General features: G+C 74.8%; 50 protein-coding genes and 1 pseudogene. 19 read left to right on the top strand and 32 right to left on the bottom strand.

The genetic code is table 11. The features are described 5' to 3' along the window. From ABD811_RS40400 to ABD811_RS40375, 6 genes are all read right to left on the bottom strand, one after another. Positions 1-1000: hypothetical protein (locus ABD811_RS40400; protein ID WP_344958426.1), on the bottom strand; the 1000-nt coding region annotated here is incomplete at its 3' end. Beyond that, positions 997-3855: a WD40 repeat domain-containing protein gene (locus tag ABD811_RS40395; RefSeq protein WP_344958424.1), complete on the bottom strand. Its 2859-nt coding sequence runs from the start codon at positions 3853-3855 to the stop codon at positions 997-999. The genes ABD811_RS40395 and ABD811_RS40400, both read right to left, overlap by 4 nt. Further along, positions 3852-4757: a hypothetical protein gene (locus ABD811_RS40390; RefSeq protein ID WP_344958422.1), complete on the bottom strand. Its 906-nt coding sequence runs from the start codon at positions 4755-4757 to the stop codon at positions 3852-3854. The genes ABD811_RS40395 and ABD811_RS40390 overlap by 4 nt, the downstream gene beginning before the upstream one ends. Continuing rightward, positions 4750-5313 (bottom strand): RNA polymerase sigma factor, encoded by a 564-nt coding sequence (locus tag ABD811_RS40385; protein WP_344958420.1) that lies wholly within the window; start codon positions 5311-5313, stop codon positions 4750-4752. Before ABD811_RS40385 ends, ABD811_RS40390 begins: the two co-directional genes overlap by 8 nt. A 5-nt stretch (positions 5314-5318) precedes the next feature. Then, entirely contained in the window at positions 5319-5630 is a 312-nt protein-coding gene (locus tag ABD811_RS40380) for a hypothetical protein (protein WP_344958418.1), read from the bottom strand. A 149-nt stretch (positions 5631-5779) separates the two neighbouring features. Then, positions 5780-6490 (bottom strand): polysaccharide deacetylase family protein, encoded by a 711-nt coding sequence (locus tag ABD811_RS40375; protein ID WP_344958416.1) that lies wholly within the window; start codon positions 6488-6490, stop codon positions 5780-5782. A 27-nt stretch (positions 6491-6517) separates the two neighbouring features. On the opposite strand from ABD811_RS40375, the gene ABD811_RS40370 reads away from it, so the two are divergent. Next, the gene (locus ABD811_RS40370; RefSeq protein ID WP_344958414.1) at positions 6518-7759 is read left to right on the top strand and encodes an MGDG synthase family glycosyltransferase; all 1242 of its coding nucleotides are present in this window, start codon (positions 6518-6520) and stop codon (positions 7757-7759) included. On the opposite strand, the gene ABD811_RS40365 is transcribed toward ABD811_RS40370, so the two are convergent. The 3 genes from ABD811_RS40365 to ABD811_RS40355 form a co-directional block, all read right to left on the bottom strand. Then, positions 7687-8556, bottom strand: coding sequence for a DMT family transporter (locus ABD811_RS40365; RefSeq protein WP_344958412.1), 870 nt, complete (start codon positions 8554-8556; stop codon positions 7687-7689). The two genes, ABD811_RS40370 and ABD811_RS40365, sit on opposite strands and share 73 nt — an antisense overlap. Beyond that, on the bottom strand, positions 8553-9422 hold the full coding sequence (locus ABD811_RS40360; RefSeq protein ID WP_344958410.1) for a DMT family transporter: 870 nt from the start codon (positions 9420-9422) through the stop codon (positions 8553-8555). Before ABD811_RS40360 ends, ABD811_RS40365 begins: the two co-directional genes overlap by 4 nt. Before the next feature lie 192 nt (positions 9423-9614). After that, the gene (locus ABD811_RS40355; protein ID WP_344958408.1) at positions 9615-10154 is read right to left on the bottom strand and encodes a hypothetical protein; all 540 of its coding nucleotides are present in this window, start codon (positions 10152-10154) and stop codon (positions 9615-9617) included. Positions 10155-10350: 196 nt separating this feature from the next. Here ABD811_RS40355 and ABD811_RS40350 point away from each other — a divergent pair, with 196 nt between their 5' ends. From ABD811_RS40350 to hypE, 13 genes are all read left to right on the top strand, one after another. Next, entirely contained in the window at positions 10351-11784 is a 1434-nt protein-coding gene (locus tag ABD811_RS40350; RefSeq protein ID WP_344958406.1) for a hypothetical protein, read from the top strand. Next, on the top strand, positions 11781-12329 hold the full coding sequence (locus ABD811_RS40345) for a hydrogenase maturation protease (protein WP_344958404.1): 549 nt from the start codon (positions 11781-11783) through the stop codon (positions 12327-12329). The genes ABD811_RS40350 and ABD811_RS40345 overlap by 4 nt, the downstream gene beginning before the upstream one ends. Continuing rightward, on the top strand, positions 12322-12678 hold the full coding sequence (locus ABD811_RS40340; RefSeq protein ID WP_344958402.1) for a hydrogenase/urease maturation nickel metallochaperone HypA: 357 nt from the start codon (positions 12322-12324) through the stop codon (positions 12676-12678). Before ABD811_RS40345 ends, ABD811_RS40340 begins: the two co-directional genes overlap by 8 nt. Further along, positions 12678-13220 carry a hemerythrin domain-containing protein gene (locus ABD811_RS40335; protein WP_344958400.1) on the top strand — a complete coding sequence of 181 codons (543 nt, stop codon included), beginning with the start codon at positions 12678-12680 and terminating at the stop codon, positions 13218-13220. The genes ABD811_RS40340 and ABD811_RS40335 overlap by 1 nt, the downstream gene beginning before the upstream one ends. Further along, positions 13217-14278 carry an NADH-quinone oxidoreductase subunit B family protein gene (locus ABD811_RS40330; protein WP_344958398.1) on the top strand — a complete coding sequence of 354 codons (1062 nt, stop codon included), beginning with the start codon at positions 13217-13219 and terminating at the stop codon, positions 14276-14278. The genes ABD811_RS40335 and ABD811_RS40330 overlap by 4 nt, the downstream gene beginning before the upstream one ends. A gap of 62 nt (positions 14279-14340) precedes the next feature. Beyond that, the gene (locus tag ABD811_RS40325) at positions 14341-16134 is read left to right on the top strand and encodes a nickel-dependent hydrogenase large subunit (RefSeq protein WP_344958396.1); all 1794 of its coding nucleotides are present in this window, start codon (positions 14341-14343) and stop codon (positions 16132-16134) included. Then, the gene (locus ABD811_RS40320) at positions 16127-16786 is read left to right on the top strand and encodes a NifU family protein (RefSeq protein WP_344958394.1); all 660 of its coding nucleotides are present in this window, start codon (positions 16127-16129) and stop codon (positions 16784-16786) included. The genes ABD811_RS40325 and ABD811_RS40320 overlap by 8 nt, the downstream gene beginning before the upstream one ends. After that, on the top strand, positions 16783-17412 hold the full coding sequence (locus tag ABD811_RS40315; protein WP_344958392.1) for a DUF5947 family protein: 630 nt from the start codon (positions 16783-16785) through the stop codon (positions 17410-17412). The genes ABD811_RS40320 and ABD811_RS40315 overlap by 4 nt, the downstream gene beginning before the upstream one ends. Before the next feature lie 15 nt (positions 17413-17427). Next, the gene (locus ABD811_RS40310) at positions 17428-17637 is read left to right on the top strand and encodes a hypothetical protein (protein ID WP_344958390.1); all 210 of its coding nucleotides are present in this window, start codon (positions 17428-17430) and stop codon (positions 17635-17637) included. Between the two features lie 60 nt (positions 17638-17697). Continuing rightward, positions 17698-17850 (top strand): DUF6893 family small protein, encoded by a 153-nt coding sequence (locus ABD811_RS40305; protein ID WP_344958388.1) that lies wholly within the window; start codon positions 17698-17700, stop codon positions 17848-17850. A gap of 15 nt (positions 17851-17865) precedes the next feature. Beyond that, the gene (locus tag ABD811_RS40300) at positions 17866-18138 is read left to right on the top strand and encodes a HypC/HybG/HupF family hydrogenase formation chaperone (RefSeq protein WP_344958386.1); all 273 of its coding nucleotides are present in this window, start codon (positions 17866-17868) and stop codon (positions 18136-18138) included. 88 nt (positions 18139-18226) lie between these two features. Continuing rightward, entirely contained in the window at positions 18227-19354 is a 1128-nt protein-coding gene (hypD, locus tag ABD811_RS40295; protein WP_344958384.1) for a hydrogenase formation protein HypD, read from the top strand. Beyond that, the gene (gene hypE, locus ABD811_RS40290; RefSeq protein WP_344958382.1) at positions 19351-20448 is read left to right on the top strand and encodes a hydrogenase expression/formation protein HypE; all 1098 of its coding nucleotides are present in this window, start codon (positions 19351-19353) and stop codon (positions 20446-20448) included. The genes hypD and hypE overlap by 4 nt, the downstream gene beginning before the upstream one ends. 24 nt (positions 20449-20472) lie before the next feature. Here hypE and hypF read toward each other — a convergent pair whose 3' ends face one another. From hypF to ABD811_RS40265, 5 genes are read right to left on the bottom strand one after another with little or no spacing between them, the layout of a single operon-like run. Continuing rightward, entirely contained in the window at positions 20473-22770 is a 2298-nt protein-coding gene (gene hypF / locus ABD811_RS40285) for a carbamoyltransferase HypF (RefSeq protein ID WP_344958380.1), read from the bottom strand. Next, entirely contained in the window at positions 22767-23432 is a 666-nt protein-coding gene (locus ABD811_RS40280) for a D-sedoheptulose-7-phosphate isomerase (protein ID WP_344958378.1), read from the bottom strand. Before ABD811_RS40280 ends, hypF begins: the two co-directional genes overlap by 4 nt. Continuing rightward, complete coding sequence (locus tag ABD811_RS40275) at positions 23429-23656, bottom strand: HypC/HybG/HupF family hydrogenase formation chaperone (protein ID WP_344958376.1); 228 nt, start codon at positions 23654-23656, stop codon at positions 23429-23431. The genes ABD811_RS40280 and ABD811_RS40275 overlap by 4 nt, the downstream gene beginning before the upstream one ends. Further along, positions 23646-24260: a D-sedoheptulose-7-phosphate isomerase gene (locus tag ABD811_RS40270; RefSeq protein ID WP_344958374.1), complete on the bottom strand. Its 615-nt coding sequence runs from the start codon at positions 24258-24260 to the stop codon at positions 23646-23648. Before ABD811_RS40270 ends, ABD811_RS40275 begins: the two co-directional genes overlap by 11 nt. A 19-nt stretch (positions 24261-24279) precedes the next feature. Then, complete coding sequence (locus ABD811_RS40265; protein ID WP_344958372.1) at positions 24280-24660, bottom strand: helix-turn-helix transcriptional regulator; 381 nt, start codon at positions 24658-24660, stop codon at positions 24280-24282. Between the two features lie 559 nt (positions 24661-25219). On the opposite strand from ABD811_RS40265, the gene ABD811_RS40260 reads away from it, so the two are divergent. Both ABD811_RS40260 and ABD811_RS40255 read left to right on the top strand, forming a co-directional pair. Further along, positions 25220-25636, top strand: coding sequence for an Hsp20/alpha crystallin family protein (locus ABD811_RS40260; protein ID WP_344958370.1), 417 nt, complete (start codon positions 25220-25222; stop codon positions 25634-25636). Between the two features lie 79 nt (positions 25637-25715). Then, entirely contained in the window at positions 25716-25895 is a 180-nt protein-coding gene (locus ABD811_RS40255) for a hypothetical protein (protein ID WP_344958368.1), read from the top strand. Positions 25896-26011: 116 nt separating this feature from the next. Here ABD811_RS40255 and ABD811_RS40250 read toward each other — a convergent pair whose 3' ends face one another. The 13 genes and pseudogenes from ABD811_RS40250 to ABD811_RS40195 all read right to left on the bottom strand — a co-directional run bounded on the left by ABD811_RS40250 (position 26012) and on the right by ABD811_RS40195 (position 37810). After that, a complete protein-coding gene (locus tag ABD811_RS40250; RefSeq protein ID WP_344958366.1) occupies positions 26012-26443 on the bottom strand; it encodes a nuclear transport factor 2 family protein in 432 nt (143 codons plus the stop codon). Beyond that, positions 26440-27873: a tRNA ligase subunit PheS family protein gene (locus ABD811_RS40245; RefSeq protein WP_344958363.1), complete on the bottom strand. Its 1434-nt coding sequence runs from the start codon at positions 27871-27873 to the stop codon at positions 26440-26442. Before ABD811_RS40245 ends, ABD811_RS40250 begins: the two co-directional genes overlap by 4 nt. Before the next feature lie 71 nt (positions 27874-27944). Further along, a complete protein-coding gene (locus tag ABD811_RS40240) occupies positions 27945-28406 on the bottom strand; it encodes a heme oxygenase-like domain-containing protein (protein ID WP_344958361.1) in 462 nt (153 codons plus the stop codon). A gap of 262 nt (positions 28407-28668) precedes the next feature. After that, positions 28669-29061 (bottom strand): annotated as a pseudogene (locus tag ABD811_RS44110) (cupin domain-containing protein); the annotation flags it as partial. Continuing rightward, positions 29058-30272: an aminotransferase class I/II-fold pyridoxal phosphate-dependent enzyme gene (locus ABD811_RS40235; protein WP_344958359.1), complete on the bottom strand. Its 1215-nt coding sequence runs from the start codon at positions 30270-30272 to the stop codon at positions 29058-29060. The pseudogene ABD811_RS44110 and the gene ABD811_RS40235, both read right to left, overlap by 4 nt. After that, positions 30265-30825, bottom strand: coding sequence for an EF-hand domain-containing protein (locus ABD811_RS40230; protein ID WP_344958357.1), 561 nt, complete (start codon positions 30823-30825; stop codon positions 30265-30267). Before ABD811_RS40230 ends, ABD811_RS40235 begins: the two co-directional genes overlap by 8 nt. A gap of 156 nt (positions 30826-30981) precedes the next feature. Further along, positions 30982-32160, bottom strand: a complete 1179-nt coding sequence (locus tag ABD811_RS40225) for an acyl-CoA dehydrogenase family protein (protein WP_344958356.1) — start codon at positions 32158-32160, stop codon at positions 30982-30984. Positions 32161-32291: 131 nt separating this feature from the next. Further along, positions 32292-32807, bottom strand: coding sequence for a nitroreductase family protein (locus ABD811_RS40220; RefSeq protein ID WP_344958354.1), 516 nt, complete (start codon positions 32805-32807; stop codon positions 32292-32294). 188 nt (positions 32808-32995) lie between these two features. Then, entirely contained in the window at positions 32996-34261 is a 1266-nt protein-coding gene (locus tag ABD811_RS40215) for an adenylosuccinate synthetase (RefSeq protein WP_344958352.1), read from the bottom strand. A 29-nt stretch (positions 34262-34290) separates the two neighbouring features. Then, the gene (locus ABD811_RS40210) at positions 34291-35259 is read right to left on the bottom strand and encodes a hypothetical protein (protein WP_344958350.1); all 969 of its coding nucleotides are present in this window, start codon (positions 35257-35259) and stop codon (positions 34291-34293) included. Between the two features lie 24 nt (positions 35260-35283). Continuing rightward, positions 35284-36324: a molecular chaperone DnaJ gene (locus ABD811_RS40205; protein ID WP_344958348.1), complete on the bottom strand. Its 1041-nt coding sequence runs from the start codon at positions 36322-36324 to the stop codon at positions 35284-35286. Next, positions 36321-37139, bottom strand: coding sequence for an NUDIX hydrolase (locus ABD811_RS40200; protein WP_344958428.1), 819 nt, complete (start codon positions 37137-37139; stop codon positions 36321-36323). The genes ABD811_RS40205 and ABD811_RS40200 overlap by 4 nt, the downstream gene beginning before the upstream one ends. A 113-nt stretch (positions 37140-37252) precedes the next feature. Further along, positions 37253-37810, bottom strand: coding sequence for a TetR/AcrR family transcriptional regulator (locus ABD811_RS40195; RefSeq protein ID WP_344958346.1), 558 nt, complete (start codon positions 37808-37810; stop codon positions 37253-37255). A 51-nt stretch (positions 37811-37861) separates the two neighbouring features. Here ABD811_RS40195 and ABD811_RS40190 point away from each other — a divergent pair, with 51 nt between their 5' ends. Continuing rightward, positions 37862-38290 (top strand): SRPBCC family protein, encoded by a 429-nt coding sequence (locus ABD811_RS40190; RefSeq protein ID WP_344958344.1) that lies wholly within the window; start codon positions 37862-37864, stop codon positions 38288-38290. A gap of 7 nt (positions 38291-38297) precedes the next feature. Here the strand turns inward: ABD811_RS40190 and ABD811_RS40185 are convergent, their stop codons facing one another. From ABD811_RS40185 to ABD811_RS40165, 5 genes are read right to left on the bottom strand one after another with little or no spacing between them, the layout of a single operon-like run. Continuing rightward, a complete protein-coding gene (locus ABD811_RS40185) occupies positions 38298-40169 on the bottom strand; it encodes a DUF4091 domain-containing protein (protein WP_344958342.1) in 1872 nt (623 codons plus the stop codon). 50 nt (positions 40170-40219) lie between these two features. After that, positions 40220-41083 (bottom strand): class II fructose-bisphosphate aldolase, encoded by an 864-nt coding sequence (locus ABD811_RS40180; protein ID WP_344958340.1) that lies wholly within the window; start codon positions 41081-41083, stop codon positions 40220-40222. Further along, positions 41080-42045, bottom strand: coding sequence for a 1-phosphofructokinase family hexose kinase (locus tag ABD811_RS40175; RefSeq protein WP_344958338.1), 966 nt, complete (start codon positions 42043-42045; stop codon positions 41080-41082). The genes ABD811_RS40180 and ABD811_RS40175 overlap by 4 nt, the downstream gene beginning before the upstream one ends. After that, on the bottom strand, positions 42042-42980 hold the full coding sequence (locus tag ABD811_RS40170; protein WP_344958336.1) for an ROK family protein: 939 nt from the start codon (positions 42978-42980) through the stop codon (positions 42042-42044). The genes ABD811_RS40175 and ABD811_RS40170 overlap by 4 nt, the downstream gene beginning before the upstream one ends. Next, on the bottom strand, positions 42977-43885 hold the full coding sequence (locus ABD811_RS40165) for an SIS domain-containing protein (protein WP_344958334.1): 909 nt from the start codon (positions 43883-43885) through the stop codon (positions 42977-42979). The genes ABD811_RS40170 and ABD811_RS40165 overlap by 4 nt, the downstream gene beginning before the upstream one ends. A gap of 136 nt (positions 43886-44021) precedes the next feature. Between ABD811_RS40165 and ABD811_RS40160 the strand changes: the two genes are divergently transcribed. Next, positions 44022-44855, top strand: a complete 834-nt coding sequence (locus tag ABD811_RS40160; RefSeq protein WP_344958332.1) for a DeoR/GlpR family DNA-binding transcription regulator — start codon at positions 44022-44024, stop codon at positions 44853-44855. Positions 44856-45029: 174 nt separating this feature from the next. Then, the gene (locus ABD811_RS40155) at positions 45030-46316 is read left to right on the top strand and encodes an extracellular solute-binding protein (protein WP_344958330.1); all 1287 of its coding nucleotides are present in this window, start codon (positions 45030-45032) and stop codon (positions 46314-46316) included. Positions 46317-46449 lie beyond the last annotated feature (133 nt).

Raw genomic sequence — 46449 nt, 5'->3', positions numbered from 1 at the left:
CGGCGGCCACCCGGCGGCGGGGCGGCCCGGCCGCCGCGCGGACCCGGCCGGCCTCCTGGTCCGCCACGACCAGGCCGACCCCGCGCCCGACCACCCCGGCCGCGACGTCTTCCAGGCCGGGGACGGGCAGCAGCCGTCCGCTCGCGTCCAGGCGCGCGTGCACCAGCGAGCCGGCGTGCGGCCAGCCGGTGCGCCGCCACCGCTTCGGGATCGGGGAGCGCCGCCACAGCCACGCCAATCCGGCCGCGGCCGCCGCCCCGGCTTCGAGGCCCGGGGCGTCCAGCGCCGGGGTTCCGGCCTCGGTCAGCAGCCGCCAGCGCACCCCCGTCCCGGCCGGGGCGTCCTCACGCCCGCGCGCCCAGGCGAACGCGGTGCCGAGCCCGGCGTCCAGGACGCGTCGTGCGGAGGCGAACGCCATGGTCGCGGGGTCGGGCAGGACGCGGCTGAGGTCGTCTGCCACCTCGTCGAGGATCAGGGCGCCGACGCCGAGTTCGTCCGGGTCGCCCTCGTGCAGCAGCACTGGGACGCGGATGGAGCGGAGCGGGACGGCGGGGGCGCCGCGCAGCCAGTCCACCAGGTCGTCGGCCGGCGTTCCCGCGGCGTCGCTCTCCGGGTCGGACAGCGCCCACCATCGGCGCGCCTCGGCGAGCCGGCGGTCGGCGCCGGTTGCGCCGTGGTGCAGGTGGGCGCGGGCGGCGCGGGCCGCCGTGAGGATCGCGCGGGCGCGGGCGGCGACCTCCTCGCCCTCCTCGGCGAACAGCGCGAAGGCGAGTTCGCGCGGGGCGTGCGCAGGGGCGTCCTCGTCCTCGGAGTCGTCCAGGAACGGGTGGTCGCGTTCGGCCGCGTCCCGGCACGCCGCCACCCACAGGCCGCCCAGCAGCGCGGTGATCAGGCGGTCGCGTTCGTCTTCGGCGGCGGGGTCCTCGTGGAGGTCGGTCAGGCGCGTGAGACGGGCCGTCAGGTCGTCGAGCGGCCGTTCCGCCGCGGGCTCCCCGGTCATCCGCACTCCCCCTCGGGCGCGTCCGGCGCGGGCGCGGGTCTCCCGGCGAGGCCGCAGACGCGGCGCGTGACGTCGGCTTCGGACAGCGCGACGGCCTCGGCGTGCCCTCGGTAGGTGCCGAACACGGCGTACCGGCCGTCGCCGGTGAAGGCGGCGGACACGTAGGAGCCCGCGGAGGCGTCCTCTTCCTTGTCCGCGTCGGCCTCGACGCCGGGCATCGCCGCGACGGCCGCGCCGCTCGCGCCGTCGATCAGCAGCGCCTGGCCGTCCATCCCGGCGCTCGCCACCAGCGCCCGGTCCGGCGACAGCGCCGCGTCCAGCACGTTGGCGTCGTGACGGGCCGTGAACCGCGTGCGGACGGCCAGGTCCGCGCCGTAGCGGGCGTAGGAGCCGACGCCGAACCCCATGATCATCCCGTCGTCCGGGGCGGGCAGCACCACCCCGGCGTCGTTGGGCATCGCGGTCTGCCGGACGGGCCTGGTGGCGCCCGGCCGGAACGCCTGGACCAGACCGTCACGGCGGGTCACCACCAGGTCGCCGGAGCGGGGCAGGAAGGCCAGCGCGGCCAGCGGGGACGGGCGCGGCGGATCGAGCCGCAGCCACGGTTTCCGGGCGCCCGGCCGCCACAGGTGGACGACGCCCGACGGCCCGCCCGCGGCCAGCACGCGCCCGTCGGGCGAGAACGCCAGCCGGTAGACCCGGTACGGGTCGCCGGCCGGGGCGGGCAGCGTCCCCGCCGGAGACATCCCCGGGTAGCGCCAGAGCGTCACGGTGCCGTCCCAGTGCCCCACCGCCAGCAGGTCGCCGGCCGGGGAGAACCGGGCGGTCAGCACCCCGTCGTGCCCGCCCAGGCGCGCCGCGACCGCCCCGCGCCCGGAGCCGGGCCGTTCCCTCACCACCCGGCCGTCCTGGTGGAACAGCAGGACGGCCGTCCTGTCGGCCGGGTCGGGCAGGGCGGTCCAGACGGGGCCCGCCGGGTCGGGGGCGCGCGGCGGCCGCCAGAGGGTGATCGCGCCCGAGCCGGTGGCGACGGCGATCTGGCCGGTGCCGGGGCGCACCGCGAGGACGCTGGTCAGCGAGGTGAGCTGGCGCCGGCCCTGCAGCGCGTATCCCACCGGGCGGCCGGTGCGCAGGTCCGTCACCGACACGTCGGCGTTCTCGTCGGTCGTGGCGGAGCCGCCCGACAGGGGGAACGAGTGGCCCGCCGTCACGACCGTCCGGCCGTCGGAGCCGACCGCGACCGCGTACACGCCGCCCTTCAGGTCGACCGGACGGTACCGCTCGGCCAGGGTCGCGGTGTCGTAGGCGCGCACGCCGCCCTGGATGTCGGCGCTGACCAGCAGCCTGCGGTCCGGGCTCACCGCCAGTGCCGTGACGCCGCCCCGGAACAACGCGAACCTCTTCTTGATCAGCACGCGCGCCCGTCCGGTGCCGTCGCTGGGGAACGCCCGCAGGACGGGGTCGCCGGGCCGGGCTCCGGCGCTCGCGACGACGACGCTGCGGGAACCGGGGAAGGCCACGGCGGTCGGCGCGGTGGTGGTGATCCGGGTCGCCGGGCGGTCCGGCGCGACCGGCCGCACCCACACGCCCTGCCCGCGCACCCCGTAGGCGACGCGCGTGCCGTCCGGGGCGGCGGCGACCGCCGTGATCGCGCCGCCGGGCGCCGTCCCGATCCGCCGCGCCGCCCCGCCGGGACGCCAGGCCAGCAGCGCGCCGGTGCCGGTGCCGAGCAGGACGTCGTGGCCGCCCGGCAGGAAGCCCAGCGCCGTGACGGGCCCGCCGAGCGGCCCGCTGGTGGCGGTGACCTTCCCGGTGTCGGCGTCGCGTGCGGTGACCACCCCGTCGGACGCGCTGACGAGCAGGGCGCCGTCGGGGCTGTAGGCGAGGTGGCCGACCGGCCGCCCGGTCGGGATGACGCGGGTCAGGCGCGGGTCGGCGGCGGCGATCCGTACCAGCGCCCGCCAGGTGTCGGTGGAGCCGGGGTCCAGGCGGCGGGCCCGCAGCGCCGCGGTCGCCGCCCGTTCGGTCTCGCCCGTCGCCTCGGCGAAGGACTGGTTGACGAGCCGCCGCACCGTCCCGTCCTGCCGCGCCTCCTCCCGCTGCCGGTACAGCTGGCCCAGGCAGCCCGACGTCGCCAGCAGCGCGACCGTGGCCAGCAGCGCCAGTGGGGGCCAGGGGCGTCGCGGGACGCGGCTTTCGCGCACCGCCTCGGGGACCGTCGCGACCGGGACCACCGGCGGGCGCCCGCCGACCCCGGCGGCGCGGGCCTCCTCGGCCGCCGCCGCGGCGACCACCAGGCGGCCCCCGGCCGCCCGGACGGCGGCGGCCTTGGACTCCAGCCGCCCGACCGGGCCGAGCAGCCCGGACGGGTCGACCAGGGCGCTGACGACCGCGCGCCGGTCGAGCCGGCCGCGGGTGGCCCGGGTCAGCCCGAACAGGTACGCCAGGCCCACGGCGAACGCCGCCCCCGCCGATCCGCCGCCGACCTCGGGCGGCGCGCCGGGACCGTCCGCGGGGACGCGCAGACGCCAGGTGACCGTCCCGCCGCCCGGGTATCGCGGCTGGGCGGACGCCCACTTCCAGGCGTCGGCGGCCGCGCGCCGGAAGTCCTCGTCGCCCGGATCCGCCTGGCCGGCGGCGGGCAGCAGCGGCGCCGGCGGGCCCGGCCGCCTGTGCCGCCGGGTGGCGGGGCCCCGGTACCGCAGGACCAGGTCCCAGACCTGGGCCTGCTCACCGGCCGCGTCCGGCGCCACCGTGACCGGGATCGTCACGCGGCGGCGCGGGAGCCGGCGCGGGCGCGGCACCCAGGCCCGGCCGTCCCGCCAGGCCGCCGCGGCGAGCCGCCGGGCCCTCATCCCCGGTCCAGGAGCCTGCGCAGGGCCTCGCGGGTGGCCGGATCCGCCGCCCGTTCCAGGGACCGGGCCAGCAGGCCGGCGTCGAGCCGGGCGGGGTCGCGGACCGGTTCGGGCACCACGGCCAGCGCGAGCGGCCCGGACGGCGGCCCCAGCCTGAGCTCGCCGCTCGCCCTGCCGGTGGCCGCGCGCCACACCAGCGGCACGGCCAGCGGCTGCCCGGCGAGGCTGACCACCAGCACCGCGTCCGCGTCGGCCTCGGCGTCCGACCGCGCGACGAGCGCGGTGGACATCCGCCCGGTGGCGCGGTTGCGCTTCTCGGTCACCGTGACGGTCTGGCCGCCGGGCAGCCGCGCCGCCGTGCCGCCCGCGTCGCCGTGGTCGGCGGCCACGAAACGCGCCGCCGCCGGAACCCGCAGCGCCTCGGCCTCGGCGCGGCCGGAGCGGACCGTGACAGCGCCCGGCACCGCCAGCCGCGCCCCCTCCGCCCGCCGCACCGTGAACGACGCCTCGCCCGACGCGTCGAGCCTGCCCAGATGCGTGACGCCCCGCTCGACCAGCGCCAGCGGCAGCCCCCGCACCGCGCCGGGCTCCGCCCTCACCCGGATCTCGGCGCCGCGCGCCGTCACCGTCACCGTGAGCGGGCCGCTGCGGCCGATGGCGCCGCCGGGCGCGTCCCAGTCCCCTTCCAGCGCCTCGACGGCGGCCGCCAGGTGGGCGCCCAGCCGTTCCCGCTCCCGCGGCCCGGCCTCCCGGCCGTCCAGCCACCGGTTGAACCGCTCCAGCCCGGCCCGCACGTCGAACCGCGCCTCCAGCTCGCGCGCCGCCTCGGCCTCCCGGAACAGCGCCGCGAAGGTCTCGTCCTCGCGCCCGTCGCCGTCGTGAGCGCCCGTCACGTCACTCACCGCGCTCTCCTTCCCGCTGGAGGACCGGCCTCTCGCCCGCGTACATCGCCCGCGCCGCCGCTTCGCGCAACGCCACGCGCGCCTCCTTCAGCAACTGGCTGACCCGCCCCTCGCTCACGCCCAGCGCGCCGGCGATCTCCCGGTTCGACCGGTCGTGCAGCCAGCGCAGCTCGGCGGCCTGCCGCCGGCGCGGCGACAGCCCGTCGATCGCCCGGCGGAACTCGGCCAGCACCAGGCCGCCCACCACCTCCCGCTCGACGGTGTCGTCCCGCGGCTCGACGCCCGCGTAGTCGGAGGTCAGCACCACCCTGGCATGGTCGGCGCGGTCCAGCTCGTCGAGCATCCGCCGGTACGCCGTCGTGTACAGCCAGCGGCGTCTGCGTTCGGGGCCGGCCTCCCGGAGATCGCCCCAGTTCTCGACGGCCTTCTCGAACGTCGCCTGCACCAGGTCCTCGGCGCGCGGGCCGTCGCGCGTCCGGCGGCGCAGCCAGGCGTACAGGCCCGGCGCCTCGGCCTCGTACAGCGCGTTGAGCTCCGCGCGGTCGCGCTCGCTCATCGCGGCTACGGGCGACGCGGCGGCAGGGCGGCACGGCGCGCGCCGCCGGGCGGCTCCGGGCGCTGCCCGTCACCGATCCGGACCCACATCGCGGGGCCCCCGGGCCCCTCCTCCTGCACGACCACGGTCCCTCCCGGCGCCTCGCGATAGGTCACCCGAAGAGTCTCGCGCCGTGCCCGCTCCGCGAGGAGGCGATAGCCGAAAACGGCCACGAGCAGGGCCAGGGCGGCGACCCCGGCCTTCCAGGACGCCAGGTGGGCCCCGAGGGCGAAGGCGCCCTCCGGCCAGCCCGGCCGCGACACCAGGGGAATCCTCATGCCTGCTACGACGGTCGAGCGGCACGGAACTTTAGGGCGCCCGCCGGACGGCGGTTTGGCCGGCGGTCCATCGGGCAGACGGGTGGAACGTGTGGTGACGCACCGCCACCGGACCGGCGCGTGCCGTGTCCGGTGGGCGGGCGGCCCTCTCAGCGGACGCCGTGCTCCCGCAACGGCCCCACCCGCAGGCCGAGGTCGGCGCAGCGGGCCACCACGTCGGGCAGGGCGCCGAGCGCCGCCCGCCAGGAACCCGGAGCGGAGGTGCAGTCGGAGTCGTGGAGCAGGACGGTGGCCCCGCCCCGGATGCCGGGGGCGAGCGTGGCCAGGACCGACGCCGGCGTCGCCGTGCGCGTCCAGTCCTTGCCCCACGCCGTCCACAGCACCGGCCGCAGCCCGCGACGGCGGGCCGCCGCCAGCGCCTCGGCGCTCAGCACCCCGTAGGGGGGCCGGTACCAGACCGGTTCGGTGCCGGTGACGGCGGCGACGAGGTCGGCGGCGCGGGCGACCTCGGCGGTCACCCGGCCGGGGCGGGTCACCAGCGAGTTGCGGTGCCCCCAGCCGTGCACGGCGACCTCGTGGCCCTCGGCGGCGATCCGGCGGCCCAGCTCGGGGTGGCGGCGCAGCATGTCGCCCAGCAGGAAGAAGGTGGCCCGGCACCCGAGCCGCCGCAGCTCGTCCAGGAACAGCGGGGTCGACCGGGGGTCGGGCCCGTCGTCGAAGGTCAGGGCGACGTGCCCGGCGTGGCCGACGCCCGCCAGCCCCGGCAGGCGGCGGCGCACGACGGGCAGCCAGGACGCGGCGGGCCCGGCGTGCAGCAGGGCCAGGCCGGTGAATCCGAGTGTGAGCGCGGCGCGGGCCATTCCCTCCAGTCTGCGGGAAGCCGGACGGTGACGCCAGCACGACACAGCGTGCTGATCGTCAGCGCGAGCATGGGCGCCGGGCACGACGGCGTCGCCGCCGAGCTGGCCCGGCGGCTCACGGCGGCCGGCGGCGCCGCCGAGGTGGTGGACCTGCTGGACCTGCTGCCGCTCGGGCTGGGCGGCGGGCTGCGCCGGTGGTACGGCTGGATGATGCGGTCGGCGCCGTGGGTGTACGCGCTGATCTACCGGGTGTTCTTCGTTCCCCCGCCGCTCCGGGAACCGGACGGCGGCGGCCCCGCGCCCCGCGCCCGGCGGGAGCGGCGGGCCCTCGCATGGGACTCGCCGTTGACGGTGCTGGCCGCCGCGCGCCTGCGGCGGCTGGTGGGATGCCGCCGTCCGGGCGAGGTCGTCACCACGTTCCACGTGGCCGCGCAGGCGGCCGGGCGGCTGCGGGGCCGCGGCCGGCTCGCCGTGCCGAGCACCGTGCTGCTGACCGACTTCGCCGTGCACCGGATGTGGCTGCATCCGGGCAACGACCGCTACCTGTGCCCGTCCCCGTCGACCGCGCGGCGCGTGACCGCGCTGACCGGCCGTCCGGCGGCGTGCTGCGCCCCGCTCACCGGCCCGGCGTTCCACCGCCCGCCCGGCCGTCCGGCGGCGGTGCCGCGGGCCCGGGAGCGGCTCGGCGTACGGCCGGACGACCGGCTGGTGCTGGTCTCGGCCGGATCGTGGGGGGTCGGCGAGGTCGCCGAGACCGCCCGCGTCCTGGCGGGTTCGGGACGGTACCTGCCCGTCGTCCTGTGCGGCCGCAACGAGCGGCTGCGACGCCGCCTGGCCGCCGTCCGGCCCGGCCTGGCCCTCGGCTGGCGCGACGACCTGCCCGCGCTGATGGCGGACGCGTACGCGCTGGTCGACAACGCCGCCGGGCTGACCTGCCGGGAGGCGTTCGCGGCCGGGCTGCCGGTGATCTCCTACCGGCCGATTCCCGGCCACGGCCGCGACGGCGCGCTGGCCATGGCGCGCGACGGGCTCAGCGTCCACGCCGACGGCCCGCGGGACCTGCTCGCCGCGCTCGACCGGCTGGCCGGCCCCGGGGAGCGCGCCCGCCTGGTCGCCGCCGGCGCCGCCCTCTTCGCGGAGCCGTCCGCCGAGGCGCTCCTGCTCGGCGGCGCTTCCGCGCCGGCGCCGGGCGGACCTCAGTCGCAGACGTCCCCGCCCCCGGCGTGGTCGCGCAGCGGCCGCGTCTGGGCGAGGTGGATGCTGCCGTAGAGGATCAGGCCGATGCCCAGCAGTTCCAGGACCACCCAGCCGCCCAGGCGGATCGACTCGCCGAACAGGCCGACGCCGTAGGCGATGCTGGCGACCGGGTCGGTCACGTTGAGTCCCGGCTGCACGGCCACCAGCGAGCCGCTGCGCAGGGCGTCCTGCAGCAGCACCAGGCTCGCCAGCCCCGCCGCCACCATGGCGTACAGGGCCCACGACGTCAGCACCGAGGACGCGCCGCCGGGGATGGCGCGGGTGGCGTCCTTCATGAGCGCGGCCGTGAAGGAGAACCCCAGCCCGCTCGCCACCGCCAGCAGGACCGCGCGGCGCGCGCCGCGGACCCCCCGCGACGACGCCACCAGGAACGCCATCACCCCGACCGTGACCAGGATGGCGATCGCCCACTCGACGCGGTGGGGCGTCCGCGTGCCGTGGGCCGGGCTGGCCGCGGCGAGCAGGACGGCCAGCCCGACGGTCATGGCGCCGACGGCGATCCAGGACTCGCGGTCGAGCCTGCGTCCGAGCACCAGCCAGATGAAGGCCATGGTGAAGGGCAGCTCGGTCACCAGGATCGGCTGGACCAGGGCGAGCTGGCCGACGGTGAGCGCCCCGGCCTGGAAGAGGAACCCCGCGATCAGCGCGAGGATGCCGAGGAGCCAGCCGGTGTCGCGCACCAGGCTCAGCATCACCGACATCTGGAAGGAGTCGCCCGGCGCGACCGAGCGCGCCGCGCGCCGTTGCAGCACCGACGACAGGGCGTTGCTCGCCGCGGCGAACAGGGCGAGGACGATCGCGATGATCATGACGGACCGTCCCCCGTGGTCACCGGCTTGCCGGGATAGCGGGCCCGGCCCAGCACGACGATGCCGAGCACGACCATGCTCAGCCCGGCGACCTCGGCCGCGAGCGCGCCCGCGGTCATCTGCAGGCGTTCGGCGAAGACGAAGACGCCGAGGACGATCCCGACGATCGGTTCGGCGGCGGTGATGGCGGGCAGCGAGATCGCCAGCGGGGCGGCGTCGAACGCGCTCTGCGCCAGCAGCAGCGACACCACGGCGATGGCGACCAGGGCGTACGGCTGCCAGTTCCACAGGCCGGCGGCCAGGCCGCCGCCGCCCAGGGCCTGCAGCGTGCCGTGGGTCAGCGCGTCCTGGACGCCGAACATCATGCCCGCCGCGGCGGAGAACAGCATGGCCTTGGTCCGCAGCGAGCACGGCGCGGCGAGCAGGGCCAGCCCGGCGGCCAGCGCCAGCACCACCCCGGCGGCCAGCCAGCGCGGCGACGTGGGGCCCGCCGCCTGCCCGCCCTGCGGCCGCCCGAACACCAGGAAGCTGGTCACCCCGCCGGTGACCAGCACCGCCCCCCACCAGGCCGCGTGGCTCAGCCATTCCTGGTAGACCGCGTGCGCGATCAGGAAGGCGAAGATCAGGTTCGTGGCCAGCAGCGGCTCGACGCTGCCGAGGTCGGCCCCGGTCAGCGCCAGCGCGCCCAGCACCTGGCCGCAGACCATGGCGGCGATGCCGAGCAGCCACACCCGCTTGCGGATCAGGTGGGTGAGCAGCCGCAGGTGCATCATCTCGTCCAGCGGCTCGCGGTAGGCGACGTGCTGCTGGGCGACGAATCCCGCGCCGATGAAGCAGGCCGCCGCCAGTGCGAGCGCGGTGCTCATCGGCCCCCCGCCGGAATCATGGGGGGCGTCGTACCCCTCCCGCGCCGCTTCTCACCGGCCACACCCCCACTGACCTGGCGATTTACCACATGCGGGGCAGCGGAGGGGCAGGGCGTGGAAGTGGTCTTCGCGCGACGCGGTCAGCAGGTGCGGGACGTCGGAGGAGTACCGATGACGCGGTGGGCACTCCGCCTAATTGCGCCGGGCTTCCGTGCCGGAGGTCATTTCCTGCCCGGAGGAATCCTCGGCGCTTTCCTTCTCGTTCGACGGCTCCGGCGGAAGCGACGGTTCGGGGGCGAGCCAGCCCGCCACCACGATTCCGTAGAGAATGTGGTCGACGGCCACCACGGCGCGCCAGAGGGCGGGGCGACTGCGGGTGTGGCGGACGCCGAGAAGCGGCGCGATTCCCAGTTCGAACGCCAGCCAGATCGACAGGCCGTAGACGGGGCCGGCGGCGCGGTGCAGCCTCACGCGGCGGGGCAGCAGGCCGAACATCACACCGCCGCCGGTCCCGTACGCCCAGTGGGCGAGTTCGGTGACGGCCTCCCGCTGGCGGCGCGGCAGCCGCCGGATCCGACCGGGGGCGTGCTTCTCGAAGATGGCCTCGGGCGGGCTCTTCTCGTAGCTGCCGACGGCCGCGGTGACGGTGCGGATGCCGGTCATCGCCATCGCGGCGACCAGCCCGCGGGCCGCGGAGCGGGCCAGCGTCGGACGCGTTTCCTCTCTGCGCACTCTGCGACCTCCTGACGGGAATTCGGCTCGGCTGGGGTCTGCCCGCCGTCCCGCCGTGCATTCCCCCATATTCCGCTAGGTGCGCTCGTCACCTATCGTCCGGCGCCACTTACCCGCCTTGGAGCGTCGTTGCTATACCGGAAAAGTCCCCGCCTGCCGTCCGCGGGCGAATTACAGCGCAACGGAGGACGATCGTATGGGGAAGGCCGGCGCCGCCACCGCGGGATTCGAGGCCGCGCGGGCGGTGGCCGACGCGATCCTGTACGAGGGTTATCTGCTGTATCCGTACCGCCGTTCGTCCATCAAGAACCGGGTGCGCTGGCAGTTCGGCGTCCTCACGCCGCGGACGTGGACGCTGGCGCGCGGCCCGGCCGACGCGGGCGTGGCGGGGTCCGCGGAGACCTGGTGGCAGCAGACCGACTGCCTGGTGGAGGCCGCGGGCGACGCCGTCGTCGACTGCCGGATCCGGTTCCTGCAGGTTCAGCACCGGTCGGTGGAACGGCTGCTGCCGGACGGGTCCTACCGGCCCGCCGACGCCATGGACGCGGGTTCGCGGCCGGAACTGAGCTTCGACGAGGCGGTCCCCAGGGAGTTCGACGCCGCCTTCTCCGTCGGCGAGCTGCTCGCCGAGGAGCACCACCTCACGCTGCACGCCGAGGAGGGCGAGGACGTCGAGCCGCTGACCGACGACGCGGGCCGCCCGGTGGGACGCGTGGTGCGCAGGCGGTGGCCGGTGACCGCGCTGCTGGCGGTGTCGGCCGTCCCCTGCCGCACGCGGACCCCGCTGTTCCGCCTCCGGGTGCGCGTGGAGAACGTCAACGACACCTTCCAGGTGGAGGCGGCACGGGACGAGGCGCTGCGCGTGTCGCCGATCGCCTCGCACGTCCTGCTCGCCGTGCGGGACGGCGCGTTCGTCTCGCTTCTGGAGCCTCCGGCGTGGGCGGCGGACGCGGTCCGCACGTGCACCAACCAGCACACCTTCCCGGTCCTGGCGGGCGAGCCCGGCAGGCGTGACGTGGTGCTGTCGTCGCCGATCCTGCTGTACGACCACCCGCGCGTGGCGCCGGAGAGCCCCGGCGACCTGCACGACGCGACCGAGATCGACGAGATCCTCTCGCTGCGCACGCGCACCCTCACCGACGCCGAGAAACGGGAGGCGCGGGCGACCGATCCCCGGGCCGCGCGGATCCTGGACCAGGTCGAGGAGATGCCCCCGGCGGTCCAGTCGCGGCTGCACGGCACGATCCGGTCGCGGCGGCCCGTCCCGCACGCCCACGCCCCGTCCGGCGACATGGCGGCGGGGCGCCCGTCGACGCCGTGGTGGGATCCGGGCGCGGACGACTCGGTCTCCCCGGAGACCGACCGCGTCATGGTGTCCGGCGTGCCGGTGTCCCGGGGCTCCCGGGTGCGGCTGCGGCCGCGCGGCCAGGGCACGGACCCGCAGGACGCGTTCCTGGAGGGCCGGACCGCCGTGGTCGAGGCGGTCCTGCTGGACGTGGACGGCGCCCGCCACCTGGCCGTGACGGTCGAGGACGATCCCGGCGCGGACCTGCACCGCTGGTACGGCCGGTTCCGCTACTTCCGCCCCGACGAGGTCGAGCCGCTGGCCGGCGGGGGGAGGGACGCATGAGCCCCGACCGGCCGCGGCGCGTTCTCGTCGCGGGCATCGGCAACGTGTTCCTCGGCGACGACGGCTTCGGCGTCGAGGTGGTCCGCCGCGTCGACGCCGCGGAGCTGCCCGCCACCGTGGACGTCGCCGACTACGGCATCCGCGGCGTGCATCTGGCCTACGAGCTGCTCGACGGCCGCCACGACACGCTGATCATGGTCGACGCGGTGCCCCTGGACGGCCCGCCCGGCACGCTGGCCGTCCTCGATGTCGGCGACGCCGCGGCGGACGCCGACGGCCTCGGCGCACCGGTCGTCGACGGGCACGGCATGGACCCGCTGACCGTGCTGCGCCTGCTGCGCCACCTCGGCGGCGCCGTGGACCGCGCGCTGGTCGTGGGGTGCCGGCCCGAGACCGTCGACGAGCGCATGGGGCTGTCGCAGCCCGTCGCCGACGCCGTGCCGGAGGCGGTCCGCCTGGTCACGGCGGTGGCCCGCGAGGAGGCGGCCCGCGCGGAGGCGGCGCGGACGGACACGACCGGGGAAGGGGTGCGGGCGGATGCATGAGATGGGCATGTGCGAGGCGATCGTCGAGGCGGCGGTGCGCCGGGCCGGCGGGCGGCGGGTGCGCGGCGTGCGCGTGCGCGTCGGCGGGCACGCCGTCGACCCGGGCGTCGTGGAGCAGGGCTTCCGGATGGCGGCGGCGGGGACGGTCGCGCAGGACGCCGCCCTGGACCTGGTGGTGGTGCCGCTGACGGCGCGCTGCGGCGGCTGCGGCGCCGAGTCGCCGGTCGCCGACGCGGCCTGCCTGGTCGCCTGCCCCCGCTGCGGCGGGGTCGACGTCGAGATCGCCGGGCACGACGACGTCGTGCTGGAGTCGATCACCATGGACGGTCCCGTCCGGGAGGGTGCCTGATGGACGCCATCGACCTGCTCACCCACGACCACCGGATGGTCGAGCAGCTGTTCCGCGACTACCACGCCGCCGCCTCGGAGCGGCAGCGGCGGGCCGTGGTGCAGATCCTGGTGCGCGAGCTGTCCAAGCACGCCGCGGTCGAGGAGCTGCTGTTCTACCCGTTCGCCGGCCGGCTGCTGGACGCGGACGAGGAGATCGACCGCCACCTCCAGGAGCACATGACCGTCAAACGCCTGCTGGCCGAACTGGACCGGCTGCCCGAGGGCGACGAGCGCACCGGCCGGCTGGTGGCGGGCCTGCGCAGGGAGCTCGCCGAGCACATCCGCGAGGAGGAGGGCGACCTCATGCCCAGGGTCCGCGCCCGGGCCGGCGCGGAGGCCCTGCGCACGCTCGGCGAGGACATCCGGCGTGCCAAGGAGCGCGCGCCCACGCGTCCGCACCCGGCCGCCCCCGACCGGCCGCCCGCGCTGGCGCTGGCGGCCCCGGTGGCCGCCGTCTACGACCGTGTCCGCGACCGGATCCAGGGGAGGCCACGCACATGACCCAGGCACAGGAGGCGACCGCCCCCACCCGTGAGGGGTTCGACGAGATCACGATTCTGTGGATCTCCGAGGGGATGAGCTGCGACGGGGACACCGTCTCGATGACCGCCTCGGCCCAGCCCGCGATCGAGGACGTGGTGAACGGCCGCATCCCGGGGCTGCCCAAGGTGAACCTGCACAACAAGGTGCTGTCGCCCGCCGTCGGCGGCGAGCAGTTCCTCGCTCCGTTCCGCGCGGCCGCGCGCGGCGAGCTGGACCCGTTCATCCTCGTCATCGAGGGGTCCATACCGAACGAGAACATCAACGGCGACGGCTACTGGACCTCGTTCGGCAACGACCCCGAGACGGGCGAGCCGATGACCCTCAACCAGTGGATCGACATGCTCGCGCCGCGGGCGTGGGCGGTGGTGGCCGCGGGCACCTGCGCCACCTACGGCGGCATCCACGCCATGGCGGGCAACCCGACCGGCTGCATGGGGCTGGCCGACTACCTCGGGTGGGACTTCCGGTCGGCCGGGGCGCTGCCGATCGTCAACGTCCCCGGCTGCCCCATCCAGCCGGAGAACTTCATGGAGACGCTGACGTGGGTGCTGTACCACGCGGCCGGCTCCGCGCCCCCGCCGCCGCTGGACTCGATGCTGCGGCCGCAGTGGCTGTTCGGCAAGACGGTGCACGAGGGCTGCGACCGCGGCGCGTACTACGAGCAGGCCGACTTCGCCAAGGACTACAACTCCCCCAAGTGCCAGGTGAAGGTGGGCTGCTGGGGGCCGGTCGTCAACTGCAACGTGCCCAAGCGGGGCTGGATGGGCGGCCTGGGCGGCTGCCCGAACGTGGGCGGCATCTGCATCGCCTGCACCATGCCCGGCTTCCCGGACAAGTTCATGCCGTTCATGGACCAGCCGCCGGGCGGCAGCCTCTCCACGATGATGATCAAGCCGTACGGGGCGGCCATCCGCCGCCTGCGCGCGCTCACCAACCGCACGGCGAACAGGGAACCCAAGTGGCACCACAACCGTGACGTGCTCACCAGCGGCTACGACCCGCGCTACCGGCCCTAGCCGGCGGCGCGGACGGCACCGGCGGACGGCACCAGCGGAACGGGACGAAAGGAATCGGGCGGATGACCACGACGGAGCGCAGACCCGCACCCGCCGAACCCGGCCAGCTCGTCGAGATGGCGTGGGACCCGATCACCCGGATCATCGGCAACCTCGGCATCTACACCAAGATCGACTTCGCGAACCGGCAGGTCGTGGAGTGCCACAGCACCTCGTCGCTGTTCCGCGGCTACTCGGTGTTCATGAAGGGCAAGGACCCGCGCGACGCCGGGTTCATCACCAGCCGGATCTGCGGCATCTGCGGGGACAACCACACCACCTGCTCGGTGTACGCGCAGAACATGGCCTACGGCATCCAGAACCCGCCGCTGGCCGAGTGGATCATCAACCTCGGCGAGGCCGCCGAGTACATGTTCGACCACACCCTGTTCCAGGACAACATGGTCTTCGTCGACTTCTGCGAGGCCATGGTCAAGGAGACCAACCCGGGCCTGCTGGCCAGGGCGCGCAGCACCGAGGCGCCGCACGCGGAGCTGCACGGCTACCGGACGATCGCCGACATCATGGAGGCGTTCAATCCGTTCGAGGGCGAGTTCTACCAGGAGGCGCTGCGGGTCAGCCGCGTCACCCGCGAGATGTTCTGCCTCATGGAGGGGCGGCACGTGCACCCCTCGACGGTCTATCCCGGCGGCGTGGGCACGATGCCGGAGCCGACGCTGTTCACCGACTACCTCAGCCGCCTCATCCGCGTCGTCGACTTCGTCAAGCGGTCCGTCACGATGAACGACGACGTCTTCGACTTCTTCTACGAGGCCCTGCCGGGCTACGAGGAGGTCGGCCGCCGCCGGATCCTGCTGGGGTGCTGGGGCGCCTTCCAGAATCCCAACGTCACCGACTACCGCTACGAGACGATGAACCGCTGGGGCAAGGCGATGTTCGTCACCCCGGGCATCGTGGTGGACGGCGCGCTGCTGACCAACGACCTGGTGGACATCAACCTCGGCATGCGCATCCTGCTGGGCAGCTCCTACTACGACGACTGGGTGAACGAGGAGCCGTTCGTCACCCACGACCCGCTCGGCAACCCGGTCGACATGCGGCACCCGTGGAACCAGACCACGCTTCCCGTGCCGCAGAAGCGGAACTTCGAGGACAAGTACAGCTGGGTGATGAGCCCGCGCTGGCTGGACCCGGGCAGCGGGCGGCACCTCGCGCTCGACACCGGCGGCGGTCCCTTCGCCCGGCTGTACGTGACAGCGCTGTCCAATCTCGTCGACACTCCCTACGTCAAGGCGACCGGCTCCAGCGTGCAGATCATGCTGCCCAAGGGCGACAAGCTGCCGGAGCAGACGCTGGAGTGGCGCATCCCGCAGTGGTCCAACACGCTGGAGCGCGACCGGGCCCGGGTCTACTTCGTGGCGTACGCGGCGGCGATGGCGATGCACTTCATCGAGCAGGGGCTGCAGCTGGTCCGCTCGGGCGACACCAGGGTCTTCCAGGACTTCGACGTGCCCGACGAGGCGATCGGCTGCGGCTTCCACGAGGCGGTGCGGGGCGTGCTGTCCCACCACATGGTGATCCGCAACGGCAAGATCGCCAACTACCACCCGTACCCGCCGACACCGTGGAACGCCAGCCCGCGCGACAGCTTCGGCACGCCCGGCCCGTACGAGGACGCCGTCCAGGGCACGCCGATCTTCGAGGAGAACGGGCCGGAGGAGTTCAAGGGCGTCGACATCATGCGGACGGTGCGCAGCTTCGACCCGTGCCTGCCCTGCGGCGTGCACATGTACCTCGGCAAGGGCCGCGAGGTGCGCAAACTGCACTCGCCGATGTTCGGTGCCGCCCATGGTTGAGCCGCACGCCGCCGAACGGGAGCCGCGTCCGCCGGCCGCGGCTCCCGCGGGCGGCGGTCCGCGGCGGCTCGGCGACACGGCGGTCGCCGAGCGCCTGACGCTGCTGGAGCGGCTCCTGGCCCGCCTGGAGCAGACGCCGGGGCCGACCGCCGAGACGGCGCTCGACGCCGTCGCCGTGCTCACCGAGGTGTACGGCGAGGCGCTCGCCCGCGTCATGGACCGCACGGGACCCGAACCGGCCGCCGCGCTCACGGCCGACGAGCTGGTCGGCCACCTGCTCGCCCTGCACGGCCTGCATCCGGCGACCGTCGAGGAGCGGGTGCGGGGGGCGCTGGAGGAGGTGCGGCCCTACCTGCGGTCGCACGGCGGGGACGTCGAGCTGAGCGGTATCGACGGCGATGTGGCCCGGGTGCGCCTGACGGGCGGCTGCGGGTCGTGCGCCTCGTCCGCGCGGACGCTGGAGACGGCCGTCAAGGACGTCGTGCTGGCGGCGGTTCCGGAGCTGTCCGCGGTCGAGCAGGTCCCTTCCGGCCCGGACGACTCAGCCCCGAACGGCTCCGCCGGCGGCGGGCGGGCCGGGGCGCCGGCGGCGTTCGTGCCCGTCGAGGCGCTGCTGCGCACCCGCCGCGCTCCCGGCGAGGGGGCGACATGACGGCCGGTGCGCTCCAGCGGGTCATCAGGCGGGCGGACGGCCTCGGCCGGGAGCCCGGCGAGCGCTGCGACCTGTGCGGCGTCGACATCCCCGACGCGCACGCCCATCTGCTCGACGAACGGCAGGGGAACCTGCTGTGCGCGTGCCGGGCGTGCGGGCTGCTGTTCGAGCGCGAGGCGGCGGGCCGCGGCCACTACCGGCTGGTGCCCGACCGGCGGGTCCGGCTGAGCGGAGTGCCGGCGGCCGAGCTGGGCGTCCCGGTGGGGCTGGCGTTCTTCGTCCGCGGGCCGGACGGCGTCGTCCTCGCGCACTACCCGAGCCCGGCGGGCGCCACCCGATGCGAGGTGGACCCCGCCAGGTGGGAACGGGTCGTCGAGGCGTGCGAGCCGTTGCGGTCGATGCGACCCGCCGTGGAGGCGCTGCTGGTCAACACCGTGCGGGGCGCCGACGAGCAGTGGCTCGTCCCCATCGACGACTGCTACCGGCTGGTGGCCGTCGTCCGCGGCTCCTGGAAGGGACTGTCGGGAGGACGGGAGGTCTGGCCGGAGATCGACCGGTTCTTCGCCGGGCTCGGCGAGCGCGGCGGAGCCCGCGGCGCACACCGCCATCAGGCCGCGGCGAGCTGAGAGGAGGCGACGACGATGGCAGAGATCCGGGTAGGCAAACCGGACGTCAAGCCCGACACCCCCTCGCACACCAAGGGGGTGCACCAGGGCAACAAGAAGGGCGCCCTGAAGAGGCAGATGGGGCACTACCTGGACGGCACCGCCGACGCGCGGCGCTCGACCGGGGTGAACCCCAAGAAGCACCAGCCGATCCTGCCGATCATGCCGAACCTGCCGCCGGGGTGAGGCGGAATGCGGGGGCGAGGCGGGCGCGCGGGCGCCCGCGGACGAGGAGGGAGCAGGGCCATGCGGCGACGCCACGAACGACGGCGACGGGGCGGAAGGGAGACGGGGCGGCGGTGGACGTGGCTGGCCGCCCTGGGCGGCATCGGGCTGCTCGCGCTGCTGTGGAAGGAGTTCCCGGCGATGCGGCGCTACTACAAGATCGAGCGGATGTGAGCGGAGGGGCGGCGGATGTGTCTCGGCATCCCCGGTGAGATCGTCGAGATCCTGCCGGACCGGACCGACCTGGCCCGGGTCGAGGTGGCGGGCGTCCGCCGCGCCATCAACATCGGGCTGCTGGGCGAGGGCGAGGTGCGCCCCGGCGACTGGGTGCTCGTGCACGTCGGCTTCGCCATGTCGAAGATCGACGAGGCCGAGGCGGCGGCGACGCTGGCCCTGCTCGACGGGCTCGGCCAGGCCTACGCCGACGAGGTGGCGGCGCTCACCGAGTCCGACATCACCTGACACCTGAGAACCCGACGGCGCCCGCGGGCGGCCGAGGCCATCCGAGGGCGCCGAGGGTTGCGACTCCGACGACAAGGCGGCTGACGACATGCGGTTCGTCGACGAGTACCGCGACGCGGGCAAGGCACGGGCGGTGGCCGCGCGGATCGCCGCGCTGTGCGAGCCGGGACGGCGGTACAAGTTCATGGAGGTGTGCGGCGGCCACACGCACACCATCTACCGGCACGGCCTGGAGGACCACCTTCCGGAGAACGTCACGCTGGTGCACGGCCCGGGATGCCCGGTCTGCGTGATCCCCATGGGCCGGGTGGACGACGCCATCGCCATCGCCCGGCACCCCGACGTGATCATGACGTCGTTCGGCGACATGATGCGGGTGCCGGGCGGGCGGGGCTCGTTCCTGGACGCCAAGGCCGAGGGCGCCGACATCCGCATGGTGTACTCGCCGCTGGACGCGCTGTCCCTCGCCCGGCGCCATCCCGACCGGCGCGTGGTGTTCCTGGCCGTCGGGTTCGAGACCACGGCGCCGTCCACGGCGATGACCGTGCTGCGCGCGGCCCGCGAGGGCGTGACCAACTTCTCGGTCTTCTGCAACCACGTGACGATCATCCCGGCGATCAAGGCGATCCTGGACTCCCCGGACCTGCGGCTGGACGGCTTCATCGGCCCCGGGCACGTCTCCACGGTCATCGGCTGCCGACCGTACGAGTTCATCGCCCGCGAGCACGGCAAGCCGCTGGTGTGCGCGGGCTTCGAGCCGCTGGACGTGCTGCAGTCGGTCGCCATGCTGCTGGAGCAGCTCGCCGAGGGACGGGCCGAGGTGGAGAACCAGTACGGCCGGGTCGTCCCGTGGAACGGCAATCCCCGCGCGCTGCGCGCGATCGGCGAGGTGATGGAGCCGCGGCCGTACTTCGAGTGGCGCGGCCTGGGCTTCATCTCCCAGTCCGCGCTGCGCGTCCGCGACGCCTACGCCGCGCACGACGCCGAGCGGATCTTCGAGGTGCCGGGCGTGCGGGTGGCCGATCCGAAGGCGTGCCAGTGCGGCGAGGTGCTCAAGGGCGTGCTCAAACCGTGGGAGTGCAAGGTGTTCGGCACCGCGTGCACGCCCGAGACGCCGATCGGCACCTGCATGGTGTCGTCGGAGGGGGCCTGCGCCGCGTACTACAACTTCGGGCGGTTCACGCGGCGGCGCGCGCGGGAGGTGTCCTCCCCATGAGCGAGCCGGGCACGAGCCACCTGTCGCGGGAGCAGCAGGTGCTCGAACGCATCGAGCGTGCGCGGCGGCACCGCCCCCGGGTGCGGGAGAAGAACATCACGCTGGCCCACGGCGCGGGCGGCAAGGCGACGCAGACGCTGGTGGAGGCGCTGTTCCTGGAGCACTTCCGCAACCCGGCGCTGGAGGCGCTGGGCGACGGCGCCGTGCTGGCCGTCGACGGCGGGCGGCTCGCCTTCACCACCGACTCGTTCGTGGTGTCGCCGCTGTTCTTCCCCGGCGGCGACATCGGCGACCTGGCGGTGAACGGGACCGTCAACGACCTGGCGATGTGCGGGGCGCGGCCGCTGTACCTGTCGGCGGGCTTCATCCTGGAGGAGGGGTTCGCCGTCGACGACCTGCGGCGGATCGTCGCGTCGATGGCGGCGGCGGCCGAACGCGCGGGCGTCGCCGTCGTCACCGGCGACACCAAGGTGGTCGAACGCGGCAAGGCGGACGGCTGCTACGTGACCACCGCGGGCGTCGGCGTGCTCGACCGGGACGTGGCGCTGGGCGCCTCGGCGGTGCGGCCCGGCGACGCCGTGCTGGTGTCCGGCCCGATCGGCGAGCACGGTGTCACGATCATGGTCGCGCGGGGGGAGCTGGAGATCGAGGCGGAGCTGGCGTCCGACACGGCCGCGCTGCACGGCGCGGTCGCGGCGCTGCTGGACGCGGTGCCCGGCGGGGTCCGGATGCTGCGCGACGCCACCCGGGGCGGGGTCGCCACGGTCCTCAACGAGGTGGCGCGGGCGGCCGGCGCGGCGATCGTCATGCGGGAGCCGGCGCTGCCGGTGCGGCCGGTGGTGAACGGCGCGTGCGAGCTGCTGGGCATCGACCCGCTGTACGTGGCGTGCGAGGGCCGGTTCGTCGCCGTGGTCGACGGCGACCGCGCCGACACCGCCCTGGACGCGCTGCGGGCGCATCCCCTCGGCGCGGGCGCGGCGCTGGTGGGGCGCGTCGAGGACGAGCCGGCCGGTCTGGTGCTGCTCGAGACGTCCATCGGCGGGACCCGGATCGTCGACATGCTCGTCGGCGACCCGCTGCCGCGCATCTGCTAGCGGCCTGCCCGCTGATCAGGGCGGTCACGGTGGCGCGCGGCGGTCGCGGGCGGCGGCCACGACCGCCTGGCCTAGGGAGATCCCGCCGTCGTTGGGCGGCACGCGGGAGTGGACGAGCACCGCGAACCCCGCCTTCTCCAGGCCGGACACCACCCGGTCGAGCAGCACCAGGTTCTGGAAGACCCCGCCGGACAGGGCGACCGTGCCGAGACCGGTCCGCTGCCGCAGCACGTCGGCCGCGTCGACGACGGCGCGCGCCAGGCCGTTGTGGAAGCGGGCGGCGACGCGCCCGGCGTCGGTCCCCGCCGCCAGGTCGTCGACCACGGCCCGCACCAGGTCGTGGCCGGAGATCACCAGCTCCGGCCGCTCGGCCAGCCCGGCCCGGTAGGCGCCGTGCTCCCCGAGGTACACCCGCTGCTCCAGTTCGACGGCGGCCTGCCCCTCGTAGGTGACCGCGTCGCGCACGCCCGCGAGGGCCGACACCGCGTCGAACAGCCGGCCGGCGCTCGTGGTGAGCGGGGCGTTGGTCCCCGTGCGCGCCATGCCGGTGACCGCCGCCCAGCGGTCGCGGTGCCGCCGGACCACGTCCAGGTCGGGCAGGTCGTCGCCGTAGAGGGCGTCCAGGTAGGCGGCGGCCATGCGCCACGGTTCGCGGACCGCCGCGGCCCCGCCGGGCAGGGGCACGGCCGCCAGGTGCCCGGCCCGCTCGTACTCCGCCAGGTCGGCGACGAGCAGTTCACCGCCCCACAGCACGCCGTCGTCGCCGTAGCCGAGCCCGTCGAACGCCACGCCGATCACCGGGCCGCACGCCCCGTTGTCGGCCAGGCAGGAGGCGACGTGCGCGTGGTGGTGCTGCACCGCGACCGGCTCCGCGCCGGCCTGCTCCAGCGCGTACTTGGTGGACAGGTACTCCGGATGCCGGTCGTGCGCCACCACCTCCGGCCGCACGTCGAACACCCGGCGGAAATGCGCGATGCCCTCGACGTAGGAGCGCAGCGTCTCGTAGTTCTCCAGGTCGCCGATGTGGTGGGACAGGTACGCCCGGTCGCCCTTGGCCACGCAGAAGGTGTTCTTCAGCTCGGCGCCGCAGGCCAGCACCGGCCGCGGGAACCGGCCGCGCACGGTCACCGGCGACGGCGCGTAGCCGCGGGAACGGCGCACCGGAAGCGGCCGCCCGCGGAACACCCGCACCACCGAGTCGTCGGTGCACACGTGGATCGGCCGGTCGTGCAGCAGGAACCCGTCGGCGATCCCCGCCAGCCTCGCCACGGCGTCGTCGTCCCGGTGGGCGATCGGCTCGTCGGACCGGTTGCCGCTCGTCAGCACGACGGGGCGGGCGACCCGCCGCACCAGCAGATGGTGCAGCGGCGTGTACGGCAGCATGACCCCGAGCCGGCGGCTGCCCGGCGCCACCGCGGCGGCGACCCCGGCACCGGCTCGGCGGGGCGCCAGCACGATCGGGGCGCGGGCGCCGGTCAGCAGCCGTTCGGCCTCGGGTTCCAGGTGGACGAGGGCGCGGGCGGCGGCCACGTCGGGCGCCATCACCGCGAACGGCTTGTCCTCGCGGTGTTTGCGGGCGCGCAGGGCCGCCACCGCCTCCTCGTGGCCGGCGAGCGCGGCCAGGTGGTATCCGCCGAGCCCCTTCACCGCCAGGATCCGGCCGCGCAGCAGCCAGCGCGCGGCGGTCTCGACGGGGTCCGCCCGCGTCGCCGTCCGGCCGTCCGGCCCGAGGAGCCGGAGCGCGGGGCCGCACGCCGGGCAGCACACCGGCTGGGCGTGGAACCGGCGGTCGCGCGGGTCGCCGTACTCCTCCGCGCAGTCGCCGCACATGGGGAACGCGGCCATGGTGGTGTTGCCCCGGTCGTACGGCACGTCCGTGACGATCGTGAACCTCGGCCCGCAGTTCGTGCAGTTGGTGAACGCGTAGCGGTGGCGCCGCGCGGACGGGTCGAAGATCTCGCGGACGCATGCGCCGCACGTCGCCGCGTCGGGCGGCACCAGCGCCTGCCGGGCGGCGCCGTCGACGCTGGCCACGATGCGGAACCCGCGCTCCCCGCGCGGTTCGCGCGGCTCGGTGACGACCCGTTCGACCCGTGCCAGGGGCGGCGCCCGCCGCTCCAGGTCGGCCACGAACCGCGCCAGCGCCGAGGGCGCTCCCTCGGCCTCGGCGAACACGCCGGCCGCGTCGTTGCCGACGAAACCCGCGATGCCGTGCTCGCCGGCCAGTTCGTGCACGAACGGCCGGAACCCGACCCCCTGCACGATCCCCTCGACGCGGATCCGGATCCGCGTGCGCGGCACCGGCCCGGCGGCCGAGGTCACAGGTCACCGTCCAGCGCCCGCCGGGTCAGCTCCCAGAGGACCTGGTAGAGGGTGGTCTGGGCCTCCTGGATGCGGTGCACCGACGACGACGGCACGACGAACAGGTGCTCGACGGTCCCGGCCTCGGCCATCGCGCCCCCGTCGTACCCGGCGAAACCGACCGTCACCATGCCGTGCCCGGCGGCCTCGTCGAAGGCGCGCAGCAGGTTGCGCGAGCCGCCGCTGGTCGACAGGCCCAGGGCGATGTCGCCGCGCCGTCCCAGGGCGGCGAGCCGGCGCGCGAAGACGACCTCGAACCCGACGTCGTTCGACAGCGCCGTCAGCGTCGCCACGTCGTGGGGCAGCGAGATCGCGGGCAGCGGCCGCGCGGGCGCCGGCGGGCACACGAACAGCCGCGCGACCGCCTGTGCGTCGGTGCTGCTGCCGCCGTTGCCGAACGTCAGCAGCCTGCCGCCCGCCTCGAACGCCTCCGCCAGCCGGCGCGCGCAACGCAGCAGCGCCGCGCCGTGCCGCTCGGCCAGGGAGCCGCGCAGCTCGGCGATCTCGGCGGCCTTCTCCCTGGCCGAGCGGCCCGCCTCCGCCAGGAGGGCGCCGGCGCGGGCGCCGCCCGAGTACAGGAAGGGGTAGAGCGTCTCCATCCCGGTGTCGTCCGGCACGGTCATGGCGCGTCCTCCACGACGGCGATGGCCTCCTTGGCGTGGACGAGAACGACGTCCCCCGGCCCGGCGTCGACCAGCGCCACGCTGATCTCCTCCGGCCCGGCGTCGGTGTCGACGACGGCGAGGCCGTCGCCCAGCAGCTCGCGGATCCTGACGGGGACGGCGCTGTCGGAACAGGTCACGCAGACCTCGTCGTGGCACCGCGGCCCGTCGGCGTCACCGCTCATCGCCGCGCTCCAGCGCCGCCGGATGCTCCAGGAAGACGTGCACCAGTTCCCAGAGCAGGTGGTACATGGTGACGTGCATCTCCTTCACCACACAGGGGTCGTCGCAGGGGGTCACCAGCGGATGGTCGGCCGCCGCCGCGACGTCTCCCCCGCCGGCGCCGGCCAGCGCGACCGTCAGCATGCCGAGGTCGCGGGCGGCCCGCAGCCCGCGCAACACCTCGGGACACCGGCCGTCCCCCGACAGGCCGAGCGCGATGTCCCGCGGGCCGCCCAGCAGCCGCACCTGCGCGGCGAACACCGCGCCCAGCCCCTCGGCCGCCGCGATCCCCGTCAGGGCGGCGGCGTCGTCGGTCAGCGACACCGCGGGCAGCGCCCGTTTGCCCACGATGACCGGATGGACGAACTCCACGGCGATGTGCTGGGCGTCGGTCGACGCGCCGCCGCTCCCGAACACGATCAGCTTGCCGCCGTCGCGGAAGCGTCCTGCCATGTCCCGGCACGCGCGCGCCACGTTGTCGGCCTGCTCGGCCAGCGCCCGGCCGGGTTCGGCCCGGCGCTCGAACGGGGCCCGGACCGCGGACGCCACCGGCCGTCCCTCGGCCATTCGCATGCTCCCTTCCCGCTCACGAGACCGTGTACGACCCGCGCCGCCCGTTAGGCGACCCGGACGGCGCCCGGTCCGCCCTGCTCCACCGGAGCAGGCAGGAGTCGAGCACCTCGCGCAGCCGCGCCAGACGGGCCATCCACGCCTCCAGGTCGGCGTGCCCCTCACGGGTCAGCTCGTAGCGGCGACGGGCGGGCCCCGCGTCGGAGGTGACCCAGGTGGACACCACCAGCCGTTCACGCTCCAGGTTGCGCAGCACCCGGTAGGCGTGACCGGGCTCCACCCCGGACACGCCCAGGCAGCCGAGCCGGTCGATGAGCTCGTAGCCGTGCCCCGGCTGCTCGCAGATCAGCAGCAGCAGGAAGGGGTGGAGCAGACCACGCGTCTCGCTGCCGTCCACCACCGCTCTCCTCCCCCTGCCACCTCGCCGGCCCCGGGTCGCTGACGCTTTACCCCCCGTCCAGGGCCGCTATCTCAGCGTCATCCCTTTTTTCGGTGCAGGTGGCGAAGTACCGCATACGCGAAATTCGGCAAAGAGTGCCTCCACTTCCCGTAAAAACGCCCGCCGCCCCCTGGTGCCGGATCACCGGCCGCGCGATATTGGATACAGGCCTGTGAGACGAGCGAGGGAGCTGGACCAGAGGTTCTCTGAAGGAGAAATCCAACGGAGAGTCAATGGAAAGGCTGAGAGGCCGTAACCACGTCAAGTGGTGCGGCGACCCCTTGAACCTGAACCGGACAATGCCGGCGCAGGGAGAGCGCCTCACAGGTCTTCTGATGTGCGCAGGCGTACGCGCCCCCACGGCGAGCGATCTGACGGCCGCCCCGGCCGGAGTGACGGCCTCCTCGATGACTGACGACCGGCGCGGAGGGCACCCCCTCCGGTACCAGGAGCGGCCGCCCCGCGGACCGGCCGCCGCCGGGGGCGATCGCGGAAAACCTCTGCCGAAGGAGGCGTCATGGGTGCACTCGAGCACAGGGAACCGCGCAGCCTGTTCCCCGAGCTGTTCGACTGGATGGAGTCGCCGTTCGCGATGTTGCGTGCGGGCATGGGGCAGACCATGCGGGTCGAGGACTACATCGACGGCGACGACTACGTCATCCGGTGCGAGCTGCCCGGCATCGACCCCGACAGGGACGTGGAGATCACGGCCGAGAGCGGCATGCTGCGCGTCCACGCCGAACGTCACGAGGAGAAGAAGGAGGCGCACCGGTCGGAGTTCCGCTACGGAACCTTCACGCGCTCCTTCACCCTGCCGGCGGACACCGACACCGAGGCCATCAAGGCGTCCTACGACCAGGGCATCCTCACCGTCCGCGTGCCGCTGCCCAAGGCCGCCGAGCACGAGGCCAAGCGGATCGCGATCCAGAAGTGACCGCGCTGCCGCCCGCCCCCCGGACGGGAGCCACCGGAGGGGCATCACGGCCAGATGCCCCTCCGCGTCCGGCGGCACGATGCCGAACCTTCGCGCCGGTGACACGGCGGCCGGGGTTCTCCTGGTCGCCTGCGCCGGCGCGCTGCGTCTGCCCCACTACGGCCGGTGGGCCGCGGCCATCGGCATCACCGTCCTGGCCGTCACCGTGATCGCGGTCATGGTCTCCGCCATCCGCGGCGGCCGGAGACGACGCCGCTGAAGAGCGGGGCCGCCGTGCTCCGCAACGGAGCCGACGCGGCCCCGATCGTCACGACGGTGGCCTGTTCGCCGCGCGGCCGGCGCCGGGCCGGCACGGTGCGCACCGGCCGGCCCCGGTCATCGCGCCCGGCCGGTGGACGAGGCGGGACGCCACGAACTGCCCTCGCCCTTCTCGGCCTCGAAGGCGGGGCGGGCGGTGACGGTGTCGTAGATGATGTGAAGCGTTGTGATCTTGCCGTCGTCGGCCAGTTCGAGGACGTCGACGCATTCGAAGTCGGCCGGCTGCCCCGAGGGCAGCCGCCAGTCGAACTGGAACCAGACGGTGACGATCCGCCCGCCGTCCGGTTTGGCGCCCTCGGCCACGCCCAGCAGATGGAACTTGGCACGGCTGGTGTCGGCGAAGAGCTCGGGATAGAACTCGGTGGCCGGAATGGGACCGTACAGCGGAGAATGCACCGTCGCGCCGGGGCTGAACAACGCCAGGACTCCTTGCAGGTCGGCGCGCGTCAACGCGTCCCGGTAGGTGCCGGCGAGCTCGATCGGGGTCATTTCCTGGTCGTCCTTTCCCTGCGTTCCAGCGCGTCGAGGTCGAGTGTGAGAGCCACCGCCGTCGCGGGCAGGCCGAGGCGGCGCAGGACCGTGGGTTCGAGTTCGCCCGCCTCGCCCACCGGTGTCCGGCCGGCGACGACGCGGACCCAGGGGCGGTCGCCGCGCCACGGCCAGGAACCACGGGAACGACCGGGCTGCGGCCGGAGGGGGACGGCCCACTGCCGGGCCACGTCGCGGATGACCGGGACCATGGCCTGCCAGTCCCGCGCCTCCGTCACGGCAGCCGCGAGCTGGTACGGCTGGGGAGGGATGGCCGAGCACACGGCCTCGACCTGCTCGGGGCGAGGCCGGGTACCTGTGGGCGGCGGCGTGAGCGGCTGGAGCCCACCGGACGGCAGCGAGAAGACCCTCCCCTGTTCGAACACCCTGAGCTCGCCGGAGGCGTGCCGCGCCCGGGTTCGCACGGCGGCGAGCAGTCCGGGAAGCAGCGCGGTGCGCAGCGCGGACGGCTGTCCGTCGAGCGGGTTGGCGACATGGAGCGCGGCCCGCCGCGGGTCGTCTCCGCCCAGCCCGAGTGCGTCCCATACGGCCTGATCCAGGAAGGGGCCGGTGTGCAGCTCCGTCCAGCCGGCGGCCGTCAGCGCGTGGGCTGTGGCCTGCCGCCTGGTGAACGGCGAAACCGCCTCGGCGGCACGGCGTGGCACGTTGGGGACGCGCAGGCCCGGGTGGGGCCGGTCGTGTCCGATGACGTCTCGGATGTCGCTCAAGCCGTGACGGAGCATGAGGGTGCGTTCGATGCCGACGCCGAAGGCGAAGCCCGCGTGGCGGAGCGGGTCGACCCCGCACGTGGCCAGCACGCGGGGATGGACCATGCCGCAGCCGCCCCACTCGACCCAGCCGTCGTCGCACAGCCCGCACCCGCCGCCCCGGCACGCCGGGCAGCACACGTCCACCTCGGCCGACGGGTCGGTGTAGGCGAACGAGTGCGGACGTAACCGAACGGGTGTGCGCTCGCCGAACATGGCCACGGCGAACCGCGCGAGTGTGGCGCGCAGGTCGCCCATGGTCAGGTTCTCGGCCACGGCCAGCCCCTCGGCCTGGTGGAAGACGGGGCTGTGCGTGGCGTCCAGCGGATCGGGGCGGAAGACACGCCCGGCGGTGACCATGCGCAGGGGGACGGGGCGGCGGAGCATCTCCCGAACCTGCACCGGCGAGGTGTGCCCCCGGAGCACCAGCCCCGAGCCGCCACCGGGGCGCGCGATGTGGAAGGCCTTGTTGGCGGCACGGCTGGGGTGGTCGGCGCCCATGTTCAGCGCGTCGTAGACGAACCATTCCGCCTCCAGTTCGGGCCCGTCGGCGAACCGGTACCCCTCGGCCGCGAACAGGTCGACGATCTCTTCGGCCAGCGCCGCGACCGGATCACGCCCCACCTCCGGACCACCTCCCGTTCTGTGTGCGGGCATGAGCACCGGCCGCCACCGTGGCCGGCGCCGGCGTGTGGTCAGCGGCCTTCGCGGATCCACGCCGCGATGCGTTCGTGGATCAGGTCCATCTGACTCCAGGCCCGGCGGCAGGTCGCCCGCAGGCGGGGGAACTCCGACGGGGGCAGCGCCGCCAGCCGGTGCCGGCCGATCCTGCTGTGGTCGTCGTCCGCCGCGGCGTGCAGGGTGAAGAAGTCGTCCGCCGCGTTCGGGGCGTGGATGCCGGCGGCGGCCTCTCCGAAGATCCGGCCGCTGGTCTCGACGACCATGTGCACCAGGACGACCTTCTGCGCCTCGTCCAGCTGGAACATCTGCGCCACGAACCAGGTGCAGGCGGCTTCCAGAACCGGGTCGTCGACCTCGGCGGTGACACCGTGGGCGTCGCGCAGCATCCGGTCGTGGCCGTACTCCTCGCCCAGGTGCTCCTCGTAGTCGCGCTCGAGGAGCGGGTCCACGCATACGGCCTGGCGGGCGTACAGCATGCGCTGGAAGTGGGACGACCACACGTACAGCGCGGCGACGAAGCGTGCGCGCGCCTGCGGGTCGTCGCGCAGCCGGCCACTGCGCAGCAGGGTGAACAGGGAGTTGCGGGTGTGCCGTCCGGCCAGTTCGTCGTTGAGGCGTTCGAGGTCGGCGAGGGGGCCGCCCTGGGCGAGCGCGGCGCCGTCGGCCGCCCCGGCGGCGGCCGGGTCGAAGGAGACGCGGGGGGGCGCCTTCGTCCTCGTACAGGCCCGAGCCCTCGAACTGGACGGAGAGGCCGTGGAACTCCTCCCCCGGACCGGTGCGGAACCCGTGGAGGCGGCCCGGCGGCACGCACACCACGTCGCCTTCGGTGAGCGGCCGTTCGCCGTCGCCGAGGAGGCGGACGGTGCCCCGGCAGACCAGGATCATCGAACTCGTCGGGTGGCTGTGCACCGCCAGCTCCTCGCCGTCGCGCAGCCGCACCCAGGCGAAGGACGGGCGCCCGGCGTCGGGCAGGAACGCCGACAGGGCGGGGTGGCGGCGGAAGTCGCGCTGCTGCCCGAGTTCGTGCGTCCGGCCGCCGACCGTGACGGAGGTGATCGCCCGGATGTCGGCGCGGTGCACGGTGGTGACGGCCGTCAGGGCGCCGGGCGCCGCCGTCGCCGGTGTGGTCATGGGAGTCCTCGTCTTTCGGTGGTGCGTCGTCCGGCCTCGGTGAGGACGGCGAGCAGCCGGTCGTTGACGGCCGGGGAGCCGACCGAGACGCGCAGGTGGCCGCGCCATCCCATGGGGTCGGGCAGGGTGGCCAGGCCCGCGGCGCGCAGCCGGGCGGCGACCTCGGAGGCGGGGCGTTCGGTGCGGACGGTGACGAACCCGGCCGCGGAGCCGACGCGGCCCAGCCCGGGGCAGCGCCGCAGCCCCGCGGCCAGCCGGTCGCGTTCGGCGACGAACAGGTCGATGGCGCGGCGGAGGCCGACCGGGTCGGCGAGGGCCGCCTCGGCCTCGGCGACGACCGGGGCGGGGAGCGTGAACGGCAGGCGGGCCCGCCGCAGCGCCGTCACGATCGCCGGGTGCGCCAGCACCGCGCCCAGCCGCAGTGCCGCCAGGCCGAGCGCCTTGGACATCGACCGGACGACGACCAGGTTCGGGCGGCCGGGGACGAGATGGCGGTGCGAGGGACGACCGGCGTACTCCACGTAGGCCTCGTCCACGACCACCAGGCCGTCGTAGGCGTCCAGCAGCCGCTCGAGCTCGCCGGGGCGTAACGACGTCCCCACCGGGTTGCCGGGGTCGCAGAGGAAGATCCCGGCCGCGCCGGACGAGGCCAGCGCCGCGACGTCGAGCCGGTCGTGCGCGGTGCCGGTGAGCGGTACGGCCAGGCACCCGATCTCGTGCACGGCCGCCAGCTCGTCGAACAGCGCGAAGGACGGCGGGGTGACCGCCACGGTGTCGGCGCGCGGTTCGAAGAAGGTGCGGAACAGCAGGTCCAGGGCGTCGCCCGCGCCGCGGGTCGGCAGGATCGTCTCGGGGCCCCAGCGCCAGCGGGTCCGCTCCGGCCGCTCGGCGGCGGCCCGCGGGCCGGCGCCCTCCAGGACGTCCAGGGCGGCGGCGTACAGCTCGACCAGCGTGCGGTGGGTGTTGTCGGGGTAGTGCCGGTGCGGACCGGCGAAGGGGTTCTCGTTGTCCCTGAGGTTCACCAGGCCCTCGTCCTCGGGGCGGGACTCGAACAGGAACGACGGCCGCAGCGACCTGATCGCCCGCCGGGGCGGCCGCACCCCCGTCCCGGGCGCGGGCCGCTCCGCCGGAACGGGGCGGCGCGCGCGAGCCGGGACGGGGGTGCCGAGACCGGTCGGCCCCGCCGGCACCGATCGGGCCGGATCAGGCATCGGACGCCGGTCGGGTCAGGACGTGGACGGGGACGTCGGTGCGCTCCGACCGGTAGTAGTCCATGATCGTCGAGGTCCACCGGCCGACCGGGACGCGGCCGTCGCCCGCCTCGTCCAGCGTCTCGAACAGCGTCGCGCTGTTGGACCGCGCGAACCCGAGCGCGGTCATGCAGGCGAGGAAGTCGTCCCGTTCGATGTACCCGTCGTCGTCGCGGTCGGCCAGCGCGGCGAGCGACGCGGCGTAGTCGGCGGCGGTCCGTTCGGCGTCGCCGGGGTCGCCCAGCCCGGCGATGTACTCGTCGAGGCTGACCCGGCCGTCCCGGTCGGCGTCCAGCGCGGCCCGCAGGCCCGACCAGAAGCGGCGGTGCCCGGCCAGCACCGCCTGTCCCTTCGCCGACCCCTCCGGCTCGCCCATCGCGCCGAGCACCTCGGCCGCGAGCCGGTCGAAGTCCTTCTCCTCCAGGTAGCCGTTGCCGTCGGTGTCGAGGATCCGGAACCGGAGCCGCAGCCGTTCCAGCACGGCGGGAGCGACCTTGGCGGACTCGTCAGGCATGAACACACCCCCTGATCACTTTGCGTGATCATTAACCTACCTGACGTGACCATTGCCGGGAAGCATCGCGGAGGCCGCGGGCGCCACTATGACCACTTTCGGTCACAATAAGATCACATTGAGTGTCTCCGGCCGCTGGCGCGCGTCATCGGGTGGTCACCGCGGGTCCTGCAGGTCGAGGAAGACCCACCGGGCGCCGGGGGCGAGGCCGGCGAGCCACTTGCCGCAGTTCTGCAGGACCACCGGGCCCGAGGTGACGTGCTGGGTGCCCGCGTGCAGGTCACGGAAGAAGCGCTGCAGGGCGCCACGGCGCAGCGCGGCGGTCGCCGCCCACTTGTACACCGTCTGCCCCACCGCGTGCACCGACCAGGTGGTGTGGTTGAGCATCAGCCGGGTCAGCGTCTCCTGCTCGGTCGTCAGGTGCCCGCCGCGGTCGAGGGTCGCCTCGTTGTCCGCCCATACCTGCATGGCGAACGCGTGGGCGGCCCGCAGTTTCGCCTCGGCCTCGGCGTACTCCGCGTAGAACTGCTGGGTGTCCACCGACGCTCCCGGCGCGCCGGACTTCCTGGCCGCCAGCGCCCGCATCTCGTCCAGCATCCGCCTGCCGACGCCAAGCGCCCACCCGGTGTGGCAGATGCCCGACATGTTGGCCAGGCCCATCCGGTAGACGGCGCCGCCGTTGCGCGGGTCCATCGTGGCGATCGGGTAGACGTAGGCGTCCGGCACGAAGACGTCCTCGCACACGTAGTCGATGCTGCAGGTGGCGCGCAGTCCCATCACGTCCCAGTTGTCCACCAGGGTCGCCTGCTCGACGGGGAACGTGAAGACCAGCGCCTCGCCGGTCTCCTCGGCCAGCGCGGCGGTGTGGATGTGGCTGGCCATGGAGATGCCGGAGGCGAAGTGCCAGTGCCCGCTGATCCGGTACCCGCCGTCGGCCCTGACCGCCCTGCCCAGCTTGGTGCCCTGCCCGGCGATGAGCGCGTGCCGCCCGTCGCGCACGTCCGGGAAGAGCTCGCCGGCCGCCTCCGGGCCGAGATAGGCCGCGGTGGTCCCGGTGACCATCTGCAGAGCCATGAACGCCCATCCGGCCGAGGCCTCGGCGTAGGAGATCCTCGCGATGGTCTCGATCACCTGGCGGGGCGAGAACTCGTAGCCGCCCAGTTCCCGCGGGATGCCGACGCGGAACGCACCGGTCTCGCGCAGGGCCTCGGCCGACTCGTCGGTGAGGCGGCCGAGTTCCTCGCTCTTGTCGGCGTTGTCCTGCAGCACATCCGAGATGGCGTCCAGCCGCGCCATCAGGGCGTCGAACTCATCGCTGACGTGTAGCTCTCCCATGACAGTCAGTCCCGCACAAAGGGCGCGACTCCGTCAACGACCATTCGCGGAGTTCACAGAGTCGATATGGAAGATCACGCCGGGTCCCCCGAATTCCCGAGGCGGCGACGGAACCGCGATGGGCGGCCGGGCTACCAGCGGTCGACGTGGACGACGTCGTCGAACGGTCTGCGGTCGGGGCGGCTGATGGGCTTGAGCGGGCGGTCCGCTGGGTAGCCGAGGCCGACCAGGTGGGCGCAGAACCGGTCGTCGGGAAGCCCCATCAGTTCACGTGCCAGGTCCTGGTCGGCCACCGCGGCGTGTCCGCTGCCGATGCCGAGGTCCGCGGCGGCCAGCATCATCGCCATCACGGCCTGCCCCAGGTCGAAGTGGAGGCGCTCGCTCTCGGCGGAGTCCCGCGGGGTCCGCGCCACGACGGCGACGGTGGCCGCCGAGTCGGCGACATGGCCCGCTCCCCGCCACACCCTGGCCAGTTCCTGGAGCCGCTCGCGTCCGGTGACCAGCACGAAGTCCCACGGCTGCCAATTGCGGGACGACGGACTGCGGCGGCCCGCCTCAAGGATCCGATCGAGATGTCCGCGCGGCAACTCCCGGTCTTCGTAAGCCCGGACGTTGCGGCGCGACGTGATCGCTTCCCACGTCTCCACACGGCCCGCCTACCCTCGCCGATACCGGCGAAACCCGATCAACTGTCGCCCCGGCCAGGACGACTACGCGCCGTTCAATAACGCATTTCACCTCTTTTCGAAGATTTTCGAGTCGACGTACGAGAGCGGTTATGCCAGGGTCCATCCGGGACGATCACGCCGCGGTGCCCGGCCGTGGCGAGTCGCGGTCAGCCCGGGACGGCGGTGGGCGCCGGGAGGGTCGTCTCCTTGTCGGCGGCGGTGGGGCCGTAGGAACGCAGCACCACGGGTGCCGACAGGGTCTCCTCGATGGTCGCCACGGGGTCGGTGAGGGACGCGTAGACGGGACGCGCGGTCAGCAGGCGTCCGGTGAGCGCGGCTTGGCGGTGGAGGTCGCCCGCCGGGCGCGCCGGCAGCCGGTCCACGCGTCGCCGCCCGATGTCGTACGCGCGGCAGTACAGCAGGTCGGGGCGGGTGCGGGCGACGTCCAGGTGGGTGACGGCGAGCGCGTCGACTCCGCCCGCCACGTCGCGGGCGTACCGGAGGGCCACCGCGTCCAGGTGTCCGACGCGGAAGGCGCCCTGCCAGCGGCCCGTGCCGTTGTGCGGGTCGGGCAGTTCGGCCGTCAGCACGGGATCCTCGGTGACGAACGGGCCGGGGCCGTGCCGCGTCGCGTAGGCCCGCAGCACTCCGAGGCGGACGGCGTCCTGGCCGCCGGCCTCGGCGAGCAGCGTCTCGGCGTTGGCGAACGTCGTCGTCGACCAGGTGGTGTACGGGTGGAAGCCGTGCCACTCGTCCAGCAGCACCCCTTGGGCGCCCTCGAACACGACGTTCCCGGTGCGCAGCAGCCGGTGCAGGTGCTCGCCTCCGACGACGCGGACGCGTTCGCCGAACGCGGTGAAGGCGTCCACGCAGTCCGCGACGTCGGGGACCGGCTCACCGCCGGGGAACCGGGCGCGGTACCAGTCGCGCACCGCGGCCAGGCGCCGGCGCAGCCGTGCGGGCGACAGGCAGTCCCCCGCGCGGGGGGCGTCGGCGTGGGACAGGGCGTACGCGGCGGTCTCGCCGATGCCCATGCCGCAGGAGCCGTGCCGGGTCGCCCCCCGGGCGGTCTCCCGCGCCCGGTTGGCGGCCCGGTGGTAGGGGGTGGTCAGCAGCGCGTCGCGGTCGACGGTCAGCCGGTCGAGCGCGTCCGGGACCCCCAGCGCGCGCAGGTGCGCCGCCTCGGCGGCCAGCGCCAGGGGGTCCACGAGCATGAACCGCGACAGGTGCGTCCGCACTCCCGGCGTGAAGGTCCCCGAGCCGAACTGGGCGAAGGTGTGGTGCCGCCCGTCCGGGGCGACGACGTTGTGCGCCGCCTGCGCGCCCCCGTTGAACCGCACCACCGCGTGGACCGGCTCTGGCCCCCGTGCGCAGAGCCAGTCCACGACGGTGCCCTTGCCCGCGTCGCCGAATCCGAGGTCGACCACGATCACGTGCCGCGCCGGCCGCCGCCCCTCCGGCGTCACAGGCGGGTGTGGCGGGCCGGGCCGGAGCCCAGGTCGGCGGGCGCGGACGACACCGCGGCCGGGGCCCGGGAGGCGTCGAGACGGGCCAGGGCGCGCGACACCGAGGGTCCGGCGGCCGAGCCGAACTCGTCCAGGTGCTCCAGGCCCTCCCGCAGGTCGATGGCGTCCTCGGCGAGCCCGATCGTCAGCGCGATCGTCTCGCAGACGGCGTCCAGGTCGTCCAGGTACAGGACGTTCTGGCCGAGCAGCCCCTGCCAGAACTCGCGCAACCTGCGGTCACCGGAGTGGTAGCCGCCCTCGGGGATGATGAAGAACACCTCGAACCTGCGCCGCAGCTCCCGGACGATCTCCTCGACGGGGATGTCCTCCTGCGGTGCCCGCCCGATCACCCTGGCGACCTCGGCGCGCTTGACCTCCGGATACGCCAGCTCGTCGCCGATCATGAACAGGTAGCCGCGCCTGCCGCGCTTGTCCAGGCAGTCCATGGCGGTGTGCCGGGCCATGAAGTACATGGCCAGCTCGTAGGACTCGGTCATCTGGCCGCCGCCCCCGCCCTCCAGCAGGATCTTGCCGAGGTCGTCGTCCATCCGGTTGTCGGACTCGAACTGGCCGATCTGCAGCGGGGCCCGGTCGCAGGTGGCGTCGCCGACCGCGCCGAACATGATCTGCGGGTGCTCGACGTAGCCCTTGCGCAGCAGCAGGCCCAGCAGGTCGGGCAGCCGCGTCTGCAGGGTCCTGGGCACCGTGCCCATCGAGCCGGTGACGTCGAACAGCACCGCGATCGCCAGGGACTCGGGGTGCTCGTCGGAGTCGCGGCTCTCCCGGAGGATCACGCCGGACGGGTCGAGGTCGGGGTGGACGGTGGAGGCGCCGCCGTCGCTGTAGGCGAAGGCGCTGGCGCCCGTGGACCTGCGGTAGTCGGCCGCGGCGGCGTAGACGTCGGTGGACCAGCGTCCGCTTCCCATGGGAACTCCTCCTCGTACGGGGTCTTATCGGGTGGCGGGCATCGTGAACGGGCGGAATCTGCGCGGGCCGTACAGGCGCTCCAGCAGCTCGTCCAGTTCGGCCAGCAGCCGCCAGGCGTCACCGGGACGGCGCTCCTGGGCGGGCAGCCGGCAGCCCCTGGCGAACAGCCGCATCGCCTTGGGCGCCCGGTCGCCCATCAGGTGGGTGATGCACCGGGTCGCCATGTGGATGTCGGTGGCGGGGCTCGCCGTCCGGCGGGCCGGGACCTCCGGCGGGTACCAGTCGGCGTAGCGGTCCACCATCGCGGGCACGCGGCCGCCGGTGTCGGTGGCGGCGTGACCGCCGGACACCGAGTAGCACCAGTCGACGAGGACCAGGCCGTGCCGCTCGGGATGGATCAGCACGTGCTCGGGGAGCACCGCGCCGTGCAGCACGCCCGCGCGGTGCGCGAACCCCAGCGCGACCAGCAGCCGCCGCCACATCCAGGCCGCGTCGCGCGGGTCCACCCCGCCGGGATGGGCCGCCCGCACCTCGGCCAGGCTGTGGAAGCCCATGAGCCGGTCCACCACGTTGACGCGGCGGCGCGCGCCCGTGGCCGCGTCCTGGTGCCGGAACGTCGCGACCAGGTTCGGCACGTACGGCCGGAACCTGGCGTCCCCGTCCTCCCGCAGCCGGCGCAACGCCACCGCCTCGCGTTCCATCAGGTCGCTGTCGCGCGGGTCGCGCGGCATCTTGACGAGCACCTCGCCGTCCCGGGGCCCGGCCGCCCCGTAGTGGGAGCGGTAGAGGTCGGCGAGGTCGCCGCACGCCACACGGCCGAGCAGCGGGTAGCTGTGCCGCGGCGTCGTGATCGTGTGGGGGTCGGCCCGCCGGTAGCCGCGCCACAGCGCGTTGAGCCGGGCGAACGCTTCCTGGGTGCGGCCGCCGTTGGCGTCCGGGTGCAGCACGCGGGCCAGGCGGCGGTAGACGCGGGGCGCCTCGGCGGTGTCGTCGCCGAACACCTCGGCGGGGGTGCGGACGCGGTCCAGCAGTGCCAGGGCCTCGTCGAGGTCGGGGATCGTCATCGGACCTCCTCCTCGCGGCTGGGCCGCAGCAGTGCGGGGTGCAGCAGGCGCGCGTCGCCCGCCCGGTAGAGCTTGGGACGCGGGCCGCCGCGCCGTCCGGCCTTGTCGGAGGTGCCGCCCGTGCTCTCCACGAAGCCGGGGACCGACAGGACCTTGCGGTGGAAGTTGCCCGCGTGCAGCTCCTCGCCCCACACCGCCTCGTACACCGCGCGCAGCTCGGGAATGGTGAACTCGGGGGCGCAGAACGCCGTGGCCAGGGGGGTGTACTCCAGCTTCGACCGCGCCCGCTCCAGCCCGTCGGACAGGATCCGCGCGTGGTCGAAGGCGAGCCTGCGCGTGGTGCCCGGCCGCTGGTCCCCCGCCTCGGTCAGGCCGAGCGCGTCCACCGGCGTCCACGCCGCGTCGGCCGCGTCACCGCCCGCGTGGGGGTCGGGCAGCTCGGGCGCGAACGCCAGGTAGGCGACCGAGATGACGCGCATCCGCGGGTCGCGGCCCGGGGTGCCGTAGGTGCCGAGCTGCTCCAGGTGGACGCGCTCCAGCGGGCCGTCCTCGGCGGTCAGCCCCGTCTCCTCGGCCAGTTCCCGCACCGCCGCCTCGGGCAGGTCCTCGGCGTCCCGGACGCCGCGCACGAAACCGCCGGGCAGCGCCCACATCCCCGCGTACGGAGCCTCGCCGCGCCGCACCAGCAGCACGTGCAGGGCGCCGTCGCGGATGGTGAGCGCGACCACGTCGACCGTCACGGAGACCGGGTCGTAGGCCCGCGGGTCATAGCTCTCCAGGAACTCCCGCTCGTCCTGCTCGCCCCACCCGGCCATCACGCCGCCCTCCAAGTCATTCTCAGTCTGAGTTCATCTCAGGATGAGAACAACATAACCGACACATCGCCCCGCGTCCATCCCTTTTCCGGCGGCGGCCCGCGCGGGCGCGGCTAGGCGGGAAGGGTCAGCGTGATGAAGTCGTCGACCATCCGGTCGACCTCCTCGCGATCGCCGGTGGCCAGCAGGTCGAGCAGGGCGCCGCGGGTGAAGGCGAGGACCAGGCGGGCGCGGGTGCGGCGACCGGCGGCGGTCAGGCCTGGGACGTCCTCCAGGCCGACCAGGGGTTCGAGCCAGGAGTCGATGATGCCGTCCAGCAGCGGCGCGGCGCCGGGGTGCCCGGCGAGGGCGGAGCCGTAGAGCTCGAAGAACAGCCGCTCGTAGGGTGCCAGCGCCGGGTCGCTGAGGTGACGCCAGAACGCGTGGGCCAGGTCGCGCGGCCCCAGGCCGGCGTGGGTCTCGCGCAGGCGCGACAGCACCTCCCGCTGGCGCCGCTCCATCTCCCTGACGACCTCGACGAGGAGGCCGTCGCGGGAGCCGAAGTGGTAGATGAGCATGCGGTGGCTGGTGCCCGCGCCCGCCGCGATGTTCCGCAGGCTGCGGTCCCCCACTCCCTCGGCGGCCAGATGCTCGATCACCCGATCCAGAAGCGCGGCCTTGGCGTCGCTCATGAACCAAATGGTACAGTCCTGGCCGACGGATGGTTTTCCTGAGGGGTCGCGATGCGCCATGAGGTCGTGACGGCGGTGCGGGCACCGGCCGGGCGGGTCTGGGAGACGATCAGCACGGTGGAGCGCTGGCCGGACTGGACGCCGACGGTGACGCGGGCCCGGCGACTGGACGACGGGCCGCTGCGCACGGGCGCCCGCACCGAGCTGACGCAGCCGCGCCAGCCGGCCCGGGTGTGGGTCGTCACCGAGATCCGCGACGGGGGGTCGTTCACCTGGACCACGGGCGGCCGCGGGCTGCGCTTCACCGCCGGGCACGAGCTGCGCGACGGCGCGGGCGGCGAGGTCACCGTCGTGCTGACCTTCGAGGTGTCGGGCCCGCTGGCACCGCTGGCGACGCTGCTGGCCGGCCGGACGATCCGCGACTACGTCGACACCGAGGCGCGGTCGCTGAAGGCGTGGTGCGAGGCGCACGCCGGGTGAGACCGGTTCAGCCGGTCAGCTCCCGCAGCAGCAGGCGGCGCGCCTCGGCCATGTCGGCGGGGTTCTTGGTGCGGCCGTCCAGGTCGCGGGTGGCCAGGGTGAACGCCTGCCGCAGGGCGTCGGTGTCACCGCCGCGCCGCCGCCGCGCCTGGGCGATCAGCTCGTAGTCCTCGACGCCCTCGCGGAGCTGCTCCCACCGGATGCTCGACATCGGGCCGTCCTGGCCGGGGTAGACGAGGTACTCGTCGCCCTGGGTGAAGACGAACACGGGCTCGCGGAACACGTCGCGCGGCCAGCTGTTGTACGACCAGCGCAGGAAGCCGTCCAGGCGCCGCGACGCCGCGATCCACGGCAGCATCCGGCCCTCGATCGCCGGTGAGTAGGACAGGACGTTGGGGTGCGGCGGGCGGCCGTAGACGTAGAACGTGGTGATCTTCCCGGCGCGGCGGCGCTCGTCGGCCTTCGCCGGGGTCAGGGCGTCGACGCCGCCCCAGTCGACCGACAGGTTCGACGCGATCGGCTCGGTGTTGACCGACCCCGCGACGGCGATGCGGTCGTCGAACGCGGGCGCCGCCTCGTGCACGAGGTCGCGGACGACCTTCATGGACTCCACCGGCCGCTCGTCGAACGACAGCCAGGTGTGCTTCAGCCAGCCCCTGTCCTCCAGGTGCGCCTGGAAGGCGGTGAGGAAGGCCCGCCAGGCGTCCTTCCAGCGGTCGCCGCCGAGCTTGACGTTCTCGCGGACGGTCCGGCCCGAGCGGGTGTCGACGTAGGTCAGGTGCTCGGCGTCGTGGAACGCCAGCATCGAGTACGCGCCGATCGTGGGGCCGAGACCCGCGCGGCGGGCGGTGCCGACGTACCGGTCGAAGCGCGCGAAGTCGAACCCGAACCGGGTGCCGTCCCACGTCCAGCCGATCATGCTGCCGTACGGCAGGTAGGTCTGCGAGCGGCGCCGTCCGAGCGCCCACTGGTGCCGCCAGGGGTCGTGCACGATCGTGGTGTTGATGACCTTCTGCCCGCGCGAGAGCAGGTCGCGCTGGTAGACCTCGATGAGCTCCCAGTGGCGGCGCGACCAGGGCCGCACGCCGTGCGCCCGCGCGATCGTCTCCGGCTGCAGCCACACGTCCAGGAAGAACCGGAAGGCGGACGCGTCGGGGACGGCCGCGTCGGCGACCTCGACGGTCAGCGGGTACGTGGCCTGTGCCCGGCCGTTCGCGGCGACCTCGATCGTGCCGGTGTAGGAGCCGGGCCCGGCGTCCGCGGGGACGTGGAAGGTGAACCACAGCGGCTGCGCGGCGTAGGCGGGCACGTCGACCGACGGCCCTTCCTCCAGCGGGTCGCCGACCACGTCGGGGTTGCGGTCGCCGGACACCTCGCGGGCGGAGGCGACCTGGTCGACGGTGGCCGACCAGTCGGTCTCGCTCTTGGAACGCATGACCGGTACGTACCGGACGAACCGGACCTGCGGCGCCGGCAGGCGCGCGCCACCGGGCCCGGTCAGGTCGCCGACGTCGGCGCTCACCCCGTCGAGCCGCCGCCCGGCGGCGATGGCGATCTGGGCGGAGACCTGTTCGCCCCGCACCGCCGACAGGCTCAGCTTCCGGGTGTCCTTGCCGTCGATCGTGAACGGGTACCGGGGGACGCGCACCTCCGCCGAGGTCGCGAAGGACCCGGTGGGCACCCAGGTGACGACGCCCCTGGTGCCCATGGCGTCGGCCACCTTGGCGGTCAGCCACGCCGTGGTGGACCCGCCGGCGGACCCGCTGGTGGACGCGGAGTCCGGGTCGGACGATCCGGCGGTGGTGGCGATGCCCGCGCCCGCGCCGGCCGCGAGGGTCCCGGCGGCGAACGACGCCAGCAGCGACAGCTTCCCTGCCATGGTGTCCTCCTTGAACGATCCGCCGGGGCCGTCCGGCCTCAGCGGCGGCGTCAGCTTCGTTCGGCCGGGCGCATCGCCCCGGGGCCGCGCAGCACGCCGAGCAGATGCGTCACCTCCCCGGCCACGGCGTCGCGGGCGGAGGCGACGTAACGCCGCGGATCGACCACCTCCGGATCGGCCGCCAGGTGCTCCCGGATCGCCCGCGTGTAGACCTGGTTGAGCCGGGTGGCGATGTTGACCTTGGTGATGCCGGCGGCGACCGCCTCCACCAGCCCCTCGTCGGGCACGCCCGAGGAGCCGTGCAGCACCAGCGGCACGGGCACGGCGGCGCGCAGCGCGGCGATCCGGCCGAGGTCGAGCGTCGTGGTCCGGGTGAGCATCGCGTGGGACGTGCCGACCGCGACGGCCAGCGCGTCCACGCCGGTGGCGGCGACGTACGCGGCGGCCTCGTCCGGGTCCGTGCGCGCCGTGGGGTCGTGCACGCCGTCCTTGCCGCCGATCTCGCCGAGCTCGGCCTCCACCCAGACGCCGCGCGCGTGGCAGCGGGCGGCGATCTCGGCGGTGACCGCGACGTTGCGGCCGTGCTCCAGCGCCGACGCGTCGTACATGACCGAGCCGAAGCCCAGCTCGATCGCCGTGTCCACCAGCTCGGCGCCGGTCGCGTGGTCCAGATGGACGGCCGCCGGCACGCGGGCGGCCGCGGCCACCTCCAGGACGGCCGCGCCGATGGGCCGCAGCGCGCCGTGGTAGCGCGCCGCGTTCTCGCTGATCTGCAGGATGACCGGCGCGTCCGCGCGTTCGGCGCCCGCCACGACGGCCTGCGCGTGCTCGATCTGCACGACGTTGAACGCGGCCGCCCCGCGACCGGCACGCCGGGCCCGCCCGACGATCTCCCCCGCTCCGACGAGCGTCATGGCCGTCCCCCCTTCGACTCGGCCCGACCGGCGCCGCGTCCCGGGCGGCGCCGGACCTCCCGCACCGCGACCTCGGGCAGGAACCGCTCGTAGGCCACGGCGTCGAACTCGCCCGCCACGGCGGCCACCACCGCCGCGGCCGACAGCGCGGCGGCGGCGCGCAGCCGGTCCGGCCACGGCTGCCCGCGGACCATCCCGTACGTCAGCGCGGCGACGGCGGCGTCGCCCGCGCCGACCGGGTTGCCCGCCAGCCGGCGCGGCGGCACGGCCCGCCAGCAGCCCTCGGCGGTCACCGCGAGCAGGCCGTCCGCGCCGAGCGAGCACACCACCGCCTGCGCGCCCCGGGCCCGCAGCCATCCGGCCGCCGCCAGCGGGTCGGCCCGCCCGCTGACCCGGGCGAGTTCGTCGGCGTTGGGCTTGACCAGGGCGGGCCGTCCCGCCAGCCCGGCCAGCAGCGGCGGGCCGTCCGCGTCGACGACGGCGGGCACGCCGTGCCGCGCCGCCGACGCGGCCAGCACCGCGTAGGCGTCCTCGGGCGCGCCCACCGGCAGCGACCCGGCCAGGACGGCGGCGGCGCCGGGCAGCGACTCCTCGTAGACGGCGCGCAGCCGCTGCCACTCCCCCGGCGACACGGCGGGGCCGGGCTCGTTGAACAGGGTGGCGTCCCCGGCGGCCGCGTCGACCACGGCGAGCGTGCGGCGGGTGTCGCCGCGGACCGGGACGAGCCGCTCGGCGAGCCCGCAGGCGGCCAGGTCCGCGCGCGCCGCCTCCCCGGACGGCCCCCCGCACGGCCCGACCACCAGCACGTCGGCGCCCAGCCGGCGCAGCACCCGCGCCACGTTGACGCCCTTGCCGCCCGCGCGCCGCCCGACCGACCGCACCCGGTGCATGCGCGCCGGCCGCAGCGCGTCGACGTGGTAGGTGACGTCGAGCGCCAGGTTGGGCGTGACGGTGACGATCACCGGGGCTCCCGGGCGTCGAGCAGGTCCCAGGCCAGCAGGCCCGCGCCGACGCAGCCCGCCTCGTCCCCCAGGCCGGCGCCGACGATCGCCGGCGGCGCGTGGAAGGTGGCGCGGTGGCCGAGCGCGCGGCGCAGCGGGGTCAGCAGGGTCTCCCCGCAGCAGGCCAGGCCGCCGCCCAGCACCACGGCGGCCGGGTCGAGCAGGGCCGAGCACATCAGCAGCGCGTCGGCCAGCGCCTCGATCGCCTCGTGCCAGACCGCCAGGGCCGCCGGTTCGCCGTCGCGGGCGCGCCGCACCACCTCCAGGGCACCGGCCGTGCCGCCGAGGGCGCCGCCCGAGGCGGTGCGGTAGCGGTCGGCGAGGGCGGCGCCCGAGGCCAGCGTGTCCAGGCATCCGCGCTGGCCGCAGCCGCAGGGGCCGCCGCCGGGCCGCACCACCAGATGGCCGAGCTCGCCGCCCCGCCAGTGCGCGCCCGGATAGGGACGGCCGTCGATCACCACGGCGGCGCCGATGCTGGTGCCGATCGCCACGAACACGAAGTCGCCCGCCGCGCGGCCCGCTCCGGCGCGAGCCTCGGCGACCGCCCCGGCCCGCACGTCGTGGCCGAGCACGACCGGCAGCCCCAGCCGTTCCTCCAGCAGCCGGCGCAGCGGCACGTCCCGCCAGCCGATCGTGGCCGACAGCTCCGCCACGCCCGCGGTGTCGGCGACGATGCCGGGCGCGGCCACGCCGACGGCGGGCGGCGGGGCGGGGGCGCCCGCGGTGAGCTCGGCGGCGACGTCGAGGACCGTGGCGACCACCGCGTCCGCGCCGCGGTCGCGTCCGGTGGCGCGGCGGGCGCGGCCGGCCAGGGCGCCGTCGCGGCCGACGAACGCGGCCTTGATCGTGCCGCCGCCCACGTCCAGCGCGAGCACCCGGCCGGGCGGCGCGGTCATGTGAGGATCACCGAGCGGGTGAGGTGACGGGGCCGGTCGGGGTCCAGGCCGCGCGCCGCCGCCACGGCCACCGCCAGCCGCTGCGCGACGACCAGGTCGGCCAGCGGATCGCGGGCGGGCGCGACGAACCGGCCGCCGGTGCGGGCGACCTGCTCGGCCAGTCCGCGGCCCGGCTCGCCGAACGCCCAGACCACGCGGTTCGGGCCGGTGACGCTGACCGGGCCGTGCCGGTACTCCATCGCCGGGTACGCCTCGGTCCACGCCCCGGCGGCCTCGCGCAGCTTGAGCGCGGCCTCCTGCGCGAGCCCGTACGTCCAGCCCCGCCCGAGGAAGGTGAACTGCTCGGCGGCGGTCAGCTCGGCGGGCAGCGGCGCGGCGAGCGCGGACTCGGCGTCGGCCGCCAGGTGGTCGAGCGGCTCCCCGAGGTGGGCGCGCAGCAGCACCAGCTCGGTGGTGGCGAACCGGGTCTGGACGACCGACCGCTCGTCGGCGAAGTCCAGCACGACGGCGCCGTCCGCGGCGGCCACGACGGGCGCGGCGGGATCGGCGGTGACCGCGACGGTGACCGTCCGGCCGCGCAGGGCGCCGAGCAGGTCCAGCACCTCGGTGGTGGTGCCGGACCGCGACAGCACCAGCACCCGGTCGTAGCGGCGGCCGGTGCGCGCCTCCGAGGCGGGGAACGCGTCGGTCTCGCCGTGGCCCGCGCGCTCGCGCAGCGCCGCGTACGCCTGCGCCATGAACCACGACGTGCCGCACCCGGCGACGGCGACGCGCTCGCCGGGCCGCGGCAGCCACGCGCGGGCCGCGCCGTCCGCCCGCCGGGCGAGCTCGATGGCGCGCCGCCAGCGGTCGGGCTGGCTCGCGATCTCGGACTCGGTGTGGCTCATGCCCGCCTCCCGGCTCATGCGTCGCCCCCTTCCCGGCGCGGGCGCCTGCTGCGCGTTCTTGCGCGATACTGCGCATGAACTTGCAGAAAAGTCCAGCGGCCCCCTGGTCACAGTGCACATGCCCCGCTCGCCGGGTGTCATGAGGTGGGGGGATGTGCAACCCTTCGTCGGCAATGATCCGCTCACGGAATGGGGGACGTTCGTGGCCCGGTACGAGCGGTGGAACGCCCTGCTCGAACTGCTGGCGGGCGAGGGGCGCCTGGAAGTGGAGCAGGCGGCGCGGGCACTCGGGGTGTCCCCCGCGACCATCCGCCGCGACCTGGACGAGCTCGCCCGGCAGCAGATGCTGACCCGCACCCGGGGCGGCGCGGTGGCGCACGGCGTCTCCTACGACCTGCCGCTGCGCTACAAGACCGCCCGGCACGCCCCGGAGAAGCAGCGGATCGGCGCGGCCGCGGCCCGGCTGGTCGAACCCGGCATGATCGTCGGGCTGAACGGCGGGACCACCACGACCGAGGCCGCCCGCGCCATCGGCGCCCGGGGCGACCTGCGCTCGGCGGGCGCCGGACCGGCGGTGACGATCGTGACCAACGCGCTGAACATCGCCAACGAGCTGGTCGTGCGGCCGCACGTCAAGACCGTGGTGACCGGCGGGGTGGCCCGGCCGCAGTCCTACGAGCTGATCGGGCCGCTGGCGACCGGCGTGCTGCGGGAGGTCTCGCTGGACATGGCGATCATCGGGGTGGACGCGATCGACGTCGAACAGGGCGCCAGCGCGCACCACGAGGGCGAGGCCAGCATCAACCACCTGATGGCCGGGCGGGCCCGCCGGGTCGTCGTGGTCGCCGACGGCTCCAAGCTCGGCCGCCGCGCGTTCGCGCGGATCTGCGCGCTCGGCGAGATCGACGTCCTGCTCACCGACGGCGGCGCCGACGACGCGCGCGTGACCGAGTTCGCCGAGGCGGGACTGCGCGTGATCCAAGCCTGACCCGTCCGTCCCAGACGTGTGGCACGCGGGGGCTTCACTTCCGGGCGCGGAAGTCATTAGAAGTTCGAGAAGTGCAAGTTCCGCGCAAAAACAATCACGCGGCCACCGCATGCGCGGGTGACGGGGGCACGCCCGCTCGTGGACGGGACGACACGACGAGAGGTCGGGCATCACGTGAAGCGTCGGCGCAGCGCTCACCGGGGGGCGGGACGGCCCCGGCTCATCGGCCCGGCCGCCGTCCTGGCCGCACTGGCCGTCGCGGCGGCGCCCGCCGCCGGCGGATGCGCCAAGGGCGGCCTGCCGAACGCGGCCGAGGGCAAGGGCATCCGGTTCGTCGCGGCCAGGTACGACGACGGCACCCGCCCGTACTGGCAGAGTGTGATCAGGGACTTCGAGGCGCGCAACCCCGGCTACAAGGTCCGGCTGGAGGTCGTCGACTGGGAGCAGATCGACGCCAAGACCAAGCGCGAGGTGCAGACGCGGCAGCAGCCGGACGTGCTCAACCTCAACAAGTTCTCCGACTTCGCCCGCGACGGGCTGCTCTACCGGGCCGACGAGGTGCTCTCCCCCCGGACCCGGGCCGACTTCCTGCCGGTCTTCCGGCGGCAGAGCCGCTACCGGGACGCGATGTACGGGATCCCGTTCATCTCCAGCGCCCGGCTGTTCTTCTACAACAAGGACGTCTTCGCCAAGGCGGGCCTCTCCCGGCCCCCCGCCACGTGGGACGACGTCAGGGCCGACGCCGAGAAGATCCGGAGGACCGGTGTGATCCCGCTCGGCCTGCCGCTCGGCCCCGAGGAGGCCGAGGCGGAGTTCTTCATGTGGACGATGAACAACGGGGGCGGCTGGACCGGCCCCTCCGGCCGCTGGGCCATCGACCAGCCCGCCAACGTCGACACCCTGACCTTCCTCCGGGGGCTGACGAAGGCGGGCCTCACCCAGCCGAACCCCGAGACCACCAACCGCAAGGACGTGTTCAACCGGTTCGCCCAGGGCCAGATCGGCATGCTCAACGGCGCCGTGTTCCTGCCCAAGGGCTTCATCGACCCGGTCAACAGGAACCTGCGGTACGGCGTCGCGCCGCTGCCCAGCAGGCACGGCACGACGCACAACACGCTCGGCGTCGTCGACTTCCTCATGGCCTTCAGGAGGGACGGCGGCCGGAACCGCGAGGCGGTGTCGCGGTTCCTCGAGTTCGTCTACCGGAAGGACAACGCCGTCCGGTTCCTGCGGACGGGCGGATTCCTGCCCGTCACGCGGTCGGCGGGCCGGGAGCTGAGCGCCGACCCCTACCTGCGCGAGTTCGTGAAGGCGCTGCCGAGCGCCAGGTTCGCGCCGACCGGCGCCCCCGCCTGGCAGGCGGTCGACGGCGCCGCCAAGCAGTACATCGGCACGGCGGTCGCCGCCGCCGATCCCGCGACGGTCCTGCGCAGGCTGCAGCGGACCGCGGAGAGATCCTAGTTTCGAGGTCAGGGGGACTCGTTGGACGTGGCCCATCGAGAACGCGGCCGTCCGCGAAACGCGCCGGCGGCCGGGCGCGCGGGCCGGCGCGGCCGCGGCCGCGATGTGCGGGCGCGCGGCGCCGGGTCCGCCC

The sequence above is a fragment of the Actinomadura miaoliensis genome, from assembly GCF_039536785.1.
GTDB lineage: Bacteria > Actinomycetota > Actinomycetes > Streptosporangiales > Streptosporangiaceae > Spirillospora > Spirillospora miaoliensis.
This window is presented reverse-complemented; position numbering and strand designations above follow the sequence as displayed.

What these genes read in the sequence shown, in the direction of transcription:
- ABD811_RS40230 (WP_344958357.1), bottom strand. Translation starts at nt 30,825, where the DNA reads ATGCCTGACGAGTCCGCCAAGGTCGCTCCCGCCGTGCTGGAACGGCTG.
- ABD811_RS40185 (WP_344958342.1), bottom strand. Translation starts at nt 40,169, where the DNA reads ATGGCAGGGAAGCTGTCGCTGCTGGCGTCGTTCGCCGCCGGGACCCTC.
- ABD811_RS40240 (WP_344958361.1), bottom strand. Translation starts at nt 28,406, where the DNA reads ATGCTGTACGCCCGCCAGGCCGTATGCGTGGACCCGCTCCTCGAGCGC.
- ABD811_RS40255 (WP_344958368.1), top strand. Translation starts at nt 25,716, where the DNA reads ATGCCGAACCTTCGCGCCGGTGACACGGCGGCCGGGGTTCTCCTGGTC.
- ABD811_RS40330 (WP_344958398.1), top strand. Translation starts at nt 13,217, where the DNA reads ATGACCCAGGCACAGGAGGCGACCGCCCCCACCCGTGAGGGGTTCGAC.
- ABD811_RS40315 (WP_344958392.1), top strand. Translation starts at nt 16,783, where the DNA reads ATGACGGCCGGTGCGCTCCAGCGGGTCATCAGGCGGGCGGACGGCCTC.
- ABD811_RS40395 (WP_344958424.1), bottom strand. Translation starts at nt 3,855, where the DNA reads ATGAGGGCCCGGCGGCTCGCCGCGGCGGCCTGGCGGGACGGCCGGGCC.
- hypD (WP_344958384.1), top strand. Translation starts at nt 18,227, where the DNA reads ATGCGGTTCGTCGACGAGTACCGCGACGCGGGCAAGGCACGGGCGGTG.
- ABD811_RS40195 (WP_344958346.1), bottom strand. Translation starts at nt 37,810, where the DNA reads ATGAGCGACGCCAAGGCCGCGCTTCTGGATCGGGTGATCGAGCATCTG.
- ABD811_RS40385 (WP_344958420.1), bottom strand. Translation starts at nt 5,313, where the DNA reads ATGAGCGAGCGCGACCGCGCGGAGCTCAACGCGCTGTACGAGGCCGAG.
- ABD811_RS40310 (WP_344958390.1), top strand. Translation starts at nt 17,428, where the DNA reads ATGGCAGAGATCCGGGTAGGCAAACCGGACGTCAAGCCCGACACCCCC.
- ABD811_RS40260 (WP_344958370.1), top strand. Translation starts at nt 25,220, where the DNA reads ATGGGTGCACTCGAGCACAGGGAACCGCGCAGCCTGTTCCCCGAGCTG.
- ABD811_RS40190 (WP_344958344.1), top strand. Translation starts at nt 37,862, where the DNA reads ATGCGCCATGAGGTCGTGACGGCGGTGCGGGCACCGGCCGGGCGGGTC.
- ABD811_RS40335 (WP_344958400.1), top strand. Translation starts at nt 12,678, where the DNA reads ATGGACGCCATCGACCTGCTCACCCACGACCACCGGATGGTCGAGCAG.
- ABD811_RS40365 (WP_344958412.1), bottom strand. Translation starts at nt 8,556, where the DNA reads ATGATCATCGCGATCGTCCTCGCCCTGTTCGCCGCGGCGAGCAACGCC.
- hypE (WP_344958382.1), top strand. Translation starts at nt 19,351, where the DNA reads ATGAGCGAGCCGGGCACGAGCCACCTGTCGCGGGAGCAGCAGGTGCTC.
- ABD811_RS40170 (WP_344958336.1), bottom strand. Translation starts at nt 42,980, where the DNA reads ATGACCGCGCCGCCCGGCCGGGTGCTCGCGCTGGACGTGGGCGGCGGC.
- ABD811_RS40200 (WP_344958428.1), bottom strand. Translation starts at nt 37,139, where the DNA reads ATGGCCGGGTGGGGCGAGCAGGACGAGCGGGAGTTCCTGGAGAGCTAT.
- ABD811_RS40305 (WP_344958388.1), top strand. Translation starts at nt 17,698, where the DNA reads ATGCGGCGACGCCACGAACGACGGCGACGGGGCGGAAGGGAGACGGGG.
- ABD811_RS40375 (WP_344958416.1), bottom strand. Translation starts at nt 6,490, where the DNA reads ATGGCCCGCGCCGCGCTCACACTCGGATTCACCGGCCTGGCCCTGCTG.
- ABD811_RS40320 (WP_344958394.1), top strand. Translation starts at nt 16,127, where the DNA reads ATGGTTGAGCCGCACGCCGCCGAACGGGAGCCGCGTCCGCCGGCCGCG.
- ABD811_RS40205 (WP_344958348.1), bottom strand. Translation starts at nt 36,324, where the DNA reads ATGACGATCCCCGACCTCGACGAGGCCCTGGCACTGCTGGACCGCGTC.
- ABD811_RS40350 (WP_344958406.1), top strand. Translation starts at nt 10,351, where the DNA reads ATGGGGAAGGCCGGCGCCGCCACCGCGGGATTCGAGGCCGCGCGGGCG.
- ABD811_RS40345 (WP_344958404.1), top strand. Translation starts at nt 11,781, where the DNA reads ATGAGCCCCGACCGGCCGCGGCGCGTTCTCGTCGCGGGCATCGGCAAC.
- ABD811_RS40210 (WP_344958350.1), bottom strand. Translation starts at nt 35,259, where the DNA reads ATGGGAAGCGGACGCTGGTCCACCGACGTCTACGCCGCCGCGGCCGAC.
- ABD811_RS40300 (WP_344958386.1), top strand. Translation starts at nt 17,866, where the DNA reads ATGTGTCTCGGCATCCCCGGTGAGATCGTCGAGATCCTGCCGGACCGG.
- ABD811_RS40275 (WP_344958376.1), bottom strand. Translation starts at nt 23,656, where the DNA reads ATGAGCGGTGACGCCGACGGGCCGCGGTGCCACGACGAGGTCTGCGTG.
- ABD811_RS40360 (WP_344958410.1), bottom strand. Translation starts at nt 9,422, where the DNA reads ATGAGCACCGCGCTCGCACTGGCGGCGGCCTGCTTCATCGGCGCGGGA.
- ABD811_RS40270 (WP_344958374.1), bottom strand. Translation starts at nt 24,260, where the DNA reads ATGGCCGAGGGACGGCCGGTGGCGTCCGCGGTCCGGGCCCCGTTCGAG.
- ABD811_RS40340 (WP_344958402.1), top strand. Translation starts at nt 12,322, where the DNA reads ATGCATGAGATGGGCATGTGCGAGGCGATCGTCGAGGCGGCGGTGCGC.
- ABD811_RS40325 (WP_344958396.1), top strand. Translation starts at nt 14,341, where the DNA reads ATGACCACGACGGAGCGCAGACCCGCACCCGCCGAACCCGGCCAGCTC.
- ABD811_RS40180 (WP_344958340.1), bottom strand. Translation starts at nt 41,083, where the DNA reads ATGACGCTCGTCGGAGCGGGGGAGATCGTCGGGCGGGCCCGGCGTGCC.
- ABD811_RS40165 (WP_344958334.1), bottom strand. Translation starts at nt 43,885, where the DNA reads ATGAGCCGGGAGGCGGGCATGAGCCACACCGAGTCCGAGATCGCGAGC.
- ABD811_RS40380 (WP_344958418.1), bottom strand. Translation starts at nt 5,630, where the DNA reads ATGAGGATTCCCCTGGTGTCGCGGCCGGGCTGGCCGGAGGGCGCCTTC.
- ABD811_RS40235 (WP_344958359.1), bottom strand. Translation starts at nt 30,272, where the DNA reads ATGCCTGATCCGGCCCGATCGGTGCCGGCGGGGCCGACCGGTCTCGGC.
- ABD811_RS40280 (WP_344958378.1), bottom strand. Translation starts at nt 23,432, where the DNA reads ATGACCGTGCCGGACGACACCGGGATGGAGACGCTCTACCCCTTCCTG.
- ABD811_RS40225 (WP_344958356.1), bottom strand. Translation starts at nt 32,160, where the DNA reads ATGGGAGAGCTACACGTCAGCGATGAGTTCGACGCCCTGATGGCGCGG.
- ABD811_RS40250 (WP_344958366.1), bottom strand. Translation starts at nt 26,443, where the DNA reads ATGACCCCGATCGAGCTCGCCGGCACCTACCGGGACGCGTTGACGCGC.